The 43,450-nt window shown below is 59.6% G+C and carries 33 protein-coding genes (1 of these 33 only partly in view); 14 read left to right on the top strand and 19 right to left on the bottom strand.

The window, feature by feature from the left end; all coding sequences use genetic code 11:
• The first annotated feature begins 71 nt into the window (after positions 1-71).
• From VL547_RS15090 to VL547_RS15080, 3 genes are all read left to right on the top strand, one after another.
• On the top strand, positions 72-2,465 hold the full coding sequence (locus tag VL547_RS15090; RefSeq protein ID WP_325579244.1) for a PAS domain S-box protein: 2,394 nt from the start codon (positions 72-74) through the stop codon (positions 2,463-2,465).
• A complete protein-coding gene (locus VL547_RS15085; RefSeq protein WP_325579242.1) occupies positions 2,446-3,072 on the top strand; it encodes a response regulator transcription factor in 627 nt (208 codons plus the stop codon). Before VL547_RS15090 ends, VL547_RS15085 begins: the two co-directional genes overlap by 20 nt.
• A gap of 104 nt (positions 3,073-3,176) precedes the next feature.
• Positions 3,177-3,542 (top strand): response regulator transcription factor, encoded by a 366-nt coding sequence (locus VL547_RS15080; RefSeq protein WP_325579240.1) that lies wholly within the window; start codon positions 3,177-3,179, stop codon positions 3,540-3,542.
• 31 nt (positions 3,543-3,573) lie between these two features.
• Here the strand turns inward: VL547_RS15080 and VL547_RS15075 are convergent, their stop codons facing one another.
• From VL547_RS15075 to VL547_RS15045, 7 genes are all read right to left on the bottom strand, one after another.
• Entirely contained in the window at positions 3,574-4,992 is a 1,419-nt protein-coding gene (locus VL547_RS15075) for a hypothetical protein (protein ID WP_325579238.1), read from the bottom strand.
• A 5-nt stretch (positions 4,993-4,997) separates the two neighbouring features.
• Positions 4,998-6,956, bottom strand: coding sequence for a hypothetical protein (locus VL547_RS15070; protein ID WP_325579236.1), 1,959 nt, complete (start codon positions 6,954-6,956; stop codon positions 4,998-5,000).
• Between the two features lie 87 nt (positions 6,957-7,043).
• Entirely contained in the window at positions 7,044-8,645 is a 1,602-nt protein-coding gene (locus VL547_RS15065) for a solute:sodium symporter family transporter (RefSeq protein ID WP_325579234.1), read from the bottom strand.
• Positions 8,646-9,656, bottom strand: coding sequence for a GntR family transcriptional regulator (locus VL547_RS15060; RefSeq protein WP_325579232.1), 1,011 nt, complete (start codon positions 9,654-9,656; stop codon positions 8,646-8,648).
• Between the two features lie 49 nt (positions 9,657-9,705).
• Entirely contained in the window at positions 9,706-11,355 is a 1,650-nt protein-coding gene (locus VL547_RS15055) for a RagB/SusD family nutrient uptake outer membrane protein (RefSeq protein WP_325579230.1), read from the bottom strand.
• A 10-nt stretch (positions 11,356-11,365) separates the two neighbouring features.
• On the bottom strand, positions 11,366-14,473 hold the full coding sequence (locus tag VL547_RS15050) for a TonB-dependent receptor (protein ID WP_325579228.1): 3,108 nt from the start codon (positions 14,471-14,473) through the stop codon (positions 11,366-11,368).
• Positions 14,474-14,509: 36 nt separating this feature from the next.
• Positions 14,510-15,007, bottom strand: a complete 498-nt coding sequence (locus tag VL547_RS15045; RefSeq protein ID WP_325579226.1) for a DoxX family protein — start codon at positions 15,005-15,007, stop codon at positions 14,510-14,512.
• A gap of 129 nt (positions 15,008-15,136) precedes the next feature.
• On the opposite strand from VL547_RS15045, the gene VL547_RS15040 reads away from it, so the two are divergent.
• Both VL547_RS15040 and VL547_RS15035 read left to right on the top strand, forming a co-directional pair.
• The gene (locus tag VL547_RS15040) at positions 15,137-16,114 is read left to right on the top strand and encodes an SDR family NAD(P)-dependent oxidoreductase (protein ID WP_325579224.1); all 978 of its coding nucleotides are present in this window, start codon (positions 15,137-15,139) and stop codon (positions 16,112-16,114) included.
• Positions 16,115-16,120: 6 nt separating this feature from the next.
• On the top strand, positions 16,121-16,927 hold the full coding sequence (locus VL547_RS15035) for a helix-turn-helix domain-containing protein (RefSeq protein ID WP_325579222.1): 807 nt from the start codon (positions 16,121-16,123) through the stop codon (positions 16,925-16,927).
• A gap of 7 nt (positions 16,928-16,934) precedes the next feature.
• Here VL547_RS15035 and VL547_RS15030 read toward each other — a convergent pair whose 3' ends face one another.
• A complete protein-coding gene (locus VL547_RS15030; protein ID WP_325579220.1) occupies positions 16,935-17,411 on the bottom strand; it encodes a DinB family protein in 477 nt (158 codons plus the stop codon).
• Between the two features lie 29 nt (positions 17,412-17,440).
• Here VL547_RS15030 and VL547_RS15025 point away from each other — a divergent pair, with 29 nt between their 5' ends.
• The 3 genes from VL547_RS15025 to VL547_RS15015 all read left to right on the top strand — a co-directional run bounded on the left by VL547_RS15025 (position 17,441) and on the right by VL547_RS15015 (position 19,421).
• Complete coding sequence (locus tag VL547_RS15025) at positions 17,441-18,031, top strand: Crp/Fnr family transcriptional regulator (RefSeq protein WP_325579218.1); 591 nt, start codon at positions 17,441-17,443, stop codon at positions 18,029-18,031.
• Positions 18,032-18,108: 77 nt separating this feature from the next.
• Complete coding sequence (locus tag VL547_RS15020) at positions 18,109-18,861, top strand: SDR family oxidoreductase (RefSeq protein ID WP_325579216.1); 753 nt, start codon at positions 18,109-18,111, stop codon at positions 18,859-18,861.
• An 11-nt stretch (positions 18,862-18,872) separates the two neighbouring features.
• On the top strand, positions 18,873-19,421 hold the full coding sequence (locus VL547_RS15015; protein WP_325579214.1) for a carboxymuconolactone decarboxylase family protein: 549 nt from the start codon (positions 18,873-18,875) through the stop codon (positions 19,419-19,421).
• A gap of 25 nt (positions 19,422-19,446) precedes the next feature.
• Here VL547_RS15015 and VL547_RS15010 read toward each other — a convergent pair whose 3' ends face one another.
• From VL547_RS15010 to VL547_RS14975, 8 genes are all read right to left on the bottom strand, one after another.
• Positions 19,447-22,197 (bottom strand): beta-galactosidase, encoded by a 2,751-nt coding sequence (locus VL547_RS15010; RefSeq protein WP_325579212.1) that lies wholly within the window; start codon positions 22,195-22,197, stop codon positions 19,447-19,449.
• 63 nt (positions 22,198-22,260) lie between these two features.
• The gene (locus VL547_RS15005) at positions 22,261-23,913 is read right to left on the bottom strand and encodes a RagB/SusD family nutrient uptake outer membrane protein (protein ID WP_325579210.1); all 1,653 of its coding nucleotides are present in this window, start codon (positions 23,911-23,913) and stop codon (positions 22,261-22,263) included.
• Between the two features lie 18 nt (positions 23,914-23,931).
• Positions 23,932-26,997, bottom strand: coding sequence for a TonB-dependent receptor (locus tag VL547_RS15000; protein WP_325579206.1), 3,066 nt, complete (start codon positions 26,995-26,997; stop codon positions 23,932-23,934).
• A gap of 82 nt (positions 26,998-27,079) precedes the next feature.
• Positions 27,080-31,144 carry a hybrid sensor histidine kinase/response regulator transcription factor gene (locus VL547_RS14995; protein ID WP_325579204.1) on the bottom strand — a complete coding sequence of 1,355 codons (4,065 nt, stop codon included), beginning with the start codon at positions 31,142-31,144 and terminating at the stop codon, positions 27,080-27,082.
• Between the two features lie 30 nt (positions 31,145-31,174).
• Positions 31,175-31,918 carry an oxygenase MpaB family protein gene (locus tag VL547_RS14990; RefSeq protein WP_325579202.1) on the bottom strand — a complete coding sequence of 248 codons (744 nt, stop codon included), beginning with the start codon at positions 31,916-31,918 and terminating at the stop codon, positions 31,175-31,177.
• Positions 31,855-32,271, bottom strand: coding sequence for a DUF2809 domain-containing protein (locus VL547_RS14985; RefSeq protein WP_325579200.1), 417 nt, complete (start codon positions 32,269-32,271; stop codon positions 31,855-31,857). Before VL547_RS14985 ends, VL547_RS14990 begins: the two co-directional genes overlap by 64 nt.
• Before the next feature lie 137 nt (positions 32,272-32,408).
• The gene (locus VL547_RS14980) at positions 32,409-33,122 is read right to left on the bottom strand and encodes a LytTR family DNA-binding domain-containing protein (protein ID WP_325579198.1); all 714 of its coding nucleotides are present in this window, start codon (positions 33,120-33,122) and stop codon (positions 32,409-32,411) included.
• Positions 33,119-34,147 (bottom strand): sensor histidine kinase, encoded by a 1,029-nt coding sequence (locus VL547_RS14975; protein ID WP_325579196.1) that lies wholly within the window; start codon positions 34,145-34,147, stop codon positions 33,119-33,121. The genes VL547_RS14980 and VL547_RS14975 overlap by 4 nt, the downstream gene beginning before the upstream one ends.
• 155 nt (positions 34,148-34,302) lie before the next feature.
• On the opposite strand from VL547_RS14975, the gene VL547_RS14970 reads away from it, so the two are divergent.
• The 3 genes from VL547_RS14970 to VL547_RS14960 all read left to right on the top strand — a co-directional run bounded on the left by VL547_RS14970 (position 34,303) and on the right by VL547_RS14960 (position 38,078).
• Positions 34,303-36,723: a serine hydrolase gene (locus tag VL547_RS14970; RefSeq protein ID WP_325579194.1), complete on the top strand. Its 2,421-nt coding sequence runs from the start codon at positions 34,303-34,305 to the stop codon at positions 36,721-36,723.
• Between the two features lie 70 nt (positions 36,724-36,793).
• A complete protein-coding gene (locus VL547_RS14965; protein ID WP_325579192.1) occupies positions 36,794-37,639 on the top strand; it encodes a helix-turn-helix transcriptional regulator in 846 nt (281 codons plus the stop codon).
• The gene (locus VL547_RS14960) at positions 37,599-38,078 is read left to right on the top strand and encodes a DUF983 domain-containing protein (protein WP_325579190.1); all 480 of its coding nucleotides are present in this window, start codon (positions 37,599-37,601) and stop codon (positions 38,076-38,078) included. The genes VL547_RS14965 and VL547_RS14960 overlap by 41 nt, the downstream gene beginning before the upstream one ends.
• Here VL547_RS14960 and VL547_RS14955 read toward each other — a convergent pair.
• Positions 38,003-39,340 (bottom strand): aminotransferase class V-fold PLP-dependent enzyme, encoded by a 1,338-nt coding sequence (locus VL547_RS14955; RefSeq protein WP_325579188.1) that lies wholly within the window; start codon positions 39,338-39,340, stop codon positions 38,003-38,005. The genes VL547_RS14960 and VL547_RS14955 overlap by 76 nt on opposite strands.
• Positions 39,337-39,981, bottom strand: a complete 645-nt coding sequence (locus VL547_RS14950) for a DUF4395 domain-containing protein (RefSeq protein WP_325579186.1) — start codon at positions 39,979-39,981, stop codon at positions 39,337-39,339. Before VL547_RS14950 ends, VL547_RS14955 begins: the two co-directional genes overlap by 4 nt.
• Before the next feature lie 148 nt (positions 39,982-40,129).
• Between VL547_RS14950 and VL547_RS14945 the strand changes: the two genes are divergently transcribed.
• Entirely contained in the window at positions 40,130-41,152 is a 1,023-nt protein-coding gene (locus VL547_RS14945) for a sensor histidine kinase (RefSeq protein WP_325579184.1), read from the top strand.
• Positions 41,145-41,825, top strand: coding sequence for a LytTR family DNA-binding domain-containing protein (locus VL547_RS14940; protein ID WP_325579182.1), 681 nt, complete (start codon positions 41,145-41,147; stop codon positions 41,823-41,825). Before VL547_RS14945 ends, VL547_RS14940 begins: the two co-directional genes overlap by 8 nt.
• Here the strand turns inward: VL547_RS14940 and VL547_RS14935 are convergent.
• Complete coding sequence (locus VL547_RS14935) at positions 41,797-42,573, bottom strand: HAD-IIA family hydrolase (protein ID WP_325579180.1); 777 nt, start codon at positions 42,571-42,573, stop codon at positions 41,797-41,799. The genes VL547_RS14940 and VL547_RS14935 overlap by 29 nt on opposite strands.
• Before the next feature lie 58 nt (positions 42,574-42,631).
• Here VL547_RS14935 and VL547_RS14930 point away from each other — a divergent pair, with 58 nt between their 5' ends.
• Positions 42,632-43,450 carry the 5' portion of a lipase maturation factor family protein gene (locus tag VL547_RS14930; RefSeq protein WP_325579178.1) on the top strand. Its footprint extends 588 nt past the window's final position, so the window shows 819 of its 1,407 coding nt (coding positions 1-819); it begins with the start codon at positions 42,632-42,634; its stop codon lies off the right edge, out of view.

The raw sequence follows: 43,450 nt of genomic DNA, 5'->3' as shown, positions 1-43,450 counted from the left end.
GGCGAAGTCAAGACGATCTGACCCAAGCGCACATATTGCCGCAACGGTAAAAAAACTCTACCTTGTCGTTCATGCCCGAACCGAAAAGTGCTGCTGCAACATTCACGAGCAAAGAGGCGAACCTGTTCCGCGCGTTGGTTGAAAACCACCAGGGATTTATCGCGCTCCTGGACGAAAACCTGCACGTTTTGTTCAGGAGCGCTTCCGCAGAGCGGATAACGGGCTGGGCTAATGACGAGCTGAAAGAAATGCCCGAGTCCCTGTTGCACCCCGAGCGGGTCGATGAAGTAAAAAACGCGTTTGCCAGGGCCCTCGATAACCCGGGCGCCGCCGTCCCGCTGGCATCCTGCATGCTACACAAAAAGGGGCACTACATCTGGCTCGAAGGCACGGTGACCAACAGGCTCCAGGACCCCGACATCCGGGGGCTCATCGTCAACCTGCAGGACATCACCGAAAGAAAAAAATACGAAGAAAAGCTCGTCAAGATCAACCGGCTCTACCGTTTCATCAGCCAGATCAACCAGACCATCGTAAAGTCCACCGACGAGCGCGCACTGTATGCCGAAGCTTGTCGCATCGCCGTGGAGGCCGGGAGCTTCCGGCTGGCCTGGGTCGGGTTGGTCGACGAAAGGAATGAGTACATCGTTCCCGTTGTGCACGCGGGAGCGGAAGAGGACTATTTGTCCAGGATAAAGGCGGTCCCTATAACCGGGCCCATGGAAAACCTCGGCCCCGGCGGCCGCACGATCCGGGAGGGCGCTCATTATATCTGCAACGACATCGAAGCAGCGCCGGAAATGGCGCCCTGGCGCGAAGCAGCATTGAGCAGGGGTTTCTATTCCTCCATCGGCCTACCCATACGGCGATCGGGGAAGGTCATCGGGTTATTTTCCCTCTACGCCGACATCAGGAACTTTTTCGATACCGAAGAGGTCGGTCTGCTCGACGACGTGGCCACCGACATTTCTTTTGCGCTGGGCGTCATGGAACGCGAAGAGCGCCGCAAGGACGCCGAAGCCGCCCTGATAAAAAGCGAGCGCAGCTACCAAACCCTGGCGGAGACCTCCCCGGTCGGCGTCTTCCACACCGACGCGGAGGGATCCACCACCTATGTCAACCCCCGCTGGTGCGCCATCGCGGGGATGCCCGCGGACAAGGCCCTGCAATGGGGATGGCTGGAAGCCGTGCACCCGGAGGATCGCGCGTCGCTGGACTGGGCGTGGCAAGAAGCGCATACCACGAAAACGCCCTCCCGGACAGCCTACCGTTTTTTGCACCCGGATGGCAAGGTCTCCTGGGTTTTGGGGCAGGCCGTTCCCGAATTGGACGCGGCGGGAGAGGTGGTCGGATACGTGGGCACGATCACGGATATAACGGAATTGAAGACGGCCGAGCAAAAGATAGCGGGTGAACGGAATCTGTCCGATTCCATCATCAACAGCCTGCCCGGCGTATTTTACCTGTACAACCTGGAAGGCCGGTTTATCCGCTGGAACACGAATTTTGAAAAGGTTACCGGCTATAGCCCGGAGGAAATGAGGCGGCTGCATCCCCTCAACTTTTTTGACGAGGGAGAACAGGAACTCCTGCGCGCCAAGATCGAGAACGTCTTCGTGAGCGGGGAGGATAGCGTGGAAGCCGGTTTTTTACTGAAGTCCGGCAAAAAAATACCCTATTTTTTTACGGGTAAATCCCTTGTTTACGAAGGCGAACAATGTTTGCTGGGCGTGGGCGTCGACTTCTCCGACAAGGTCCGTGCGCAGGAGACCATCCGGGAGACCACCGAGCGGCTCCGGGAGTTGGCCGCCCACCTGCAAAACATCCGTGAGGAAGAGCGGACCGCCATAGCCCGGGACATCCACGACGACCTCGGGCAGCAGCTCACCGCGGTGAAGCTCGCGCTATACCGGTTGGGCAGAAAGGCCGCCGGGGATAAGGAAATGGGAGAGCTCGTCTTGTCGATCACGGATATGGTCGGCAAAGGCATAGACTCGATCCGCCGCATTGCCACCCGTCTGCGCCCCGGCATCCTGGATGACCTCGGCCTGGTGGAAGCCATGAAGTGGCAGGTCGAGGAATTCGAGAAACATTTCGGCCTCGCGGTCAAGGCCGTGTTCACCGACCGCGCGGGAACGATAGAGCCCCGCATCTCCACCAACCTATTCCGGATATTCCAGGAAGCCCTGACCAACATCGCCCGGCACGCGGAGGCGACCCATGTCGACATCGATTTCCATTCGGACCGCAAGGGCATCTGTCTGCGCATCCGTGACAACGGCAAGGGGCTGAACAAGTCGGATATAAAGACAAAGCGCACCCTTGGCCTTCTGGGAATGGACGAGCGCACCCGGATGATCGGCGGCACGTTCGATATCGAGGGACAACCAGGAAAGGGCACAGCCATCGAAATAGCTATACCTCTTCACCAAAAAATGAAACCACATGCGCATCCTGATAGCTGACGACCACGCCATCGTGCGCCGGGGTCTGATAGACGTTTTACTCGAAGACTTCCCCAGCGCGGACGTGACCGAGGTGAGCGACGCGGAGACCCTCTTTAAAAAGGCATTGCTGGGAGAATGGGACCTGATCATCAGCGATTTGTCGATGCCCGGTCGTAGCGGGCTCGAAATCATACAGGACATCAGGCAACACTTTCCGACGGTGCCGACGCTGGTGCTCAGCATCCACCCGGAGGAAGTCTATGGCGCCAGGGTCCTGAAAGCCGGCGCTTCGGGTTTCCTCAACAAGGACGCCCACCCCGACGAGCTCAAAAAGGCGATCCGCTGGATCATGCTCGGCAGGAAATACATCACCCCAACCCTGGCCGAAAAGCTGGCGGAGGATATATATTCCAACAATGAAAAACCGGTGCATGAAGCCCTGTCCGACCGGGAGCTCCACGTCATGCGGTTGCTGGCTTCGGGAGAATCGCTGACCCGGATCGGGGAGCTGTTGAGCATCAGCCCCAGTACCGCCAGCAGCTACCGGGCAAGGGTATTGAAAAAGATGCACGTACATGCCAATGCCGACTTAACCCGCTATTGTATTGAACACAAGCTCATATAATTTTTTTTATCTTTGTGTCTTGTGGCGGTACCGCTACAAATATCCTGGCATTTGGCCGCTATCCGTTACTAAAAAATCCGGCTACTTTCAACCCTTCTAATAGCATGCTTCGATTCCTCATAGCCGACGACCACGCCACGATGAGGCAACTCATCATCCAAATCATCCGGGATGATTGGCCGGATGCGTCATTCGGCGAAGTGGAAGACGGGCTCCAGCTCGTTTCGACGGTAACCAGCCATGACTGGGACCTTGTGGTCGCAGATATCACTATGCCAGTCATCAACGGCCTGGAGGCGCTACAAAGTATAAAGGAACAATGGCCCGCACTACCCGTGGTGATCATCAGTATCCATAGTGAAAAGGGTTATATAGACCGCGCCTTTCGCCTCGGCGCCGCCTGGTTTATCCACAAACCGATGTTGCAACAGGAATTGGCGGGCGCCATCCGGCAGATACTCGTTTTGTAGAATAAAACGACAGTTTTCGCACGGATGCACCTTAACGGCGCATATCCCCTACTAGCGCCTGCTGCCCGGGCTCCAGCGGGACGTCCGCGTAAGAGGTCACCCGGCCCCATTTATCCGTTTGTTGTTTCATCGCCACGCGTTTTCGGTTTACGACCGCTGTCCTGTAGGCGCCGTTGAAACCGGCCCTCCAGATGATACGCCGGTGGCCGGTGTTTGTAATTGCGGTCGAGGTCTTTGACAAGTGCCGCACCTCAAGGGTCGTTCCCAGTACCGGCAGGTCCTTCAGCCATGCGTTCCCTTCCCCGCGGTAAACCGTGGTAACGACCCTGGTTCCCGGCACTACATCCACACCCATATATCCCAGCACGACCCCCTGCACGACGCCAAAGGATACCTCGGGGTATTCCCGGCGCGCGGTGGAGGGGTCCGAGAGATAGAGGATCGTCCGTCGCGCCGTGTCCCAAAAACCTTCCCGGTAAAAGAGATAGGGCAGATAGGAGGTATTCTCCATATTCCATCGTACGGATGCCAGATGCCCGATGGTGCGGCGGGCGCGCGCGGTATCGTGGAGGGCGTCGAACCACAGCAGGAAGGTCTCGCCTTCCCCCAGGCCAAACTGGCCGTCGTTGCTGTACCAGGTGTGGTAGCGGCCGAGGGTGTCGCTCCACCAATCGCGCTCGAGGTGTTGCCTGTATCGTTCCGCGAGCGCCGTATATGTCGCGGCTTCCTTTCCGCGTACTATCCCGGCATATGTCATCAAACCCCGGTAGAGCGCCGCCACCAGATCCACGCCTATCTTCATATTCGGAATCCCCTCGGAATAGGACGGCAGCCCGCGACAGCGGTCGAAGGCGTCCTGCTCGTTAAAGGGCGTTGGCGCGTTGGGGTGCGCTGGCCGCGTCAGCAGCGAGTCGGGTTGCAATACCCAGCTGTCGATGTACGCCCCCACCGATTGCTGTTGAAAGCGCTTGAATACGGGCGCATCGATATAGCTGCTGTCCCCGGTCCAGGCCGCTAGCCGGCAGGTCGCCCACAACACGTCGAAATTGGCGTCGAGGTTATACCAGAATTCTTTGTCGCTGCGATAGTCCTCGGGCGCGGGCACACCGTATTTGTTCATTTCCCAATAAGAACACCAGTCCCTGGATGCGGATATATTGCGCGCGAAGAGCGTCAGCATGTTTTTGTTTTCCGCGTCCAGACCGAGGATGGCGCCTCCCACCGCCTGGTGCGACACGTCCCGCATACAAAACGCGTCCCGGGGTGGCAGCGCCGATTCATACCACGGCCCCACGGGGTCGGCCGGTTTGCCTTTGTAGTGCAGGGCTTGCGCTTTAGCCCAGGCGAAGGCTTTTGTGAGGGCGGTATCCGAGCCACCAAACGTCACGCCTTGCGCCCCGGCCGCGCCACCGGTCATGAGCCACACAGCGAATATGCAATATTTCTTCATATCGTTTATCGTATGACGATCGGCGCCCGCCCGTCCCAAAGCGTGCGACGCACCTGTCGTCCGTTACGGTAGATCGTCACGAGCCGGCCCCGCACCTCGATCCGCCAGTCGGCGCCAAACGCCGCCATGTGATCCAGCGACATCGATGACCAACCGGCCGGCAACCGCGGTGTCACCGAAAAACTGCCCAGGCCGAGCGGGTCGATCCCGAAAAGGCCTTCGGTGACGACCCGGCAATACAAGGCGCTCTCCGCCGACAGGTGTCGCTGGTTCCCTTCCGGCCAGGCCTCCACCGGATAGGGAACGTGTTCTCCCAGCAGCCGGGTCCGGGTATAGTAGGCGAAATACCGGTAACAGGTATCCGTGGCGCCCGCGCAGAACAGGCCCCGGAAAGCATACAGCGTGGAACGGTCCCAGAACGTGGTATCGCCCTCCTGCGTGAGGATGCCGTTCTTTGTCCACAGATAAGGTGACAGCAAGGCCCTGACTGTTTCCGGGGCCCGCTCGTAGATGCCCATCACCAGGGGCATACAGATCCATGAGCGTAGCACGGTGTTGCCGTCGTAATAGCGATAGGTGTCGTAGCCGCTCACCCGCGCGCCAAAATATCTTTCGATGGCGGCGCGCAATTGCGCCGCTTCTTTGTCAAGTCCCCTCGCCATGCCGTTGTCGCCAAACGACCGGGCGAGCCGCCCCGCGTAGAGGAATCCCCCATAGGCAAGCACGTTGGTCGACAGGTTGATCTTCCCCGAGGGAAAACGGCCCTCCAATTCGTCGGAGTCGCTCGTGATTACGCCCTCCCCGTTGCGCTTGCGTCTTATATATTCCAGACACCACGTTATCATCGGCCACAACCGCCGGGCCTCGATAGTGTCGCCGTAAGCCAGCGCAAAACGCGCCGCGCCGTAGGCGAGCATTGCCTGGTCGCCGCGATCTCCCGCACCGGCCCAAATGGTGTCGCCCTCGGCGACGATCGAGCTCGGGATGGAACGATAAGCGGCGTTCATATAGGCGCCGAACATCCGGTACGTGTTCTCCGCCGCCTCGTTCCCCGTCGCGTTCCCCAGGAAGGGAAAAAACGGGCTGGAATACTCACCCTGGTCGTTGGCCCAGAGGGCGGCGTAGTACTCGCCGCCGCCGGGGCCGTGCATCAACCCCGCCTTGGTGTCGTAGATACTCTCCACCGCCCGCAGCTTGGCGAAGCTGAAAAGGCGGTTAATGGTGTCGTTGGGTGTTCTAAGGACGAGCTTGTCGAATACATGGCCGACCAGCTCCTGGCGTCTTTTCAATTCATAGCCGGCGGAAAAGGTATACGTATTGTCGGAGGACCTTCTGGCGGAAAGGACATATGAAAAAGCCAGACTGGCTCCGGGCGCCAGGTCGTAGTCTCCGCCATCGTAACTCCGGCGCGTAATGATGAACGGGCCCAGCACTTCCTTTGCTGCGTCGGTGACGCTGTCCGTGTTCACCACCGGCAAATGGAGTTTTATGGATGCATCGCCATGGTTGGTCAGTACGTATCGCTCCAGGTAGGCCCTTTTGTCCACCGAAGGAAAGATCGTCCGCTGTACTGTCAGCGGCGTCTGCGTCCCGCTCTCGATCCTCAGCACTCCCTTGATATAAAAAGCCGTTGGCCGCTCGACGATCGGCCGGCCGTCCACCGTGATGGAGTCCGCCACGTGCTCCGCCACCTTCAGGCTGTAGCTACCCCTTGTATCATTGGGCAGGATGCGAAGTCCCGGGAAAACGAGGTGCTGCCACAAGACCAACGCCCCGTCCGCGTCGACGCCATAGGTAACGATGACCGCCATCCCTTTCCCCGCCATTTCGAGGTGATCGGTATGCATACGTCCCGAGCCCACCGTCCAGCGGATGCCGCCATCCCCGGTCAGGCACCACCGTACCGGTTGCGCGGACACAGCAGTCCCTCCAAGCAGCAACATCCATACAATCCAATACCTCATAGTATACTAGTCTGATCTAGTCTGCAATATAGAACTATTTCCCGGGGTCTGTTCATCTCGTCAGGCCCGCACTTCAGGCGAGGCCGGTCATTTCGCCAGGCCCGCCCGGGAAAACAACGTGAAGGCCGCTACCATCGCCGCCAGCAGCAAGAAAGCGTATACGTGCCTGTCCTTCCAGGGCGCAAGCGCCACCTTGGCATCCATCACCGGACGATAGGGCTCGGCCATGGGCCGGACCCGGCCGATGGCCAGCATAAGCGCCGCCGTCACGGCAAACAGGATGGCCAGCACGTGCAGGAAGTGCAACCGCACCGGGAAAACCGTCTGGGTGAGCCCATAGGTGACAATAAAAAACAACAACCCACATTTTGCCGCCAGCGGCGGGACCCTTTTCGTCATCATTCCTACCAGGATCACCGTGAAGATCGGCACATTGAAAAACCCGTTGACCGTTTGCACGTAAGTATAGAACCCATGACGCGCCAGTACCAGGAAAGGCGCGATCGACATAGCCAGGAAACACACCGCCAGCTCGAACCGCTTCGCCACGCGGACCATGGCCCGCTCCTCCACGCTCCGTCCCTTCTCGATCCGCCACGGGCGGTAGATGTTCAGCACGAAGAGGGTGCTGCTGCTGTTCAACCCCGCGTTGAAGGTGCTCAGGCCCGCCCCGAAAATGATCGCCGCCAGGTACCCCGTGATAAAGGGGGGCGACACCAGCGCCGACAGGGCAGGGAACACCTCCGCGCTGTTGGACAGGTGGGTGAATACGTGTACCGCGATCAACCCCGGGATGTTTAGCAGCAGGGGCGACACCAGCTTCCCCAGACAGGCCACCGCGATGCCCTGCTGACAGGTCTTCAGGTCGCGGGAGGCCAGCACTTGCTGTACGATATACTGCTCGGTCCCCCAATAGTACAGGTTGACCAGGATCATACCGGTGAACAGGGTCGAAAAGGGGATCGGGTCCGTGGCCCGGCCGATGCTGTTCAGGTGTTCCTTGTGACTGCCGAGCACCGTGTGGAGACCCGCCGCCAGGTCGCCATGCCCCACATAGCGGAGGGCAAAAAACGGCAGCAGCACCCCACCGGCAAATATCCCCATGCCCAACAACGTGTCGGAGACCGCGATCGCGCGGAGGCCGCCCAGCACGCTGTAAAGACAACCCGTCGCGCCCATGATCCAGACGAGTATCCAGATCGCGCTCCAATAGTCGATCCCCAGACGGCCGGACACGTGAAACAGACCGTTGAAAGCGACCGCCCCGCTGTAGAGGACGGTGGGCAAAAGGTTCACCACATAGCTCACCAGGAAAATCACCGACACCAGTTTCCCTGTCGACCGGTCGTACCGTCGCGCCAGATACTCCGGGGTGGTGGCGATACCGGTGCGCAGATAGATCGGCATGATGAATTCGGAGACCACCAGCATGGCGAGCACCGACGTCATCCCCCAGGCCATCACGGTCATGTCGTTGGTATAAACCAGCTCGTTCTCGCCGACGATCGTCGCCGTGTTGATGTTGGCGAACAACAAGCCGCCGCCCACGACCAGGAAACCCAGGCTCCGTCCGGCGAGGAACAACCCGCTCAGGGTATCCACTTTTGTTTTCCTGGCCTGTCGCCAGGCCACAAAGGCGATGATCCCCGTGAACAGCAGAAAACTGCCTATCGTGACGATATTTCCCACCTATAACGTGTTCCTTCTCCACAACACCATCGGCATCGTTTCGCGCACCGGCACCCTGCCCATCACGAACTCGCCCGCCTTTTTCCCCATTAGGGAAAAGTCCGCCGAATAGGTCGTAATCCCGATCAGCTCCTTGGCAGGCTCGTCGTTATGCGACAGCACGCCGAGGTCTTTCCCTGGTTTCAGCTTTTTTTGTTTACACTCCTTCAACATCGCGAATACGGCAAAGTTGTCGAGGGTAAAGTATACTTTGCCCTTTTCCAGGGTCCCCGGTTTGAACTCGGGGAGTATCCTGCCCTTTATCCTGGCATCCTTCAGGAATTTTTTGAACGCCCCCACGATCTCCTTGGGGTCGAGCGAATCCGCCGAATGATAGAAGATCATCTCGTCGAACTTCCCGATCACCGGCGCCAGCTCCATGAATATCCGGTAGGAAGAATGCGCGAACTCCTGGGTGATATGGTTGAACGCGCCCTCGATCGGTTCGTGCCGGTCCACCATCAGGAAGCGGTTCCGGGGGATGGTCTCCAGGAGCTCGCGGGTCCGCTGGTGCGGGATCGGCGCGATCACATACATCCCGTACTTGCCCTTGATCTGGGCCAGGATGGTTTCAAAGACCTCTATGTTACCGTGGTGGAAAAAAACGTTGAGGTGGACGTTGGGCCCCAGCTCCGCCCGGAAATTCCGGTAGAACTGTTCCTCGAAGGTGTCCATATTGTACATCATCAACGCCACCTGCAGGGTCTGCCCGGTATTCCCGTTGGTCACATAATATCCCCGCCCGCGGGTGGAGCCGATCAACCCGCGGTTGATCAGCTCCCGGTATCCCTTGACCACCGTATCTCTCGAAAACCGCAGCTCCCGGATCATCTCGTTGAGCGAAGGCAAAAGGTCGTCCGTCACCAGCACCTTTTCATCAATGGCGTTGATGATCCCCTGTACCAGGCGGTCGTGCTTGGAGAAGGAAGGGACGGCCGCCAGCTTCTTTATTTCACCAAAAACCGATTTCATAATTTCCAATATACACCAAGTTTCCGGGTTGCGCCCGGCCGCCACGCGACTAGTTATATCCTGTATTCTGGGTGAGGTTGGGGTTGGCCTGTATCTCCGACCGGGGTATCGGATAGAAATAAAAGCCCGGCATCCACACCCGCGTCTGAACCGTATCCACCTGGTATTTAAAGGTAGTATTCTGCGGGTTCGTGGGCGTGATGATGATACCCAGCGCATCCCCGTTGCCCTGGTCGGCGATGCCCCAGCGACGGAGGTCGAAGAACCGGTGCCCCTCAAAACAAAGCTCTATCCTCCGCTCCTGGCGGATCTTCTGGACGAGGTCGTCCCCACCCGGGGAATTAACGTCCGGCATGCCGGCGCGTTCCCGGATCTTATTCAGATAGGTGAGCGCCGGGCCCGTCTGTCCCAATTCCGCTTCCGCCTCCGCGTAATTGAGGTAGATCTCGGACAACCGGAAGATGATCCACTGCGCCGCGCTGTAGGGCTCTACGTTGAAGTTATAGGTGGAATCGACCATCTTCAGGATCGTATAACCGGTCTTGGAAGCGTTCCAGGGGGATAGCGAGCTCAGCTTCGAATCCAGGCCGCCCAGCCAGAACTGGGCCGCCCGCCCCTGGAAGGAAGCGCCGTTGAAAAGGATATCGGCATAAAAACGGGGGTCCCGGTTCTGGTAAGGATTTGCGGCCTCCGCCGGATTGCTCCAGCTGAAGGCCGAGCCGTCGTTCATTTGGAAGGCTTCCACCATCTGCTCGAGCACGTTGTAGGCGCTGTAGCCATTATACCCGTTCGGGCTGAGGTCGCGATACACGGTATTGTAACGGTCTTCGAATACATCCCCGAAGACCCGGGCGAAGATGACCTCGGTGTTGAAAAAATCCGTAAAGATCTTCCCATAGGTCGTGGAGCTACCGTAGAGCGTGTACTGGTTCAGGTTGATCACGGCCAGGGCCGCGTCGGCGGCCGCCTGCCACTTCGTTTGGTCGTTGGCGGTGTTGAAATAAGGGCTGGCGGCGTAGAGCAGGAGCCGGGACTTCAGGGCCAGCGCGGCCCCGGTGGTCACTGTTCCTTCCTGACCCGACGGAGGGGTGGGCTGCAGGCCCGGCAGCGCGGCGGCGATGTCCGACAGGATAAACGCCTCCGTCGAGTCCCAGGTGGCCCGGGTCTCATTGAACCTGGTGTCGTTCGTGGTATACACCTTCGTAATCAGCGGCACGCCCCCGAAACGTTCCAGGAGCTGGAAATAGCACAACGCGCGCAGGAAGTGCACCTGGCCGTTCAACGAGGCGATCAGCGCCCCGTTACCCACCGTGTCCAAACTCCCGATGTTCTGGAAATAGGTATTGCATTTCTGGATCGTGCTGTACAGCGTGGGCCACCAGTTCAGGGTGGAGCTGTAGTTCAGCGGGAACGAGCTGCCCTGGTTGTCCGGCGTCGCCTGTCCCTGGACGTATTGGTTTTCGTTACACCAGTTGAAATTGCTGAACAGCTCGTCGGTCTGCGAGCCCCATCCAAAGCCGCCGTCCTTGAAGGCGGGCACCGCTTCGGTATAAATTTCGTTGACAAAGACCTGCACCAGCGAAGGGCTCGTCCAGACCGCGTCGGTCGTAAAAGAGCTCGTCGGCTGGATGTCCAGGACCTTTTTACAGGCGCCGAGCGCCAGCAGCGACACGGCCAGCAAGCTATATATCGTCTTCATGATTTTTCGTTTAAAAGGTTACGTTCAAGCCTACATTCAGCACCCGCTGTTGGGGATAATACCGGCCGTTGGTGGACGGCCCGCTGGGCGCTTCCGGATCGAAGGACGGCCCCCATTTGTCGATCGAGAAGAGGTTGTTCCCGCTGACGTACAACCGGGCCGAAGCGATCTTTGCTTTTGCGAGTACGCCACCCCGCGGGAAGTTGTACCCGATCTCCACGTTCTTCATCCTGAGGAAGCCGTCGTTCAGCAGCCAGAAGGTCGATCCGTAGGTATTCGATCCGTAGGTGGCATTCGTGGGGCCGTTGAAGGTGCGGGGATATTTGTCGTCGCCCGGCTTCAACCACCGGCCGTCGTAGAACTGTTGCGCCATGTTCAGCCCGCCGGGTTGTAGCATGGCTTTGGCCGCTGCCTGGCCCTGGAAGAACACGGTCACGTCAAAGGCCTTGTATTTCCCGCCGAAGGTGAGCCCGTACATGATTTCGGGCGTCTCCGAAAGGTTGGTCCGGACCTCGTCCAGCCCGTTGATCTGTCCGTCGCCGTTGACGTCCTTGTAACGGATGTCGCCGGGCCCCGATCCCAGGGGATGGGGCGTGTGGCTGACCGTGGCCGTATCCTGGTATAACCCCATCGACTGGTAGAGGAGGAACGACCCGATCGGGTGCCCTGTCATCCGCTGGTAGGAGGGAACGCTGGAGGGCTCCGCTTCATACACCACCTTGTTGACCACGAACGTGAAGTTGCCCGTGAGGAAATAGGAAAAGTCGCGGCTCGGGCTCTTGCGCCAGCCCAGCTGGAAGTCCAGCCCGTGGTTCAGCACCTTGCCGAGGTTTTCATCCGGCAGCGTCAACCCCGTATACTGGGGCACGGTCTCGTTCGGGGGTACCAGGATGTGCGTCCGCATGCTACGGAACACGTCGAGGTCTATCGTAAAGTTCTTGAAGAGCCGCATATCCACGCCCAGATCCGTCGTCGTGGCGGTTTCCCAGGTGATGTTCACGTTGGGCGTCGGTCCGAGCACAAAACCCGGGACCTGTGTCGGTGTCGTACCAAAGAAATAACCCGCTGCCAGGTACTGAGACAGCTGCCCTGCCTGTAATTGGTAGGTCTGTATGTACTGGAACGGGTTGACCGCGTCGTTACCCGTCTGGCCGATGCTGCCCCGTATCTTCAGCTCATCGATCACCCCGGAGTGGAAAAACGATTCGTTGGACACGCGCCATCCCGCCTGTACTTCCGGGAAAAAGCCATATTGTTTCCCCTGGGGGAAGTTGGGTGATCCGTCTTCCCGCATGTTGACCTCGATGAGGTAGCGGTCGTCATAGTTGTAGGCGACACGGCCGATATAGTTCTGCCGGGCCGTGTAGGTCGTCACCGAGTTGTTCGTCTGCCCGATGGTGCTGCCCGCGAACAAGTCCTGCACGCTGTTGCTCAAAAAACCGGTTCGATAGGCGTCCAGTTCCGTGTAGGTTTCGCGGGACATTTCGTAGGCCGCGAACGCCTCGAGGGTGCTCTTGCCGAATTTCCGGTCGTACCCGAGCTTGAAGTTGACCAGCTGGTCTTGCGTTTTGCTATCGGTGATCGACAGGTTCGGCGGGATGGAGCTTTGGACCTCGGTGTAGGTCTGCGTGGTCTCGTTATAGCTGTAGGCGGGCGGCGGCTGTGCGTTAAAACCCTTGTACCCGTAGTAGAACAGGTCGTAGCTGTAGTAGCCGTCGAAGTGAAGCCCCGGCGTGATCCGGTCCCAGTTCCAGTTGAACGAGGTCTTTGTTTGCAGGAAGTCGTAGTTGGTCGTCGTGTTGCCCAGGGCGCCGTTCAGGACGTAGACCATGCTGTTTTGCGGGCCGCCGCCGATGCCGACGCCGACCTTTCCGTCGGGATACCTGGGCACCAGGTAGGGATAGGCGCTCCACAGCTCCTGGAAGATATCGCCGGCGCTGCCGTACTGCGGCCCTTCGCCCAGCTTGTATTCATTGCGGTACATGGCATCCAGGCCCAGCCGGAAGGACGGCGTCGCCTGGATGTCCACGTTCGCGCGGGCGTTCTTGTTGGTGTAGTAGTCCGACCCGCCCCGGTACATGCTGTTCTGCCGGAGGTATTGGCCAGACAGGTAGTATTTCACTTTATCCGAGCCGCCCCTGAGCGACATCACGTCGTTGTTCTGGTATGACCAGGGCCGCATCACCGTCTTCCACCAGTTGGTGTTGGGATAACCCAGCGGATCGGAGCCGTCCGCGTACTTCTGGAGCTGGTCCGCCGTGTACGTCGGCTGCTGCCCGACCAGGGCGTCGTATTCGTTCACCGACTCCGCATAGTCGTGGGAGTCCAGCATTTTAGGCACGCGCGTGGGTTGCGTCCATGCGCTGTTGGTCGTAAACGAAAGGGTAGGCTTCCCATTGACCCCCCGCTTGGTGGTGATCAGCACCACCCCGTTTGCCGCGCGGGCCCCATAAATGGCGCCCGATGCGTCCTTGAGCACCGTGAACGATTCGATGTCGGCGGGGTCGAGCCGGTTAAAACCGCCTTGCCGGTCCGGGATGCCGTCGATCACGATCAACGGCGCCGTATTCCCCAGCGTGCCGATCCCCCGGATATAGAACGAGGCGTCGTCCGCCCCCGGTTCGCCGCTGCGCGTATTGACGATCAACCCGGGCATCGCGCCGCCCAGCGTGTTGGAAATATTGGCTACCGGCGATTTGGCGATCTCCGCCCCGCTGATCTCGCTCACCGCCCCGGTTAGGTTCACCTTTTTCCGGGTGCCGTAACCGATGACGACGACGTCGCCCATGTCCTTACGGCCGCCCAACAGCGCGACCGTGATCGAAGTCTGTCCGTTCAGTGGAACCGATTGGTCCCGGAAGCCGACCATGGAGAAGGTCAGCACCGCGTTCCCGCTACCAGGAACGTTCAACACGAAATAGCCGGTCGAATCCGTGGTCGCCCCGCGTTTGGAGCCCCGGACGCCGACGCTTACCCCACCCAGGGAAGCGCCCGTCGAGTCCGTAACCCGGCCCGTGACTTGTCTGAGGGCCTGGGCCGTTACGACACCGGCCGGCATAAGAAAGCCCCCTACGGCAAAGCCGAGGAGGCACATCCTAAAGAGCGTTCTTGCAAGCATGACGTTAGTTTTTGGAGTTCTTTAGCTTTTATCCAACTAGTCTGGTCTAGTCTGATCTTGGATAAAAGTAGAACTCTTTTTCCTAATCCGCAAGCGTCGGAGGCTGAAATATTTTCCTTCCCCCAGCAACATGAGGGCCAGCAAACCCGTCATATATAATAGGTTTATCTCCCATCCCGGCGGCCCGAAAACCGGCCCTTCCGGCGTCAATCCCATGGTTTTTACCGAGCTGAAACCATAGTGCCCCTGCACGAAAACCGTGGCGACCAGCATGGTCGCCAGTAATGGGATGGCCGAGACCGTGACGTACAAACCCAGCACAAGTGCTCCGCCACCAGCAAGTTCCACATAGGGCGCCACCAACGCGTTTATGTGCGCGAAGGGTACGCCTTCGAAGCGCAACAGTTTTTCGAAGCCCGCGGGGCCACGGGTGATCTTGGCGAGGCCATGGGCGATAAAACCCGCGCCCAGGGAGAGGCGCAGCAGCAGGGCCGCGATAGATTGCCTGGTATTGTTCATGATTACATTTGTCATAATGCAAAGCTAGACCGGTGCGCAAAACGGAAAGTTGCACTAGTGCAAGATTGACATTGCCAGCAAACAAAAATGACGTTTTGAACAAACCGGGGCGGCGGCGCGGGCCTCTACCTTTGGTAAAAAAAGATGACAAAGCAACAACCACTGGGCACGGGCAACAACTGGCGTACGACGGCCGCTGAGGTCATACAAGGGATAGACCTGACGGGCAAAACCGCCATCGTCACCGGCGGGTACGCGGGCATCGGGCTGGAAACCGTAAAGACATTGAAAGCCGCCGGGGCGGAAGTATGGGTACCTGCCAGGGACATGGTCAAGGCGCGGGCGCAGACGCCGGAAGCGATCCTGCACCCGATGGACCTCATAGACCCCTCGTCGGTCGACGCGTTTGCCGCGGCGTTTCTTACTACAGGCAAACCCCTCGACCTGCTCATCAACAACGCGGGCATCATGTTTGCGCCATTGCGCCGGGACGCCCGGGGGAACGAGTCGCACCTGGCGACCAACCACCTGGGACACTTCCGTCTTACAGCGCGGTTATGGCCGGCTTTACGGGCATCGGGCGCGGCCCGCGTGGTGACCGTGTCTTCTTTTGCGCACGCATTTGCCCCTTTTGATTTCGAAGACCCCAATTTTATCGGGCGGCCCTACGATATGATGCTGGCCTATGGCCAGTCCAAAACCGCGAACAACCTTTTCACCGTCGAGCTCGACCGGCGGGGCGTCCGTGCGCTGGCCCTCCACCCGGGCGCCGTGTATGGGACGGAGCTGTCGCGGGAGGCGCCTGTCGAGCTGTTCCAGCAAATGGGACAGTTCGGCCCCGATGGTAAAATACTGCCGGACGTGGAGAAAAAGCTGAAAACCGTTCCACAGGGCGCGGCCACGACCGTGTGGTGCGCCACCAGCCCGGCGTTGAACGACCTTGGCGGCGTGTATTGCGAGGACGGCGACGTAGCCGTGCTGGACGAAGGCGACATAGCCTACCGCTTCGACGAGCCATCGACCCTTAGGGGCGTCAAACCTTACAGCCTCGACCCGGCCGGCGCGCAACGGCTGTGGGCGTGGAGCGAGAGCGTCACCGGTCTGGAATTTCCGGTAAATTAGCTGTCGATGGGCTTCGAAACGACATACATCACTCCGGATATAAAGCTGTCCGTGTATACCGGTCCAGGCTATACGACGGAGGTCATTTTCGAGCACCATATGCTCGTCTGGTTCATGTCCGGGGAAACCAGGATCGTCCGGAGCGAGGGCAGCTATGTCTTTGGCCCGGGGGATATATTCCTGATCCCGCGCCACCAGATCGCCACGATCATCAGCACGGTCCGGGATGGGCATCCCCACCGGTCGGTGGTGATGCACCTGACGCCGGCGCGGCTGCGCGCGTTTTACGCCGATCAGCGACCCGTGAGGGCCCCGTGGGCGGCGCAGGAGATCCTCCGCTTTGGCAAACATCCGCTGCTGGAGAGTTGCCTGTCATCGCTGATGCCCTATTTTGACCTCTCCGACGCCTTTCCGGAGTCCATCGCTACCTTGAAAATCACCGAGGCGATCCAGGTGCTGAGGACGATCGATCCGTCCATCGACGGCATTCTCGCCAACTTCGAAGAGCCCGGCAAGATCGACCTGGCCGCCTTTATGGAAAAGAATTTTATTTTCAACCTCCCGCTGGGGCGCTTCGCGACGCTCACCGGTCGCAGCCTGTCCACCTTCAGCCGGGATTTCAAAAGGATATTCCATACCACCCCCCAAAAATGGTTGACGCAAAAACGGCTCGAATACGCGCACTACCAGATCAGCGAGCAAAAGAAAAAGCCGGTAGACGTCTACCTCGAGGTGGGTTTTGTCGACCTGTCGCATTTCTCGTTTGCCTTCAAGAAGCGATTTGGATATTCGCCCGCGGAGGTGCCGTCCTGAAAGCTGGTTACTTCACGAGCGCCAGCTGCCCCGAATGGTGCGCCAGGTGCATCGCGCGGCTGATCAGGAGGTTGAGCACGCAGCGGTGGGGCTCTTTGGCAAAGTCGGCCTCGCTGACGTAGTGGTGACGCGCCAGCCATCCATCCACGGTCAGCCCGCTCATGCCCTCTTTCAAACGGGCGTTGACCGCGTGCCATTTCACCATCAGCTCTTCAAAGGTCGCGTACGCCGTCTCCGGTTGGTAAGGTTTGAGGAAATGCCCGTCGAGCTCCGGGTACGACCGCGCCCCGAAGTTCATCCCCTCGACCATATTGTCGTGGACGGCCACGAGGTGACCCAGGATATAGACGACCGGGTTGCCGCCGGTGGTGATCTCCTTGGCGGCGGACGCGGGACCCAGCTTTTCCAGTTGTTTATTGACCTGGGCAAGCCGCACGTCCCAGGCGGTGATATTCAGACCGATGATGAATTGGTTGGTTTCCATGTGGGCAAAGATACGGCTATCTTTGCCGGATGGACGCCTTTGACAAGCTCAAAACACACCTCCTCCTCCGGGTCCCGCTGACCGACACCGAGGTGGCCGTAGTCCTCGACCGGTTCAAGGAAAAAAAAGTGCGCCGCAAGCAATACATCATCCAGCCGGAATTTGTCGCGCGGACACGGAACTATGTCGTCGATGGCCTGCTCAGGGCCTTTGTCATCGACAACCAGGGCGCGGACCAGACCATCCAGGTGGCGGGTCCGGACTGGTGGATTTCCGACTATGGCAGCTACGTTAACCAGACGCCGGCGACGATGTTTGTAGAGGCGCTGACCAACGGCACGGTGCTCCAAATTGAATACGAAGACGAAAAATGGCTCAAGGCCGCCAATCATAAATTCGAAACCCTTTTCCGGATCATGGCGGAGCGGTCCGCGTCCTATCAGCAGCGGCGGGTGATCTCCTCGCTGACCCAGACGGCGGAAGAGCGCTACAACGACTTCGTCGCCCGGTATCCCACGCTGGCGGAGGAATTGCCGCAATACGTGCTGGCGTCTTTTTTGGGGATGACCACCGGTTTTCTATCGAAAATCCGCAACAAGAAGGTCAAAAAGTTGCACTAGTACATCCTCTTTTTTGATCCTGGTCGATTTTCCGCGAGGGGCCCGCGTCGGACATTTGTGGTACAAAATTGAACACAATGTCTGGAAAATTGCACAACAAAACGGCCATGATCACCGGCGGCAGCGCCGGGATCGGCCTGGCGACCGCCAAACGCTTCGCCGCCGAAGGCGCGCGCGTGGTGATCACCGGCAGGAATGCCGCGACCCTCGACAAAGCCGTACAAGAAATCGGCCACGGGGCGTTGGGCGTTCAAGCCGACTCGGCCAGCCTGGAAGACCTCGACCAGTTATACCACACCGTTAGCTCGACGTTCGGCGGGATCGACGTCCTGGTCGCCAATGCCGCGGTCTACGTACTGGGACCGCTGGCCGACTTCACGGAAGCGATGTTCGACCGGCAAAGTAACGTCAACTTCAAGGGGACGTTTTTCACCGTCCAGAAGGCGCTGCCCTATCTGAAGGAAGGGGCGTCGGTCATACTCCTCTCCTCCGTGGTCAACGGGATGGGGGTCCCCAACCATGCTTCGTATGCGGCCACCAAGGCCGCGATCCGTTCGCTGGGCAGGAGCTTCGCCGTCGAGCTGCTCGGGCGCGGTATACGCGTCAACGTGCTGACACCCGGCCCCGTCGATACCAACGTCTTCGACCAGGCCGCGGCTACGAAGGAAGAAGCCAGCGCCATGAAAAAAGCGATGGGCGACTTCACCCCGCTCAAGCGGTTAGGCCGGCCTGAAGAGATCGCCGGTGCCGCACTATATCTCGCTTCCGACGAATCCGCCTTTATGATCGGCGCGGAATTGCTCCTGGATGGCGGTTTGGGTTCCCTTTAAAATTGTATGGTATGAAGAAACTTACAGTGCCCAGGGACGAAGAAATGTCCGCGCACAACCGCTCTCTGCTCGATAGCCTGAAAAAGTTCCTCGGCTTCCGGCCCAACCTGTATACGTACATGGCCCGGAACGAAACCGCCCTGGGCGACTACCTCGCCTTCCAAAACCGGAAGAGCACGATGAGCGCCAAAGAAAGGGAAGTAATCAACCTGGCGGTCAGCCAGGTCAACCATTGCGCCTATTGCCTGGCGGCGCACACCGCAATCGCCCACAGCCTCGGCTTTACGGCGGAGCAAATCCTCGACCTCCGCGCCGGCCGCGCGCCCTTCGACGACAAGCTGGATGCCCTGGCGCATTTTGTCCAGGAAACGACGCTGCGCCGCGGACACCCCACGCCGGAGACCGTAGACGCGCTGTTCGTCGCAGGATATACCGAAGCCAACCTGGTTGACATCCTGATCGTGATCGGCGACAAGACCATCTCCAATTACCTGCATGGCGTTACCCAGGTGCCGGTGGACTTTCCGGCGGCGCCGGAGCTGCAAGGCGCGGAAGCCTAGCGCTCAGGGGGGCGGAGGCTGTCGCTCACGGGAGCGGCGGCATAAGCCGGTTCAGGATCGGGTGATCCAGGCCCTGCAGCGTGGCGGGCGTGGCGCCGAGGAGGTCGAATATAACGACGTCGTTTTGGCCCCGCCTTAGCCATTCCGCGGGAACATACAACGTTTGTTGGGGGCCGATGCGCCAGTAGCGGCCGAGGTTGTGGCCGTTGATCCAGGCGACGCCCTTTCCCCAGGCGCTCATGTCGAGGTAGGTGTCGGCTACGGTGTCGAGCTGGAAGGAGCCGGCTTTGAGGACGGGTACGCCCGGCGTGGGTTTGGCAGGCGCGGTCGCGACGGGTGCGGTTTTGGCGGGAGCCGCCGCGATGGCGCCGACTTTGGGCGTCGTATCGAAGGGCAGCCTGTACATGTTCCAGCTACCTAAGACGCGCCCGCCCAGGGTGACGCTACCGGTGATCCCCTTGCGGTTCTGCAGCAGGTATTTCCCGAAATTGATGCGGCCGAGGTTTTCGACGAGGATGTCGAGCCGCGCCGGGCCGAACAGGTCGAGCCACAGGCTATCCTGCCTGGCGCGCCGGTCGAGCATCCCTTTGCGGACGCCATCGACAAATACCACCGCGTAGTCGCGCAGGCCGTCGATGCGCAGCAACCGGCGGCCGCGGCCGTTGATCGTCGTACGGTAGAGTACGTAACCATAGGCCTGGTGCAGGTCCTCGAAGGTCAGGGGACGCGCTGACACGACCGGCGCGGGTAATGCTTCAAACACCGACGATACGCGGTCCAGAGATACCGGGGACAGCGCGATGGCGGGGCGGGCCGGGGGCACGTCGGGCAGCCGCCCGGCGGTATGCGCCTGGATGACCTTCCGGAATACCATATACTTTTCGGTGGGGTTACCGGCCTCGTCCAGCGGCGCGTCGTAGTCGTAGCTGCTGATCTCCGGCTGGAAACCGGAGGTATCGTATAAGTTGGCGCCGTTCATAAACCCGCGGGTGGTACCCCCGTGGAACATGTACATGTTGATCGACACGCCGCCTGCCAGCAGGTTCTCCAATTGGGCCGCGTAACCCGCAGCGGGCACGGTATGGTGCGGTTCTCCCCACCAGTCGAACCAGGCGGGATACCATTCGGCGACGCAGTAGGGGCCCTTACCCCCGTGGTAGCGGTTGACGACCGCCCGGATGTGCGCGGGGTCCACCAGTCCGTTTACGGCGGGCAATAACCCGTCGAGGTGACCGCGGGAGACGTCGCTCACCGGGTCGCAGGTATACAACAACCCGTCAAACCCCGCGTCCCTGAAGAGCCGGCGGTTGACCGCAAGGTAGTTACTGTCGGAGGCATAGGAGCCGTATTCGTTTTCCACCTGGATCATCAGGATGTTGCCGCCATGATTGACCTGCAAAGGGGCCAGCTCCCGGCCCACCGCGTCGATGTATTCCTTGTAGTCCTTTAGATAGGTAGGTTCAGTGCTGCGCACCACGAGCCCCTTTTCGTTCTGTAGCCAGTAAGGGTACCCGCCGTACTCCCATTCCGCGCAGACGTATGGGCTGGGGCGGAGGATCACCCAAAGCCCTTCTTCCTGCGCGGTCCGGACAAATGCCGCGATGTCGTTGTTCCCGGTGAAGTCGAACCTGCCCTTTTCGGGCTCGTGGAGGTTCCAGAATACGTAGGTGCCGATGGTGTTCAAGCCCATGGCCTTGGCCATACGCATCCGCTGGCGCCAGGCTTCGCGGGGGACCCGGGCGTAGTGCATCTCCCCCGAGATCATGAGGAAGGGTTTGCCGTCGAGCAGGAAGGTCGAGTCCCCCAGCGTGAAGCGGTGGGTCATGCCCCAACCGTACTGCACGCGCGCCAGCCCGCTCGGATTATTGGTGCGGAGCGTGTCGCCGTGGAAAGAAACCAGGCTGAAGACGTCCCCGTTGCGCAGACCCGGCCAATAGACGCTGCCGATACCCGCGGCGCGCAACCTGCCTGTGATCCCGCGCAGATACGCGACCGACGGATCGCCCGAAGAGTCCGCGTAGTTCCGCCGGGACGTCATCGGTATCCCGAATTCGGTCATGACCGTGCGACCGGGATAGGCGAGGTCGTCCACCGCCCCCCTCCAGTCGGCTTCGGTTTTTCTTTTTTTGTCGAACCAGGTGTATTGGTGATAGGAGAGCAGGCAGCCGTTGAAACGGCTGTCTGCTCCTATATCGTTGACGTTGGTGGCGTAGCCGGCGCCGTCCAGGAAGACCCGGCCGGCGGGAACGGCGCTATAGCGCCGGAGCCAACGCGCATACAAATCCTTGAGGTCGGCCACGGTATATCCGAAGGGCTCGTTGAAAACCTCGAAATAGACGTTCGTGTCGGCGGCATACTGTGTCGTTATGCGTTGCCACATCCGCCAGAACTGCGTGGTGTCGTCCATCAGGCCGTCCTTGTGGGCGGTGCCTTCCCAGTAGGCCAGGATGACGCGCATGCCTTCCGCCTTCGCCTCGTCGATGGCGCCGGCATACGCCTTCCACCAATCGGCCGCCACGGTATACGGGTTGACGGGTAACCGGACGGTGTTGGCGCCGCGCTCTTTAAAGGCCGCCAGAACGGCGCCGGACTTACGCTGAACGGCGGCATAGTCGTCACTGGTGCTGAGTCCGCTGGGCACGACCACCGAATCGGAATAGTTGTCGTGGGGATCGGCCCAGTTGACGCCGTGAAAACCGCCGGTGCCCGCGGGGTTAGCGGAGCCTCCGCTAAACGTAAAACTAGCCAGGCTCAACAAGAGCGTCGGAATGATCATCGTCTGTAGAAATTTGCGCCATTGGGCGCGCTTTTGAATTTGCGCCAGCGCGCCGGAGGCGCGCTAATAGCCGGTATTTTGTTGCAATTGATTGTTCGATGCCTGTATCTCGGAACGCGGTATCGGAAGCCAGTACTCCTTCGACGTAAACAGCCTGCCCGACAGGGCGACGATCCGGGAATAACCGTATGTGCCGCCGCTCAGGGTTACGTTTATGCCGAAGGCGGGCACGTTTTCGGTGCTGTCGGCGATCTTCCAGCGCCGCACGTCGTAAAAGCGGTGTTCTTCAAAAGCCAGCTCCACCTGCCGCTCGTGCATCACGGCGGTCCGCATCTGCGCCTGTGAAAGACCGGCGGGGAGGTTGGGCATACCCGCGCGGGTGCGGATCTGGTTGATTGCGCTGTACACGGTGCCATCGGGACCCGCCGCCTCGTTCTGCGCTTCGGCGTAGTCGAGCAGGATTTCCGCATACCGGAAATATATCCAGGGTTGAAGACCGGCTACGTTCCAGGGGTTGTCGATGGGATTGCTGTCGTCCATGTATTTCCGCAGGTAGTATCCCGTCTTGGTCGTGTTCCAGTTCGACGGACCGTCCTTGGAGTCCAGCCCGCCCGGTGTATAACATTGTACCTGGCGGCCGCGGTATGTCGCCCCGTTGTAAAGGATCGTCGAATAGAAACGCGGGTCCCTGTTCACATAAGGGTTGGTGGAGTCGTACCCGGAAGCCGGGTCGGTGATGTCCTTGCCGTTATTCATCTGGTAGGCGTCCACCACGTTCTGGAGGGGCGTGTTGCCCGCCCAGCCGTCGTAGCCGTTGGGGCCGTTGGCGATCTCCAAACAGACGTGCCGCGCGCCGATCGTATACATCCGCTCGAAGATGATTTCCCCCGAGGAAGAATTCAGGAAGAGCGAACCGTAATTGGGGTCCAGCGAGTATTTATTCAGACTGATGACCGCCTGGGCGGCGGTGGCGGCGTCCTGCCAGGTGCCCACCCCATACAACGGGCTGGCGGCGTACAACAGCAGGCGCGCCTTGAGGGCGAGGGCCGCCCCCTTGGTAGCCCGGCCGAGCGCCCAGGTACCGTCGTTGTCCAGGGGAAGGTCCTGGGCGGCGCTGTCGAGCTCCGTAGCGGCGTAGGAGATGCAATCCTTGATGGACGACCGCACATACAGCGAAGGATCCTGCATGTTGCTGTCGAGGTCGATGACCCGGTCGCCCATCATTACGATACCGCCGTAGTTACGGATGAGGTCCTGGTAGCGGAACGCGCGGATAAACCGCAATTCCCCCAGAAGCCGTTGCTTATGCCCGACGCTCATGGAGACAGTACCGATGTTGGTGAGGGCCCAGTTGCACTCCCGGATGCTGCGGTAGCTCCTGCCCCAGAGGGTCCCGGCGATACCGGTGTTTTCGGGAGCCAGTTGTCCGCGCACGATCAACCAGGAGTTATCGTCGTTGTTATAGATGGATTCGTCGGTGATGGAGCTCCACATGCTGTACTCGAAACCCCGCCCGAAACCCGGGGGCGTTCCTTCGCCCTCCTTGTCCTGGAGCACGACACCCAGGTAACGGTTGATCACATAATCCTCGAAAAGGGAGGAGTCGGCCAGGATGGCGGCGTCGGACAGCCGGTCGGTGGGCACGATATTCAGGTAGTTTTTCTTACACGAGGCAAACAGGACCGCCGCGCATAAAAAGATGTATACTGTCTTCATTGTAGTTGGCATTGATCGTTAGAAAGTCAGGTTAAGACCAGCGTTCAAAATGCGTTGTTGCGGGTAGAACTGCCCCGAGCCGCTGGTGCCTTCCGGGTCGTAGTCCTTTACCTTGGTGATCGTAAACAGGTTGAATGCGCTCGCGTAGAACCGTAAGGAAGAAATCTTCGCCCTCGACAGCAACCGGTTCCCTACAGTATACCCGAGCTGGATGCTCTTCAACCGGAGGAAGGCGGAATTGTTCAGCCAGAAGGTGTTGTTGTACAACCCGCCGTTGATGCTCGATGACGCGCGATCGTCAACCCGGGGGTAGGAACCGTTGGGGTTGTTCGGGCTCCAGCGGTTGTCCGCCCAGCTGCTGTAGAAGTTGCCTACCGTGCCCGATTCGGGGAGCACGTACTGGCTGACGTCCGACTGGCCGGCAAAGACCACCGACAGGTCCACGCGTTTGTATGCGGCGTTGAGCAGGATGCCATAGGTGACTTCGGGTATGTTCCCGAATTTGGTCCGGGTCTCGTCGTCCGCTGTGATCTGCCCGTCGCCGTTGACGTCCTTATAGATCAGGTCGCCAAGCTGCGCGCCCGGCAGGTGCGGGTATTTGGCCAGGTCGTCGGCCGTGCGGTATATCCCGATGGCATTGTAAAGGAGATACGTGTTGAGCGGGTGCCCGGTCTGACGCTGGTACGCCAGGGTGGCCGGGGCCTCGTCGATAAAGACGATCTTACTCTTCGCAAAGGTCATGTTGCCACCGATGGTGTAGTTGAACTCCCCTACCCGGCCGCTGTATCCCAGGGTCGCTTCGATCCCGTTGCTGTTGACCTTGCCGATGTTTTCGGAAGGCGTCAGCGGATCGCCGTTGTAGGGGTTTACGATCCCGGATACCTGCGGAACGGAGGCGTTCCGCTGGGTCAGGATGTCGGAGCGTTTTTGCTGGAAGTAGATGAACTCGAGGGTGAAGTTCTGGAACAGGGTGGCGTTGAGCCCGAGGTCCATTTTGGTGGCGGTCTCCCAGGTGATGTTGGGGTTGGCCAGCTTGGTTACGTCGATACCGGGGTGGATGCTGCCGCCGATGACGTACTGGTTGTTGAAAGAATAGTTGTCGAAGTATTGGAACAGACCCACGTTGTCGTTCCCCAGCGTACCGTAGCTGGCGCGCAGTTTCAGGTCGTCCACGACACGGGGCAGGTTGAACCATTTTTCCTTGGAAATCCGCCAGCCGCCGGAGACGGAGGGGAAGAAGCCGTATTGCTTGCCCGCGGGGAAGGTCGACGAGCCGTCGACCCGGGCCTGGAGCTCGAGGAGGTATTTTTCCTCGAAGTTGTAGTCGGCCCTGCCGATGTAGCTCTTGCGCGTGAAGTTGTAGCTGCTGCCGCTGTTGGTTTGATCCGTGGCGGCGGAGCCGCCCTGCGACAATTCGGGCGTCTGCGCCGTGGGGAAATCGAGGCGGTTGGCGCCGAGGATGTCCTGGTGATTCTTGCTCTGTTCATACGCGACAAAGGCGTCGACGTGGTGCTCTCCGAACTGGCGCGTATAGTTCAGCTTGATGTTCGAGGTGATGAGGCTGGTGTTCTGCTGGCTTTCCGTAAGCGTGGCCAGGTTGTTGGAGCCGCCTACGATGACCGCGTTGTAGGTCTTCGCGGCGGAGTCATACGTATACAGGTTGTAGGGCTTGCTAAAAGACTTGTCATAACTGAAGGACTCGTCCACGGCCAGGAACCCGTCCACCGACAGCCCCTTGACGCCGGGGATGCTGTAAGAACCCTTCAATATGCCGTTGAAAACATAGGTAGGATTGGTATTGGTGCCGCCCACGTCGGTGACCTGTACCGTGGAATTGTCGTTTTCGATACCCGTTGTCGGCAGCCCGTTGGGGTATCGCGCCAGCACGGTGGGATAGGCCCGGTAGATTGCGCGGAAGATGTCGGCCGCCGCGGTTTGCGGATAGAGCCGGCTTTCTTCGCGCCCGGACAGGGAAAGCCCGACCTTCAGACGGGGGCTGACGTTGGCGTCGATGTTGCTGCGGAAATTATATTGGTTGTAGTGAGTGACGCCGTTCTTGTACAAGCCGTCCTGGCTGGTCATCCCGGCCGACAGGAAGTACCTGACGTTTTCGGACCCGCCGCTGACGCTGAGGTTCTGCTGGGTCTGGGGGACATTCTTCCTGAGCGTCAGCCCGCGCCAGTCGGTATTGGGATAATAAAAAGGATCGGACCCGTCCTGGTACTTCTGGATCTGGTCCGCCGTATAAAACTGGTTCAATCCACCCGCCGGGTTGTCGTAGTACTCGATCTCGTTCATCAGGGTCGCGTACAAGGCGGCGTCCGCCAGCTTGGGCAACCGCGTGGGCGACGAAAGACCCTGGTTGAAGTTATAGGAGATGACCGGTTTCCCCGTTTTACCCCTTTTGGTGGTGATCAGGATTACCCCGTTGGCTGCCCGGCTCCCGTAGACGGCGGCCGAGGCGTCCTTTAAGATGGAGAAGCTTTCGATGTCGTGCGGGTCGAGACGTTCCAGGCCGCCTATCTGACCGGGCACCCCGTCCACGACGATCAGCACGTCGTTGCTCCCGGTAGTGGCCAGACCCCGGATCAGGATACCCGAACCGTCATACCCCGGTTCGCCGGAGGTATTGTTGGCGATCAGACCGGAAAAACGACCGGCCAGGGAATTCGACAAATTGGGCTGGGGACTCTTGACCACGTCCGCCCCCTGGACCACCGACACCGAGCCTGTGAGCGTGGCCTTCTTTTGGGTGCCGTAACCGACCACAACGACGTCGCCCAGGCTTTTTTCATTGGGCTCTAATAAGATGGTCAGCGACGTTTTTCCCCTGACCGGCACCTCCAGGGTGGTGTAGTCTACGTGGGTGATGACCAATACACCGTCAGAAGGCACGCGCAGGTGAAACGCCCCCGTGGCGTCCGCGGTAGTGGCGGTTTTACCCCCCTTAACCGTTACGGTGGCGCCGGCTACCGGGCTGCCACCCGACGTGACCGTCCCCTGGATGTTGATAAGGTTATCCTGCGCCGTGGAGAGCAGGGGCAGGCATAGCGCCCATAGGCAAACAGCAAAAAGACTTTTCATAATAGCAAGCTAGTTTTGTGCAAAATACAGCCAGCCCCAGGGTCCAAAGGGGGGAGAAAATCGAAAAATAAGGGGGGTAAATTTACCCTTCATCCCCCGGAGGGGCGGCTATGATCGTCAAATCCCGGTTAAACAGGGGGCGGTATTTCCGGATATATTCGGACGGGGTCACGCCAAAGGTCTTGACAAATTGCTCCCGGAAATACCTGACGTCGCCTATGCCCACTTGAAAGGCCGCCTGGTTTATGTTCATGTCTTCGCGGAGCATGAGCACGGCGGAGCGCCGCAAACGGATCTGCCGGATAAAGGCGACGGCGGACTGGCCCGAGATGGACTTGATCTTGTGGTACAGCGCCCGGTGGCTCATCCCCATGGCCTTGGAGAAGGTCTTTATGGTAAAGTCGTCGTTGTCGATGTTGTCTTCCACCACCTGGATACACTTGGCCAGGAAGTGTCGGTATTCCGAAGGGACCCTGACCGAGGATTCCTTTAAGGTAATGCTGTCAAAAAAGTATTTCTGGAGGAGGTTCCGGTTCCGAAGGACCGAATCGATCTTGGCCAGGAGCAGGTGGGCGTCGAAAGGCTTGGTAATATAGTCGTCCGCACCACCCTCCAACCCCCTGAGGCGGGTGTCGTCCCCGGTGGAGGCGGTCAGGAGGATGACCGGGATGTGGCCCAGGGTTTCGGAGCTCTTGATGCGGGCGCAAAGGGTGATCCCGTCCATGCCCGCCATCTGGACGTCGCTCAGGATGAGGTCGGGGAGCTGCCGTTCGGCCAGGGTAAGCCCGTCCTCCCCGCTGGCCGCCCCGAGCACCACGTAGCGGGTCTCGAACAACCCGCGGAGGTAGGCCAGGATGTCGGGGTTGTCGTCGATCACGAGGATCGACTTCCGGTCGCTGACCAATTCTTCGGCGCGGCGGCCTTCCAGCGGTTGGTTGTTTTCCGGGAGGGGCGTCAAATCGGTCTCCGCTGCCAGCTCGTCGAGCAGCTCGTGGTGCGCTATGGGGCTGTCCCCGGCCTCCGACACACCCGCGCCCGGCAGCGTCAGCCGGAAGGTCGTCCCCGTTCCCGGTGCGCTGTCAAAGGTTATCCGGCCCTGATGCGCTTCCACGAAGTGCTTGACCAGGAACAGCCCTATCCCGAATCCCGATGCCCGGTGGGCGACGTCGCCCTGGCGGAACCGGTCGAAGATAAATGGTCTCTCTTTTTCGTCTATCCCGCAGCCGCTGTCTTCGACGATGACCAGCACGCCATCTTTGGTGCTTTCCAACCGGAACACGACCGTGCCGCCTTCCGGGGTGAACTTAAAGGCGTTGGACAAAAGGTTGAACAGGGCGATCTCGATCTTTTCGAAGTCCCCCGGTATTTCCACCCGCTCCAGCGGCGCCTCCAACCGGTAGTCGATCCGCCGGGCCCTGGCCTGTTGCAGGAAGAGGGCGTGGACCTCCCGGCAGATGGCGGTCATGTCGATCCGGACGATGTTGAGCTCGTCCATCCGGCTGTCCGCCTTCCGGAAAAGGAGTAGCTGATCCACCAGGCTCAACAGCCTCCGCGCGTTCCGGTATGCCGTCGTCAGCCCGCCGGACTCCGCCGCCGGCTCGTTATCCCGTATCCATTGCTTCAGGGGATTTATGATCAGGGTGAGGGGCGTCCGGAACTCGTGGGATATGTGGGTGAAGTAGGAAAACTTGCGCTCGGCGATCTCCTTCTCCTTCTCGTTCTCCAGGTGCGCCAGCCGGACCTCGTATTTAAGACGCTCCTGGCGACGGGCATAGTTGACGTATAGCCCGACCAGGGAAATAAACGACAGCCCGTATAACAGATAGGCCCACCACGTCCGGAACCAGGGCGGCAGCACCGTGATCCGGAGCAGGGACGCCGGCGTTCCCCATTCGCCCGAGGCGTTGGTGTTTTTGATCAGGAGGGTATATTGACCCTCGGGCAGCCGGGTATAGGTCGCGGTGCGCTGGTCGCCTGCGCTCAGCCAGGCTTTGTCCCAGCCGTCCAGCTTATAGCTGTAGGCAATCTTGTCGGCGGAGGTGTAGTCGAGGGCCGCGTAGTCGACCGACACCGTGTTTTCCTCGTACGGAACGGTGATGCCCCGTATCGTCCCCGCCACTACCTCGGTGATGTGGCGGACGTTCGAGCTCACGGGCTCGTTGTTGACCCGGATGCCCGTCAGCCGAAGGGGCGGCTGTTCGGTATTGCCGCGTACGCTGTCCGGGAAAAAGATGTTGAACCCGCGGATACCGCCGAACACGAATTCCCCGGACCGGAGCTCGCCTACCGCCTTGTAAGAGAACTGGTTGCTTTGGAGCCCGTCGCCCTGCATGAAGTTCCGGGCCGTCCGGCGCCGGGTATCGAAGCGGTCCAGGCCGTTGAAGGTGCTCATCCAGAGGTTGCCTTCCCTGTCTTCCAGCATTTGCAGGATGGCGTTGCTGGACAGGCCGTCGGCGTCGGTATACCGGGTGAACTTTTCGCGGTCCCGGTCGAAGAGCAACAAACCGCCCCCGTCGGTGCCGACCCAGAAATTGCCGTGGGCGTCCTCGCGGAGGCAACGGACGGGGTAACCGGTGGGATAGAGCTTGTGGCGTTTGCTCACGCGGTCGATCCGGACGAGGGCGGTATAGCTGCCGCCCCAGAAGTCGCCGCGGCTGTCTTCCGTCAGACACTGGAGATTGCTCAGACCCGCGGGGTCCCAGGCCTCGAAACGGTCTGTCTTGGGGTTGTAGAGATACAACGTGCCGTTATTGCTGGTGCTCACCCAAAGTCTTTGGTTCCTGTCTTCGTAGACCAGCCATATATTGTTCTCCTCGTTTTTGGTGAGCGGGTTATAGCAGATATAGCGTTTGAACTTTTTGTCCTTGATTTGGAATTGGCTGACACCGCCGAACCAGGTCCCCACCCAGGTCTTTTGGTGACTGTCCCGGAGGATCGAGGTGATAAAATTGCTCCCGATCGAGCTTTTGTCCGCCGGGTCGTTGGTGAATGCCGTCGACGCATTTGTCTTCCGGTTCCAATACCGCAGCCCCGCCCCGTCGGTACCCACCCAAAGATGGGCGTCATCGGCTTCTCCAAAGGAAAAGATGAAGTTGTTGATCTGTCCAAAGGCGTTGTCCGTCGGAAAGGTATGCAGCTCGAAGGGATTGTCCGCGGGGTCGATGATGTTGATGCCGCCCCGGAGCGTGCCGATCCATTTCCGGTTTTCCTTGTCCTCGTAGATCGCAAACACGGAGTTGCTGCTGAGGGTCTGTTTCCTGTTCTTGAAGATCAGCGTGCGGGCCCTGCTTTCGTTGGGGCCGAGCAGCAGTATCCCGCTGCCGTCACAGGCGATCCACAGGACGCCTTCGTGGTCGGTATACAGGTTCATCACCTTGCTGGGAGTGGCCAGGTAGTTGCCCGTGATCGTCCCTTTGGCTATATCGTAGCGGAACAAACCGCTGTCGGTCCCTAACCAGACGTTCCCGTTTTTATCAGTGTTCAGGCTGTATGTCCTTTTTTGCGACAACGCCATGGGTTGCAACTGACGGGTGCCCGGGTCGTACCGGCAAAGGCCCTGTTGTTGCACGGAGACCCAATACAGGCCTCGCGCGGTATCGGCCGCGACGGCCGTCGCTTCATAGCCTTTCTGGCCCTTTAATGCGACCGGCGTCCCCGTTTGCGTTCGGGTGTCGAAAACAAACAAACCCAGGTGCTCGGTGCCCACCAGGATACGGCTGGCGCCGATGGCCCTCATGGCGAGCACGTTGTCCCGCAGCGGCCTGCGCTTCCCGTCTTTTTGATCCAGGTACCGGGGGAGCTCGAAGGATTCGGTGATGGGGTCGAACACGCTCAGGCCCTTTCGGCCGCCTACCCACAGACGACCGTCGGGTGCGCCTTCGATGCGGTTGACGTTGTTATCCACGAGCGAGCTGCTGTCCCCGATCCGGTTTCGGCATACCTTGAACCGGTAACCGTCGTAACGGTTGAGCCCGTCGTAGGTGCCAAACCACATGAAACCACGGGCGTCCTGGTAGATCTGGGTCACGGCGTTGTTGGACAAGCCGTTCTCGATGCCCAGGTAGCGCACGGAGCCCTGGGAGCCGGGACTCTGGGCGTGGGCCAGGGTTGATAGTAGTAGTAAGATGCACAGGCAGCTCTTCCTCATTATGGCAGCAATATCGTGTCAAATATACAATTAATATCCGGGTAACCGGTCCCGGTAGGGCTTTGGCAGCAGGGCGCGGGCTATGGCGGTCTCCAGGCGCAGCCGGCGGAGCAGCTTATATACCGGGATTACGGCATGTAACTTTGGCCTCCCGGGCAATGTTAGCAGTTCCCTTACTTTCGGTGGCGCGAGCAGCGCCTGCCCCTGTAGTAACAGGGCATACCGCGCGGCGCCCAGGTGCTTCCGGTATTGGCGGTATAGGTCATTGGCGTAGCCGCTCTTTGCCAGCCGATTGTCGAGGTGCGTTTCGCGGGCCAGTTCGTACTCCAAATAACCCTGCGGCAACCCTTCCAGCCCCATCCGCCGTCCCATGCGGTAAAATACGTCGAAAATTTCTCCTTTTTCCCGCATCGTCAATCGCCGGTCCACCAGCTCGAACGCGCTGATCGAATACCCGATCAGCATAAACAACACGTCCAGGTACGCTTCCGCCGGGATGGACGCGCCACGGGCCGCCTCCACGCCCTTATGGATGCCGGCGATGCTGTCGATTGCCTTATTCGCGTCCTTTTCGGAAGCAAATACGATTCTTTGCGCGTAGGTCAACGTGGAAAACAACCGTCCCAGCGGGTCTTTGGGAAGCCGCCCCGTGAAGTACAACCAGTCCACCGACTTGTTCAGCGCGAACTCCGCCGCGGCGCCTGCGAAAATCAGCAGGACGGTGTCCGCCCTACCCCAGATCGTACGGACGATCGAAGTCGGTGCCACGAACATATCTTCTCCGCGCCCAGTACCGATAGAATGCCCAACGTATAACATAATATATCATTCCAGGTAAAAAACGTGCCGATCATCGTCCGCATCAGCGACGGCCGCGTAAAACCCAACCGGTCGGCGATATGAAAATATTGACCCGTCTCTATGGCGTACGCAAAAACCAGCACACCCAGCGCGGCGGGCCATTTGGCGATTCTTGTCACGCCTCGCACGAAGCAATAGAGGAGGATGACGACCAGGTAGTCGCCCACATACGGGCGGACAAAATCGTCGTGCATTTTTTCACCGATAAAAAGTTCGATACCTGTCAGTGCGGCGGCGAGCGCCAGGTAGCGGGGTTTCAATCGCATTTAGAAAGTACTTTGAATTACAAAGTAAATATAAAAAAGGGACATTTCCAAGGGAGCGTGCCGCGGGGGTGCGGAGACGGAGGCGCGCGCGGCGCGGCGCGCGGGTTGGGGCAGGGCGCGGCGCGGGTTGGGGCGGCCTAGCGCAAGACCGTCAGGAGGTTCTCCTTGTAGACCTTCCCCACGGGCAGCTTCTTCGACCCCAGGGAAACCTCGTTCCCTTCCAGGAAGCGCACAGCTTTCACGGAGACGATGTAAGACTTATGGATGCGCACGAAGCGTCCGGCGGGTAGCTGCGCCTCGAGCTGGGTGAGGGTTTGCTTGGACATGAGGCGGTCGGAATCTCCGTGGATGAAGACGTAGTTCCCGTAGGCTTCGACGTAGAGGATGTCCCTGAGGAATACCTTGGCGAGCTTTTTATCGGACTTGACCACGATGAAGTCGTCGGTGGGCGACGTGGGAGTCGAGGGGGCGGGCGTCAGCGGCGTCGCGAGCGCCTGGCGGTGCTGCGCGACCTTTTCGGTGGCCTGTACAAAACGGGGGAACGAAAACGGCTTTAGCAAATAATCCGTCACCGACAGCTCGAAGCCCTCCAGGGCAAAATCGGGATAGGCGGAGGTAATGATGACGGCCGGATACCGCTTCAGGGACCGAAGCATGTCGAGCCCACTGAGGCGGGGCATGTTGATGTCCAGGATGACGAGGTCGACGTCCTGGCGGCCAAGCGCCTGCATGGCTTCGAAGGCGTCCGCGCAGGTGGCGGCGAGCGTCAGGTAAGGGACCTGCTCGATATAGGTCCGGAGCAGGTCGCGGGCGATGGGCTCGTCGTCTACGATAATGCAGTTCAGGTTCATGTGAGCTTTATTTGCAGATCGGCCTCGAACCGGTCGGGGAGCCGTCGGGTGGTCAGGGAATATTGGTCCTCGTAAATCAGGTCGAGCCGCTGGCGGAGGTTACGGAGACCGAGACCGCCGCTCGCCCGGATAGGGGCGGCCGCGGCGTCGTCGACCGAATTGGCTGCGTGGAGGCGCAGCCACTCCCCCGCCAGCGACAAACGAATGTGTACAAAAGCCCGCTGCCCGGGGGACGCGGAAAAGTGTTTGAAGCCGTTTTCTACCAGGACGATGAGCAGCAAGGGAGCCACGAAGGCGTCGGTGAAATCGCCCTCCGTTTCCAGCCATATATCTGTCGCCTCGCTGAGGCGTATCCGTTCCAGCTCGACATAGTTGCGAATGTATTCCGCTTCCTTTTCCAGGGCGACATATGCCTGGCCGGTCTCGTACAACGAATAACGGAGGAGGTCCGAGAGCTGCAACATCAGCCCGGGGAGCCGCTTGGACTCGGCAACCGAGAGCCCGTAGAGGTTGTTCAGGGTATTGAACAGGAAATGCGGGTTCAACTGCGCCTTCAGGTGCCGGAGCTCGTTTTCCCTGCGCTCCCTGTCCAGGACCAGGCGGTCGGAGCCGATCCGGACAAAGGTCGCGACGACGGTAAAGGCGACGACGCTGAACGCGATGTGCTCCTGTCGCCAGTCAACCAGGTCGGTTATGTGGAACAGGCCGCCAAACACCCAGCCGACGGCATTCAATATATAGGGCAGGATCGTTATCAGCAAAACCAGCTGTCCGAAATAGGCCGCGGCGCCAACATACCAGGCCCGTCGTTTGAAAAACGGCAGGACCAGCAGGTTTTGGGTGTAGCAGGGAACCATCAGCTCCAGGGTCTCCTGCAATACCAGACAGGCCAGGGTCGCCCCGGTCATCCGCGATGGGTATTCCTTGAGCAGGATATACAGAAAATACACGACTATCCAGAAACCCGCCTGGGTATAGACCTTGTAGGGACGGGTGAACAGGCGGGTCCAGTCGAATCTTTTCATGGACCAAAGAACGCCTGCCGGCCCCGCTCCGCCAAATTTTGATGATAAACGTATCGATTCCGGTGATGAACATACCGGGCCGTCGTACGTCACCGGGTGACATACGTTGATCAATCTTATTTTTCAACCGGGTGGCGGGCGGCTAGTTTTGGGACATGCGTATCACCTTCCTCCTCCTGTTTGCGGCACTGCATGCCACTGCACAAACCGACACCACCTTCCTGAAAAGCGTACCCGGCTGGATGGCCGACAACCACGTACCCTGCGTCGGCATCGGCCTGATCGACCACGATACGATCCGCCTGCTGCGGACGTTCGGCGATCTCCGGCAGGGCCGCCCCGCACCAGCCAATACCCTGTTCAACATCGCCTCCCAGACAAAACCGGTCACGGCCATGCTGACCCTCCGGCTCGTCCAGGCCGGGCTTTGGAACCTCGACGAGCCGCTGATGCATTATTGGATCGATCCGGACATCGCCGGTGACTCCAACCTGCCGCGGCTGACTACCCGGATCGTACTCAGCCACCAAACCGGCTTTCCCAACTGGCGAACGGACAACGGCGGCCAGAAGCTGCGTTTCACTTTCCAGCCCGGGACGCGGTTCCGGTATTCGGGCGAAGGCTTCGAATACCTCCGGCGGGCGCTGGAACATAAATTCCACCAGTCGCTCGAGGTTTTGATGGAGAACTACCTGTTCCGTCCGCTGGGCATGAACGACACCCACTATTGGAGCAGCCGGCTCGACACCGGACGGTTTGCCTGGTGGCACGACGGTCAGGGACGGCCCTACGACGTGTCGATCCAGACGCCGGTGAACGCCGCGGATGACCTGATCACCACGGTAGCGGACTATTGCAAGCTGGGCATCGCTGCGATGAAAGGCCTTGGGTTGTCGGATACGCTGTTCCAGGATATGACCCACCCCCAGGTCAAGATAAAGGAGAACTACTTCCGCGGATTGGGCTGGGGCCTCGTAGGGGGGCTGCCGGGGGACGAATACGCGCTCGAGCACGGCGGTTCCGACGTCGGCGTCCGGACGATGGCGGTTTTCCTCCCGAAGTCCGGGACGGGCGTCGTCGTCATGACCAACGGGGATAACGGGCTGTTCATCTCCGACCAGGTCATCAAAGCCGCCCTGGCCTCGGGCACACAGCTACTGGCAATCATGAATAAAAGCGCCGTCTCCCATGTGCGGGTCGTCGTACCGGACTCGGCCATCCAGGCCCATGTAGGCGCATATATCCAAAGCAACGGGAAGGTGATCAACATCGCCCGGGAAGGCAACGCCATTAAGGTATCCGGGGATGGAGCCCCGACCGCGGTCTTGTATCCCGAATCCGCCAATCGCTTCTTCATGGATGGGTACGATGTACAATTGGAATTTCCCAACGACACGACGCTCGTGATATACGAAGGTGGAAAAGCCGTGATGACCATCCCCCGCCGCAAGGAAGCGGAGCAGGGCCGCAGCGACCTGGAAAAAGATATGACCGCCCTCGCCTCGGACGACACAGAAGGCCGGTTCACCGCTTCCTCGGGGTACCTCAAGGCGGCGCGGTATGTTATGGATGAGCTACGGCAGGCGGGTATCCCGGCGCGGCTGCAACCTGTACCGTTCGTGTGGGACGACTATACCGGCAGCCGGCTGACCGTTGGAGGCATAACCTATGCGGACACCAGCTTTGTCGTGATACAGCGGGGACGCCTGCGACCGACGCATTGGATCCTGCAAAAACCCGGCGACACGGCCACCGACAAAACGGCCGGCATCATCCTCCTGCCGAACGCCGGCCAGGCCGCAGATTGGGCCACCACCGTCCTACGGCAATATCGCTTTGGCTATATGCACTATCGACCCGACGGGATGCCGGCGGCGAACGGCGTGCCGGTCATCCTGGTGAGTCCCACGCTGGCCGGGCACCTCGGCGGCCCCGTTACAGCAGCCATAACCTGGAAACCGGAAAACCGGACCGGCTACAACGTCCTTGGGTATTGCCAGGGCAAAACGGACCGTAAGATCGTTCTGAGCGCGCACCTCGACCACATCGGCCGCATCGGCAACACCATCTACAACGGCGCTAACGACGACGCCAGCGGCTGCGCGGCGGTATTGGGCGTGGCCCGGAGGCTCGCGACCCAGTCCGCGGACGCCGCGGTAGTCCTTGCCTTTTTCTGTGGGGAAGAGCTCAACCTCAAGGGCTCAAGCTGGTTCGTATCGCAACTGGGTGACACCGCGGTACAACTGAACATCAACGTGGAACAGGTGGGCAGCCGGCACCGGTCGGTGAAGGGCGTCTGGGCGCTGGGCGCTACGGCCTATAAAAACGCCTTTTTAACAGCCGGGTCGATGTTCGATAACGGGGACCTGCAATTCAGCGCGGAAGACAGCGTCCGGGATATCCTCGCCAACACCGACGGCTACAGCTTCATGCAGCGACGCATCCCTTCCCTGCTGATCGGTTCCGGCGGGTTCGACGAGCACCACACGCCCCAGGACACCATCGACCTGATCGACTTCGGACACCTGCAAAAGGTCACCGACCTGTTGTACGAATTGGTTCGACGAGCGGAGTAAATCCGTGTTTCGATGGTACTTTTTACCGATCCGGTGGAGCATCCCTGAAAACGCGCCGTAGATTTGTCCCATGCCGCTTCCGAAATATTCCACCTTTGGCATGAGCGACGACGCGATCACGGTCGACCGGTTCAAACGGTACTACGCCGGGAACCCGCACCTACAGCCGACGCACAAGCACAGCTTTTATCACCTGTTGTATTTCACGCAGGGGGGCGGCGAGCATACCATCGACTTCGTGAGTTTCCCCGTGCGCCCCGGCATGATCTATTTCATGCGACCCGGGCAGATGCACAAGTGGCGGTTCGACGGACCGGTGGACGGGTATGTGGTGAATTTCTCGCCGACGTTTTTTGAAAAACAGGGGATCGACTCGGCCATCGCGGACGGTTTTTCGTTTTTCGGAACGGAGATAAAAGACCATGTGTTACAACTCTCCGCAAAAACCCAGGTAGAGCCGTTGTTCAAAGACATGCTGCGCGAAACGGAACGCCCCGACGCGTTGTCGCGGCTGCGCATCGCCACCCTGCTCCTGCAGCTCTTCGTCGCCGTGCAACGCGACCACTTCCCGGTGACCCTGCCGGAATCGGCGGGGTACAACAGCACGCTGCTCCACAACTTCCGGGAACTGGTCGACAAACACTTTGCCGGCCTGCGGCTACCCAAAGAGTACGCTGCCATGCTCTACATCACCCCCAACCACCTCAACGCCCTGTGCAAAGACCTGCTCGGCGTCCCCGCAGGCCAGGTCATCAGGGACAGGGTGATGCTCGAAGCCAAACGCCTGTTGTCCAACTTCGACCTGCCGATCACCGAGGTGGCCCGGACGTTGAACTTTACCGACAGCTCCTATTTCATCAAATTCTTTAAAAAATATGCCGGAACTACCCCTGACATCTTTCGAAAACGTTCCTAAAAGACCATCCCTGGCCCTGAGCATCCTCCAGAATAAATGCTCCCGCTGCCGCCGGGGTCCCATGTTTAAGGACCCCAACCCTTACCACCTCCGGCGCGTGCTGGACATGAACGACCAGTGCCCGGTCTGCGGACAATCACTGGACATCGAGGTGGGTTTTTATTACGGCACCAGCTATGTCAGCTACGCCCTGTCGATTGCCGTCAGCGCCTCCACCTTCGTGGCCTGGTGGGTGCTCATCGGTATCTCCGCCGACGACAACCGGATCTTTTACTGGCTGGGGCTGGACATCCTGCTACTGGTGGTACTACAACCCTTGTTTATGCGCTGGGCCCGGGCGGCGTGGCTCGCGTTCTTCGTCCACTATGACCCCCACTGGCCGACCAACCCGCCCAAACCGCCCGAAAGGGACAACGCGGCGCTGAAGGACGCGTGGTGAGCGATCGCGCCGAGGATATAGTCGATGTCGGCATCCGTTGTGGTGGGGTGTACGGAAATCCTCACCCACCCGGGCTTCGGCGATAACCCCGCACGAATGGCCACCGAGCGTTCAAAGTCGATCCCCAGCAACTTGTGACCATAAGGCCCGGCGCAGCTGCAACCACCCCTGGATTGGATACCGTATTGATCGTTCAGGAAGCGGACGACGTCATCGTAGTGCGCACCCTCCACGATAAACGACACGACCCCCAGGCGATCCCGGTGGTCAGCCGCCAGCACGCGGACGCGATCGATACAGGAAAGCCCGTCCAGAAGACGCGTCAGCAGCTCCTGCTCCCGCGTCCGTATCCGGTCTACGCCCATCGCCTCTTTCAAGCGGATACATTGCCCGAGCTTTATGGCGCCCAGCAAGGGCGGCGTACCGCCGTCCTCGCGTTGCTCGATGTCTTTGACGTAGTCCCGGTCGCCCCAGGGGTTGGCGTACAAGACCGTCCCCCCGCCCGGCTGATCCGGCGCACCGCCCCGGTACAACCGGCGCTTGAAGACCAATACGCCGGGCGTGCCGGGGCCGCCCAGGAATTTATGGCCGGAAAAATAGATGGCATCGAGCGGGCGCATGTCTATATCGACGTAGGGGGCGGCGCAGGCGTAGTCCACGAAGCAAAAACCGCCAAACGAGTGCATCAGCGAGGCGATCTCGTCGACAGGCGTCAGGATACCAGTGACATTGGAGCAGGCGGTGACGGCGGCGATCTTTAACGGCCGGTCGGCGTAACGCGCGACCAATGCCCGCAACGCAGAAACGTCGGAGAAAACGGCCACCTCGGCCGTCGTCTCCAACCAGCTGAGGTGGTTGCTATGGTGCTCCCTATCGGTGACGAACACTACCGGCCGTACGGCGGATGTCGCCCCCTTCAACCCCAGCAGCCGCTGCAGCTTGTTCACCGCGCCGGTCATCCCGCTGCCGCAAAACAACAACGCGTCCTCGTCACCCGCATGCACGTGCGCTTTCACAATGGCCCGAGCCTCTTCATAAGCGGCCGACATACGGGTACCGGTGAGCGTCGTTTCCGTGTGGGTGTTTGCCCAAAAAGGCAATATCTCTTCCTGCAACCAGGTCTCGATCGGGCGATAGGCCCTGCCGCTGGCGGTCCAATCGGCGTAAACCAAAGGGCGAAGCCCACCGGGCGTTTCGATCAGGCGGTCGTGGCCGATGATGTGGGCGCGGAACGGCGCGAAGTAACGTTCGGAGGGGCTCATTTTGCGGGTTTTTCGAACAGATAATGCGGCGTGCGTTTAAAATAGCCGTTGCCCCATACAGCGATAAGAACGACAACGGCGATCAACAAGGCGACCATCAGCCACTGCGACCCGGAAGTCCGCTGGATCGGCTGTTTGGCGTTGCATACCTCCCCCGGACAATACTGCGCCTTCCTCCGGTACACCAGCGAATACACCTTGCACCCCAGACAAATCCCAAAGGAGGATTCGAAGTACAAAAATATAAGACAAACCAGACAGGTGATGCCCGTGATCGGGCTATAGGCATTGACGATCACCAGGAAGGTGAACATCGTCGCCGACAACACGAGCCCTATCACCCAGGCGAATTTCTTTTGCGCGGCGCCCACGTACTCCGGGGTCTGGCGGCGCACGATAAAACGGCCGATCACCAGCGAAGGCGCCAGCCGCGGGCTGATAAAGACACGGACGGCAAAATCCAGGAAAAAGATGGTCAACACGTATTTCACCGGGACGAAGTTGTCCGTGAACAGGATCACCAAAAAGGAAACGAGCGTGGCCACGAAAAAAAGTCCGGCCGCGGCCCGTATCTCCCTTTCGTTGAGCACCCGGATGTCGTAGCCGGGTACGCTTTCTCCAAAGCGAATGGTCTTGGGCATGGGTTCGATTTTTCCATAATACTACCCCACGCCGCGGGCGCCCGCAAGCGGCGTCAACAGACGATGCTTTAGGGCCCACCAAAGCGTCGGCATCGTCGACGAACGCCAGGGGCGAAAAAGGTCAAAAAGATTTACCGATATTTAAGATATGAAGGCGCTCCTCGACTTCAGACGGTTCCGGCTATACCTCTGGATCGGTCTTGGCCACCTCGTGATGGGCTGGATGACCGATGCGGGGCAGCATTCCAATGCCTTTGGCGAGCGCTTTGCCAATAACCTCTGGCTGGGGATATACATGACGCTGGTCAATTACGTACTGTTTGAATACACCGTGCCCAGGTTGCGTTGGCGTAAGGCGGGGAAGGCGACGCTGCTGGTCATCGCGCACTTTATTCTCGCCACCCGCGGCGTCGCGCTTTGGCGACAGTTGGGGACGGTGATCCATTTTTATACCGTTTTCCCAGGGGAAGAACACAGCATTTCCGATAATTTCGGGTATAGTTTTGCCACCGCCCTGCTCTTTGGGATCGTAAGGCATATTTTCCAGCACGTCAAGCTCCGGCAGGCGGCCCAACAGCTAAGGATCGAAAAACAACAGGCCGAGCTCAATTACCTCAAGTCACAAACCAACCCCCATTTCCTGTTCAATACGCTCAACAACATCTATTCCCTGGCCAGGGACAAGTCCGACCTTGCCCCGGAGACCATCCTGAGGCTGTCCCAGCTACTGCGCTACATGCTCTACGAGACGGGCGGACCCTTTATCGCGATCGAGCAGGAGCTGAAGATCATCGGCGACTATATTTCGCTGGAACGACTGCGGTACGACGACAGCCTGCGCGTATCCTTCCACTATGACGTGGAAGACATGAAACAGGCGCTCCCGCCGCTGTTGCTGATCCCTCTCGTCGAGAACGCCTTTAAGCATGGGGTTTCGGAAACCCGGAACCGCCCGTATGTGGACATCCACCTGTCCGTGGCCAAACGTCAGCTGGCTTTTTCGGTGCGAAACTCCACCGAAGAAAACAACGGCGACATCAGGGAAGGCATCGGTTTGTCCAACCTGCGCCGCCAGCTGGAATTGTTGTATACGGACTACCAGGTCCGCGTCGAGCAAAAGGTATCCGAATTTTGCGCCACACTGACCATAAACCTCTCGAGCCATGTCTAACATACGTTGTATCATCATCGAAGACGAGCCCCTGGCCGTGAAGGTCCTGAAGGACTATGCCGCCCAGGTACCCTTCCTTGAGCTACAGGAGACGTTCAGGGACGCGCTGCTCGCCACCGACTACCTGCGGCAGCATACCGTGGACCTGATCTTCCTGGACATCCACCTGCCGCGCCTGAAAGGCATGGCATTTTTGAAAACGCTGTCGAACCCGCCCGCGGTCATCGTCACCACCGCCTATCACCAATACGCCGTCGAAGGCTTCGAGCTGAACGTTACCGACTACCTGCTCAAGCCCATCGCCTTCGAACGCTTCCTCGTGGCGGTAAACAAGGTACCCAAACCGGCCGACGCCGCGTCCAGGGACTTTATCTTCGTAAACGTGCAAAAGAAAAAAGTGCGGTTGTCCTTCGCCGACATCCTTTATATCGAAAGCCAGCGGGAGTACGTGCGGATCGTCACCCTACAGGGTGAATACCTCTCCAGGATGAGCACCCACGAGATCGAGTCCTTGCTGCCGGCGCCGCTTTTTACCCGCGTACACCGGTCCTTTATCGTGTCCGTCCGCCGGATCGACGCCTACACGGCGGAGATGATCGAGATCGGGGGCGCCTCGATCCCTATCGGCAAGGAATACAAAAAGACTATTTCCACCACTTTAACGGGAAGGTAATCTCCCCCACCGAGGGTACGATCATATCCGGCTTGAACGCGTAGCGGTTCAGGTGCTCCTTTTTGGAGATGCCGGACAACACCAGGATGGTCCGGTAGTCCAGCTGCACGGCGCCCTGTATGTCGGTGTCCATGGTATCTCCGATCACCGTGGTGCCCTCGGTTTCGAGGTCCAGTATCTTGCGGGCGGAACGGAACATGACCGGGCTGGGCTTGCCGATGCTAAAGGCGCGGCGGCCCGTGGCCTCTTCGATCATGGCGGTGACGGCCGCGATCCCCAGGTTGCCCCAGCCGGGTTTGCGGGGGGAAGGGTCGCGGTTGGTGATGATGAACTTGGCGCCGGCGAGGATCATATTGATGGCGCGCTGGACCATCTCCAGGGTAAAGTTGTGCCCCTCGCCGAGGACCACGAAATCGGGCTCGGTTTCCACCAGGGTCAGGCCGTTCTCGTGGAGGCTCGTCAGGAGTCCGCCTTCGCCGAGCACATATACGGTACCGTTGGGGGCGTGGGTCGCCAGGAATTTGCCGGTGGCCATCGCACTGGTGTAGACGTGCTCCTCGGACGCCTCGATGCCCATCCGCTTGAGCTTGCGCAACACCTCCAGCGGCGTCCGCTGGCTGTTGTTGGTCATAAAGGTAAAGGGGATTCCATCGCTCAGCAGGCGGGCGATAAAGCGGTCCGCCCCGGGGATCATCTCGTCCCCGACGTAGATCACGCCGTCCATGTCGATCAAAAGGCCGTTTCGCATTGGCTAAATTTACGTAATTTATCGTGTGTCGCGCCCCACGTATTGGCTAACCCGGTTCATGATCCTCCGACTGCTCGGGGCGGTGTATGCCGTGGCTTTCCTGGCCGCGGCCCTGCAGGTGATCCCGCTGATCGGGGCCAGGGGGCTACTCCCGGTGGGCGACTTCCTGCAGCAGGTGGACGCGAATTTTTTCAGGCTACCCTCCCTCTTTTGGTGGACGCATACGGACACGGCGCTGCTGGTTGCCGCCTGGGGCGGGTTTGGGCTTTCGTGCGTCGTCGCCCTCGGTTTTGCGAACGCGCCCATGATGGCCGCGCTTTGGTTCCTGTATATGTCGTTTGTAAACGTCGGGCAGGATTGGTATGGCTATGGATGGGAGATCCAGTTGCTGGAAACGGGTTTCCTGGCGATCTTCCTCTGCCCGCTGACTGACCCGCGTCCCTTTCCCGACCGCCCGCCGCCCTTTCCCGTCATCGGGCTCTTCCGCTGGCTGATTTTCCGGATCATGCTGGGTTCGGCGCTGATCAAGCTCCGGGGCGACGTCAGCTGGCGCGACGGCACGGCGCTCTACTACCATTTCGAAACACAGCCCATCCCGGGCCCGCTCAGCCGGTGGTTCCATTTCCTGCCGCGCCGGGTGTTACAGCTCGGCGTCTGGTACAATTTCCTGGCCGAGCTCATCGCACCCTTTTTTGCCTTCTGGCCCCGTATCGGGCGGCACATCGCGGGTGTCCTCATGGTTTTGTTGCAGCTCGTCCTGATCTGTAGCGGGAACCTGTCGTTCCTCAACTGGCTGACCATCGTTCCGGCGCTGGCGTGTTTTGACGACGGATTCTGGTCCCGGCTCCTGCCTCGCGCCCTCGTCCGCCGCGCGGAG

The sequence above is a fragment of the Dinghuibacter sp. genome (assembly GCF_035492835.1).
Classification (GTDB): domain Bacteria; phylum Bacteroidota; class Bacteroidia; order Chitinophagales; family Chitinophagaceae; genus Dinghuibacter.
The sequence above is the reverse complement of the archived record's forward strand: the minus strand, read 5'-3'. Positions and strand labels throughout refer to the sequence as shown.

What these genes read in the sequence shown, in the direction of transcription:
- VL547_RS15090 (WP_325579244.1), top strand. Translation starts at nt 72, where the DNA reads ATGCCCGAACCGAAAAGTGCTGCTGCAACATTCACGAGCAAAGAGGCG.
- VL547_RS15085 (WP_325579242.1), top strand. Translation starts at nt 2,446, where the DNA reads ATGCGCATCCTGATAGCTGACGACCACGCCATCGTGCGCCGGGGTCTG.
- VL547_RS15080 (WP_325579240.1), top strand. Translation starts at nt 3,177, where the DNA reads ATGCTTCGATTCCTCATAGCCGACGACCACGCCACGATGAGGCAACTC.
- VL547_RS15075 (WP_325579238.1), bottom strand. Translation starts at nt 4,992, where the DNA reads ATGAAGAAATATTGCATATTCGCTGTGTGGCTCATGACCGGTGGCGCG.
- VL547_RS15070 (WP_325579236.1), bottom strand. Translation starts at nt 6,956, where the DNA reads ATGAGGTATTGGATTGTATGGATGTTGCTGCTTGGAGGGACTGCTGTG.
- VL547_RS15060 (WP_325579232.1), bottom strand. Translation starts at nt 9,656, where the DNA reads ATGAAATCGGTTTTTGGTGAAATAAAGAAGCTGGCGGCCGTCCCTTCC.
- VL547_RS15055 (WP_325579230.1), bottom strand. Translation starts at nt 11,355, where the DNA reads ATGAAGACGATATATAGCTTGCTGGCCGTGTCGCTGCTGGCGCTCGGC.
- VL547_RS15050 (WP_325579228.1), bottom strand. Translation starts at nt 14,473, where the DNA reads ATGCTTGCAAGAACGCTCTTTAGGATGTGCCTCCTCGGCTTTGCCGTA.
- VL547_RS15045 (WP_325579226.1), bottom strand. Translation starts at nt 15,007, where the DNA reads ATGACAAATGTAATCATGAACAATACCAGGCAATCTATCGCGGCCCTG.
- VL547_RS15040 (WP_325579224.1), top strand. Translation starts at nt 15,137, where the DNA reads ATGACAAAGCAACAACCACTGGGCACGGGCAACAACTGGCGTACGACG.
- VL547_RS15035 (WP_325579222.1), top strand. Translation starts at nt 16,121, where the DNA reads ATGGGCTTCGAAACGACATACATCACTCCGGATATAAAGCTGTCCGTG.
- VL547_RS15030 (WP_325579220.1), bottom strand. Translation starts at nt 17,411, where the DNA reads ATGGAAACCAACCAATTCATCATCGGTCTGAATATCACCGCCTGGGAC.
- VL547_RS15025 (WP_325579218.1), top strand. Translation starts at nt 17,441, where the DNA reads ATGGACGCCTTTGACAAGCTCAAAACACACCTCCTCCTCCGGGTCCCG.
- VL547_RS15020 (WP_325579216.1), top strand. Translation starts at nt 18,109, where the DNA reads ATGTCTGGAAAATTGCACAACAAAACGGCCATGATCACCGGCGGCAGC.
- VL547_RS15015 (WP_325579214.1), top strand. Translation starts at nt 18,873, where the DNA reads ATGAAGAAACTTACAGTGCCCAGGGACGAAGAAATGTCCGCGCACAAC.
- VL547_RS15010 (WP_325579212.1), bottom strand. Translation starts at nt 22,197, where the DNA reads ATGATCATTCCGACGCTCTTGTTGAGCCTGGCTAGTTTTACGTTTAGC.
- VL547_RS15005 (WP_325579210.1), bottom strand. Translation starts at nt 23,913, where the DNA reads ATGAAGACAGTATACATCTTTTTATGCGCGGCGGTCCTGTTTGCCTCG.
- VL547_RS15000 (WP_325579206.1), bottom strand. Translation starts at nt 26,997, where the DNA reads ATGAAAAGTCTTTTTGCTGTTTGCCTATGGGCGCTATGCCTGCCCCTG.
- VL547_RS14995 (WP_325579204.1), bottom strand. Translation starts at nt 31,144, where the DNA reads ATGAGGAAGAGCTGCCTGTGCATCTTACTACTACTATCAACCCTGGCC.
- VL547_RS14990 (WP_325579202.1), bottom strand. Translation starts at nt 31,918, where the DNA reads ATGTTCGTGGCACCGACTTCGATCGTCCGTACGATCTGGGGTAGGGCG.
- VL547_RS14985 (WP_325579200.1), bottom strand. Translation starts at nt 32,271, where the DNA reads ATGCGATTGAAACCCCGCTACCTGGCGCTCGCCGCCGCACTGACAGGT.
- VL547_RS14980 (WP_325579198.1), bottom strand. Translation starts at nt 33,122, where the DNA reads ATGAACCTGAACTGCATTATCGTAGACGACGAGCCCATCGCCCGCGAC.
- VL547_RS14975 (WP_325579196.1), bottom strand. Translation starts at nt 34,147, where the DNA reads ATGAAAAGATTCGACTGGACCCGCCTGTTCACCCGTCCCTACAAGGTC.
- VL547_RS14970 (WP_325579194.1), top strand. Translation starts at nt 34,303, where the DNA reads ATGCGTATCACCTTCCTCCTCCTGTTTGCGGCACTGCATGCCACTGCA.
- VL547_RS14965 (WP_325579192.1), top strand. Translation starts at nt 36,794, where the DNA reads ATGCCGCTTCCGAAATATTCCACCTTTGGCATGAGCGACGACGCGATC.
- VL547_RS14960 (WP_325579190.1), top strand. Translation starts at nt 37,599, where the DNA reads ATGCCGGAACTACCCCTGACATCTTTCGAAAACGTTCCTAAAAGACCA.
- VL547_RS14955 (WP_325579188.1), bottom strand. Translation starts at nt 39,340, where the DNA reads ATGAGCCCCTCCGAACGTTACTTCGCGCCGTTCCGCGCCCACATCATC.
- VL547_RS14950 (WP_325579186.1), bottom strand. Translation starts at nt 39,981, where the DNA reads ATGCCCAAGACCATTCGCTTTGGAGAAAGCGTACCCGGCTACGACATC.
- VL547_RS14945 (WP_325579184.1), top strand. Translation starts at nt 40,130, where the DNA reads ATGAAGGCGCTCCTCGACTTCAGACGGTTCCGGCTATACCTCTGGATC.
- VL547_RS14940 (WP_325579182.1), top strand. Translation starts at nt 41,145, where the DNA reads ATGTCTAACATACGTTGTATCATCATCGAAGACGAGCCCCTGGCCGTG.
- VL547_RS14935 (WP_325579180.1), bottom strand. Translation starts at nt 42,573, where the DNA reads ATGCGAAACGGCCTTTTGATCGACATGGACGGCGTGATCTACGTCGGG.